Source organism: Vibrio sp. 10N.261.51.F12, from assembly GCF_041471725.1.
In the GTDB taxonomy this organism is placed as follows: Bacteria; Pseudomonadota; Gammaproteobacteria; order Enterobacterales; family Vibrionaceae; genus Vibrio.
Genome location: NZ_JBFROV010000016.1, coordinates 156148 through 213818, shown reverse-complemented (window position 1 = coordinate 213818; position 57671 = coordinate 156148). Strand labels below are relative to the sequence as shown.

48 protein-coding genes and 1 riboswitch (2 of these 49 only partly in view) are annotated in these 57671 nt (G+C 45.5%); of the genes, 14 read left to right on the top strand and 34 right to left on the bottom strand.

Annotation, left to right across the window (positions count from 1 at the left end; genetic code table 11):
• On the bottom strand, positions 1 to 1014 hold the 5' portion of the coding sequence (locus AB4405_RS11265) for a DNA internalization-related competence protein ComEC/Rec2 (protein ID WP_372060840.1). Its footprint begins 1281 nt before the window's first position; the window shows 1014 of its 2295 coding nt (coding positions 1–1014); the start codon lies at positions 1012 to 1014; the stop codon falls past the left edge of the window.
• A gap of 8 nt (positions 1015 to 1022) precedes the next feature.
• Between AB4405_RS11265 and AB4405_RS11260 the strand changes: the two genes are divergently transcribed.
• The gene (locus tag AB4405_RS11260) at positions 1023 to 1532 is read left to right on the top strand and encodes a DUF2062 domain-containing protein (RefSeq protein ID WP_102471372.1); all 510 of its coding nucleotides are present in this window, start codon (positions 1023 to 1025) and stop codon (positions 1530 to 1532) included.
• A gap of 289 nt (positions 1533 to 1821) precedes the next feature.
• Here the strand turns inward: AB4405_RS11260 and lolE are convergent, their stop codons facing one another.
• Genes lolE through lolC form a run of 3 tightly spaced genes read right to left on the bottom strand, consistent with a single transcriptional unit; the run spans position 1822 to position 4960 of the window.
• Positions 1822 to 3066, bottom strand: a complete 1245-nt coding sequence (lolE, locus tag AB4405_RS11255; protein ID WP_372060975.1) for a lipoprotein-releasing ABC transporter permease subunit LolE — start codon at positions 3064 to 3066, stop codon at positions 1822 to 1824.
• Between the two features lie 3 nt (positions 3067 to 3069).
• The gene (gene lolD / locus AB4405_RS11250; RefSeq protein ID WP_102471370.1) at positions 3070 to 3759 is read right to left on the bottom strand and encodes a lipoprotein-releasing ABC transporter ATP-binding protein LolD; all 690 of its coding nucleotides are present in this window, start codon (positions 3757 to 3759) and stop codon (positions 3070 to 3072) included.
• Positions 3752 to 4960, bottom strand: a complete 1209-nt coding sequence (gene lolC / locus AB4405_RS11245; protein WP_372060839.1) for a lipoprotein-releasing ABC transporter permease subunit LolC — start codon at positions 4958 to 4960, stop codon at positions 3752 to 3754. Before lolC ends, lolD begins: the two co-directional genes overlap by 8 nt.
• Positions 4961 to 5133: 173 nt before the next feature.
• On the opposite strand from lolC, the gene AB4405_RS11240 reads away from it, so the two are divergent.
• The 4 genes from AB4405_RS11240 to AB4405_RS11225 all read left to right on the top strand — a co-directional run bounded on the left by AB4405_RS11240 (position 5134) and on the right by AB4405_RS11225 (position 10748).
• Positions 5134 to 5703, top strand: coding sequence for a PilZ domain-containing protein (locus AB4405_RS11240; RefSeq protein ID WP_102471369.1), 570 nt, complete (start codon positions 5134 to 5136; stop codon positions 5701 to 5703).
• Between the two features lie 5 nt (positions 5704 to 5708).
• Entirely contained in the window at positions 5709 to 9167 is a 3459-nt protein-coding gene (gene mfd / locus AB4405_RS11235; protein WP_372060838.1) for a transcription-repair coupling factor, read from the top strand.
• Positions 9168 to 9305: 138 nt separating this feature from the next.
• Positions 9306 to 10112, top strand: a complete 807-nt coding sequence (locus AB4405_RS11230) for a peptidoglycan binding protein CsiV (RefSeq protein WP_372060837.1) — start codon at positions 9306 to 9308, stop codon at positions 10110 to 10112.
• Between the two features lie 90 nt (positions 10113 to 10202).
• Positions 10203 to 10748: a GNAT family N-acetyltransferase gene (locus AB4405_RS11225; RefSeq protein ID WP_372060836.1), complete on the top strand. Its 546-nt coding sequence runs from the start codon at positions 10203 to 10205 to the stop codon at positions 10746 to 10748.
• A 93-nt stretch (positions 10749 to 10841) separates the two neighbouring features.
• Here the strand turns inward: AB4405_RS11225 and AB4405_RS11220 are convergent, their stop codons facing one another.
• From AB4405_RS11220 to hinT, 7 genes are all read right to left on the bottom strand, one after another.
• Entirely contained in the window at positions 10842 to 12131 is a 1290-nt protein-coding gene (locus tag AB4405_RS11220; protein WP_372060835.1) for an NAD(P)/FAD-dependent oxidoreductase, read from the bottom strand.
• 426 nt (positions 12132 to 12557) lie between these two features.
• Entirely contained in the window at positions 12558 to 13097 is a 540-nt protein-coding gene (ycfP, locus tag AB4405_RS11215; protein WP_372060834.1) for an alpha/beta hydrolase YcfP, read from the bottom strand.
• Between the two features lie 82 nt (positions 13098 to 13179).
• On the bottom strand, positions 13180 to 14220 hold the full coding sequence (locus tag AB4405_RS11210) for a phosphotransferase (RefSeq protein WP_372060833.1): 1041 nt from the start codon (positions 14218 to 14220) through the stop codon (positions 13180 to 13182).
• A 15-nt stretch (positions 14221 to 14235) separates the two neighbouring features.
• Positions 14236 to 14826 carry a penicillin-binding protein activator LpoB gene (gene lpoB, locus AB4405_RS11205; protein WP_102471362.1) on the bottom strand — a complete coding sequence of 197 codons (591 nt, stop codon included), beginning with the start codon at positions 14824 to 14826 and terminating at the stop codon, positions 14236 to 14238.
• Positions 14827 to 14892: 66 nt separating this feature from the next.
• Entirely contained in the window at positions 14893 to 15285 is a 393-nt protein-coding gene (locus tag AB4405_RS11200) for a YcfL family protein (RefSeq protein ID WP_372060832.1), read from the bottom strand.
• Complete coding sequence (locus AB4405_RS11195; RefSeq protein WP_372060831.1) at positions 15285 to 16682, bottom strand: COG3014 family protein; 1398 nt, start codon at positions 16680 to 16682, stop codon at positions 15285 to 15287. Before AB4405_RS11195 ends, AB4405_RS11200 begins: the two co-directional genes overlap by 1 nt.
• A gap of 87 nt (positions 16683 to 16769) precedes the next feature.
• Entirely contained in the window at positions 16770 to 17120 is a 351-nt protein-coding gene (hinT, locus tag AB4405_RS11190; protein WP_102471359.1) for a purine nucleoside phosphoramidase, read from the bottom strand.
• Positions 17121 to 17549: 429 nt separating this feature from the next.
• Between hinT and AB4405_RS11185 the strand changes: the two genes are divergently transcribed.
• Both AB4405_RS11185 and AB4405_RS11180 read left to right on the top strand, forming a co-directional pair.
• Positions 17550 to 19541 carry a methyl-accepting chemotaxis protein gene (locus tag AB4405_RS11185; protein ID WP_372060830.1) on the top strand — a complete coding sequence of 664 codons (1992 nt, stop codon included), beginning with the start codon at positions 17550 to 17552 and terminating at the stop codon, positions 19539 to 19541.
• Positions 19542 to 19793: 252 nt separating this feature from the next.
• Positions 19794 to 20966, top strand: coding sequence for a DUF1887 family protein (locus tag AB4405_RS11180; RefSeq protein ID WP_372060829.1), 1173 nt, complete (start codon positions 19794 to 19796; stop codon positions 20964 to 20966).
• 89 nt (positions 20967 to 21055) lie between these two features.
• Here AB4405_RS11180 and AB4405_RS11175 read toward each other — a convergent pair whose 3' ends face one another.
• Positions 21056 to 22288, bottom strand: a complete 1233-nt coding sequence (locus AB4405_RS11175) for an MFS transporter (RefSeq protein WP_372060828.1) — start codon at positions 22286 to 22288, stop codon at positions 21056 to 21058.
• A gap of 356 nt (positions 22289 to 22644) precedes the next feature.
• Complete coding sequence (locus AB4405_RS11170; protein ID WP_372060827.1) at positions 22645 to 23898, bottom strand: MFS transporter; 1254 nt, start codon at positions 23896 to 23898, stop codon at positions 22645 to 22647.
• Positions 23899 to 24259: 361 nt separating this feature from the next.
• Between AB4405_RS11170 and AB4405_RS11165 the strand changes: the two genes are divergently transcribed.
• Positions 24260 to 25141 (top strand): LysR family transcriptional regulator, encoded by an 882-nt coding sequence (locus AB4405_RS11165; RefSeq protein WP_102471354.1) that lies wholly within the window; start codon positions 24260 to 24262, stop codon positions 25139 to 25141.
• A gap of 134 nt (positions 25142 to 25275) precedes the next feature.
• Here AB4405_RS11165 and AB4405_RS11160 read toward each other — a convergent pair whose 3' ends face one another.
• From AB4405_RS11160 to AB4405_RS11150, 3 genes are all read right to left on the bottom strand, one after another.
• A complete protein-coding gene (locus AB4405_RS11160; protein WP_102470410.1) occupies positions 25276 to 26652 on the bottom strand; it encodes an aldehyde dehydrogenase in 1377 nt (458 codons plus the stop codon).
• 149 nt (positions 26653 to 26801) lie between these two features.
• Positions 26802 to 27866: a butyrate kinase gene (gene buk / locus AB4405_RS11155; RefSeq protein WP_372060826.1), complete on the bottom strand. Its 1065-nt coding sequence runs from the start codon at positions 27864 to 27866 to the stop codon at positions 26802 to 26804.
• 38 nt (positions 27867 to 27904) lie between these two features.
• Entirely contained in the window at positions 27905 to 28840 is a 936-nt protein-coding gene (locus AB4405_RS11150) for a bifunctional enoyl-CoA hydratase/phosphate acetyltransferase (protein ID WP_372060825.1), read from the bottom strand.
• A 707-nt stretch (positions 28841 to 29547) separates the two neighbouring features.
• Here AB4405_RS11150 and AB4405_RS11145 point away from each other — a divergent pair.
• Positions 29548 to 31077, top strand: coding sequence for a diaminopimelate decarboxylase (locus tag AB4405_RS11145; protein ID WP_372060824.1), 1530 nt, complete (start codon positions 29548 to 29550; stop codon positions 31075 to 31077).
• Between the two features lie 274 nt (positions 31078 to 31351).
• Here AB4405_RS11145 and udp read toward each other — a convergent pair whose 3' ends face one another.
• The 4 genes from udp to AB4405_RS11125 form a co-directional block, all read right to left on the bottom strand.
• On the bottom strand, positions 31352 to 32110 hold the full coding sequence (udp, locus tag AB4405_RS11140) for a uridine phosphorylase (protein WP_102470406.1): 759 nt from the start codon (positions 32108 to 32110) through the stop codon (positions 31352 to 31354).
• Positions 32111 to 32375: 265 nt separating this feature from the next.
• Entirely contained in the window at positions 32376 to 34691 is a 2316-nt protein-coding gene (locus AB4405_RS11135; RefSeq protein WP_372060823.1) for a zinc/cadmium/mercury/lead-transporting ATPase, read from the bottom strand.
• 81 nt (positions 34692 to 34772) lie between these two features.
• Positions 34773 to 36236, bottom strand: coding sequence for an MATE family efflux transporter (locus AB4405_RS11130; RefSeq protein ID WP_372060822.1), 1464 nt, complete (start codon positions 36234 to 36236; stop codon positions 34773 to 34775).
• A gap of 90 nt (positions 36237 to 36326) precedes the next feature.
• On the bottom strand, positions 36327 to 36743 hold the full coding sequence (locus tag AB4405_RS11125) for a CBS domain-containing protein (RefSeq protein WP_102470403.1): 417 nt from the start codon (positions 36741 to 36743) through the stop codon (positions 36327 to 36329).
• 276 nt (positions 36744 to 37019) lie between these two features.
• On the opposite strand from AB4405_RS11125, the gene AB4405_RS11120 reads away from it, so the two are divergent.
• Positions 37020 to 37277, top strand: coding sequence for a hypothetical protein (locus AB4405_RS11120; RefSeq protein ID WP_102470402.1), 258 nt, complete (start codon positions 37020 to 37022; stop codon positions 37275 to 37277).
• A gap of 10 nt (positions 37278 to 37287) precedes the next feature.
• On the opposite strand, the gene AB4405_RS11115 is transcribed toward AB4405_RS11120, so the two are convergent.
• From AB4405_RS11115 to cobA, 5 genes are all read right to left on the bottom strand, one after another.
• The gene (locus tag AB4405_RS11115) at positions 37288 to 39042 is read right to left on the bottom strand and encodes a protein kinase domain-containing protein (RefSeq protein WP_372060821.1); all 1755 of its coding nucleotides are present in this window, start codon (positions 39040 to 39042) and stop codon (positions 37288 to 37290) included.
• A 122-nt stretch (positions 39043 to 39164) separates the two neighbouring features.
• Complete coding sequence (locus AB4405_RS11110; protein ID WP_372060820.1) at positions 39165 to 40634, bottom strand: NarK family nitrate/nitrite MFS transporter; 1470 nt, start codon at positions 40632 to 40634, stop codon at positions 39165 to 39167.
• Positions 40635 to 40817: 183 nt separating this feature from the next.
• Positions 40818 to 41153, bottom strand: a complete 336-nt coding sequence (nirD, locus tag AB4405_RS11105; protein ID WP_372060819.1) for a nitrite reductase small subunit NirD — start codon at positions 41151 to 41153, stop codon at positions 40818 to 40820.
• Between the two features lie 76 nt (positions 41154 to 41229).
• The gene (nirB, locus tag AB4405_RS11100) at positions 41230 to 43788 is read right to left on the bottom strand and encodes a nitrite reductase large subunit NirB (protein ID WP_102470398.1); all 2559 of its coding nucleotides are present in this window, start codon (positions 43786 to 43788) and stop codon (positions 41230 to 41232) included.
• A 22-nt stretch (positions 43789 to 43810) separates the two neighbouring features.
• Positions 43811 to 44641, bottom strand: coding sequence for a uroporphyrinogen-III C-methyltransferase (gene cobA, locus AB4405_RS11095; RefSeq protein WP_372060818.1), 831 nt, complete (start codon positions 44639 to 44641; stop codon positions 43811 to 43813).
• Between the two features lie 414 nt (positions 44642 to 45055).
• On the opposite strand from cobA, the gene AB4405_RS11090 reads away from it, so the two are divergent.
• Positions 45056 to 47596, top strand: coding sequence for a molybdopterin oxidoreductase family protein (locus AB4405_RS11090; protein ID WP_372060817.1), 2541 nt, complete (start codon positions 45056 to 45058; stop codon positions 47594 to 47596).
• A gap of 125 nt (positions 47597 to 47721) precedes the next feature.
• Here the strand turns inward: AB4405_RS11090 and AB4405_RS11085 are convergent, their stop codons facing one another.
• Complete coding sequence (locus AB4405_RS11085) at positions 47722 to 48732, bottom strand: glycosyl transferase family protein (RefSeq protein WP_372060816.1); 1011 nt, start codon at positions 48730 to 48732, stop codon at positions 47722 to 47724.
• A 550-nt stretch (positions 48733 to 49282) separates the two neighbouring features.
• Here AB4405_RS11085 and AB4405_RS11080 point away from each other — a divergent pair.
• Together AB4405_RS11080 and AB4405_RS11075 are read left to right on the top strand one after the other, a co-directional pair.
• Positions 49283 to 50053 carry a family 16 glycosylhydrolase gene (locus AB4405_RS11080; protein WP_372060815.1) on the top strand — a complete coding sequence of 257 codons (771 nt, stop codon included), beginning with the start codon at positions 49283 to 49285 and terminating at the stop codon, positions 50051 to 50053.
• A 133-nt stretch (positions 50054 to 50186) separates the two neighbouring features.
• Positions 50187 to 50993: an HAD family hydrolase gene (locus AB4405_RS11075; protein ID WP_372060814.1), complete on the top strand. Its 807-nt coding sequence runs from the start codon at positions 50187 to 50189 to the stop codon at positions 50991 to 50993.
• A 96-nt stretch (positions 50994 to 51089) separates the two neighbouring features.
• On the opposite strand, the gene moaE is transcribed toward AB4405_RS11075, so the two are convergent.
• From moaE to moaA, 5 genes are all read right to left on the bottom strand, one after another.
• Positions 51090 to 51560 carry a molybdopterin synthase catalytic subunit MoaE gene (gene moaE, locus AB4405_RS11070; RefSeq protein ID WP_102470393.1) on the bottom strand — a complete coding sequence of 157 codons (471 nt, stop codon included), beginning with the start codon at positions 51558 to 51560 and terminating at the stop codon, positions 51090 to 51092.
• Position 51561: 1 nt separating this feature from the next.
• Complete coding sequence (gene moaD, locus AB4405_RS11065; RefSeq protein ID WP_372060813.1) at positions 51562 to 51807, bottom strand: molybdopterin synthase sulfur carrier subunit; 246 nt, start codon at positions 51805 to 51807, stop codon at positions 51562 to 51564.
• Positions 51804 to 52283 carry a cyclic pyranopterin monophosphate synthase MoaC gene (gene moaC, locus AB4405_RS11060; protein ID WP_102470391.1) on the bottom strand — a complete coding sequence of 160 codons (480 nt, stop codon included), beginning with the start codon at positions 52281 to 52283 and terminating at the stop codon, positions 51804 to 51806. The genes moaD and moaC overlap by 4 nt, the downstream gene beginning before the upstream one ends.
• Positions 52284 to 52293: 10 nt before the next feature.
• Positions 52294 to 52806: a molybdenum cofactor biosynthesis protein B gene (moaB, locus tag AB4405_RS11055; RefSeq protein ID WP_102470390.1), complete on the bottom strand. Its 513-nt coding sequence runs from the start codon at positions 52804 to 52806 to the stop codon at positions 52294 to 52296.
• A gap of 52 nt (positions 52807 to 52858) precedes the next feature.
• Positions 52859 to 53848 carry a GTP 3',8-cyclase MoaA gene (gene moaA, locus AB4405_RS11050; protein WP_102470389.1) on the bottom strand — a complete coding sequence of 330 codons (990 nt, stop codon included), beginning with the start codon at positions 53846 to 53848 and terminating at the stop codon, positions 52859 to 52861.
• Positions 53837 to 53984, bottom strand: a riboswitch (molybdenum cofactor riboswitch). (Overlaps the previous gene by 12 nt.)
• Before the next feature lie 172 nt (positions 53985 to 54156).
• Here moaA and yvcK point away from each other — a divergent pair.
• Entirely contained in the window at positions 54157 to 55044 is an 888-nt protein-coding gene (gene yvcK, locus AB4405_RS11045) for a uridine diphosphate-N-acetylglucosamine-binding protein YvcK (protein ID WP_372060812.1), read from the top strand.
• Positions 55045 to 55257: 213 nt separating this feature from the next.
• On the opposite strand, the gene AB4405_RS11040 is transcribed toward yvcK, so the two are convergent.
• The 3 genes from AB4405_RS11040 to uvrB form a co-directional block, all read right to left on the bottom strand.
• Entirely contained in the window at positions 55258 to 55608 is a 351-nt protein-coding gene (locus AB4405_RS11040) for an Hpt domain-containing protein (protein WP_372060811.1), read from the bottom strand.
• Complete coding sequence (gene luxO, locus AB4405_RS11035; protein WP_372060810.1) at positions 55605 to 57002, bottom strand: quorum-sensing sigma-54 dependent transcriptional regulator LuxO; 1398 nt, start codon at positions 57000 to 57002, stop codon at positions 55605 to 55607. Before luxO ends, AB4405_RS11040 begins: the two co-directional genes overlap by 4 nt.
• A 95-nt stretch (positions 57003 to 57097) precedes the next feature.
• On the bottom strand, positions 57098 to 57671 hold the 3' end of the coding sequence (gene uvrB, locus AB4405_RS11030) for an excinuclease ABC subunit UvrB (protein ID WP_372060809.1). 1457 nt of this gene lie beyond the right edge of the window; 574 of the gene's 2031 nt are visible here — the last part of the coding sequence; its start codon lies off the right edge, out of view; the stop codon is at positions 57098 to 57100.

Sequence of the window (57671 nt, the reverse complement as noted above, 5' to 3'; positions counted from 1 at the left end):
GGCAGATGAAAACGGAAGCAAGGTTAATACTACGCTAGAACTGATCAACACAATGACGATGGTGTCCGTCTTAACCTTTCTCGCATAAAAAAAGTAAAGGACCACGAGCATCAACAGCGCCCTCACCGTGGGTACAGAGTAATTGGCAAGCGCACCATATCCACCCGCAAGCATAAAGCCAATAGTCACACCACCCCACGCCTGAATCACCGATAATAAAGCGCCTGGCTTCAATAGCTTGCTACACACAACTCGTACACATCGCCCAAGAAGCACACCAATAGCAAATACAATTCCAACGTGTAATCCAGAAATCGCCATCAGATGTGATAATCCACTTTCACGAAGCTGAGCCCAGTCTCTCGGCGTCAGCAAGGAGCGGTCACCAAAGATGAGGGCCAGGTAGTACGCTTGGTAACGACTTGCTTCTGTCGCCTTTTGGATTTGACGATAGGTAAATGATTTCCAATAACGGGCACTCGATATGAGTACATGTGATGAGGGGGCAATATCCGCTTGGGCAATCATGCCAGTTGAAAAATAATGCTTTTCCTTATCATACCCCACTGAGTTTAACAGCCCGACAATTCGCTTTAGACGAACGGGAGCTGACACCACTGAACCAATCTCTATCGGCGTCGTGACTCTAAGTTTAATTTGCGGTCGATTAAGCCGATAAGTTGGCTCATCATTTATTTCGAGGATGGTGACGTCAACTTCATAGCCTTGACTTATTTGTTTAAAATAGCTGTCAACGTTCGCTTTTATGGTAACATCTGTGCCGAATCGAAAAAGCTGTCCCGATTGGTGCTTAAGTAGATTTCCTTGAATTAATGCCACGGATAGTGCGATGAATACCGTTAATGCTACGAAGCGACGTTTTATCACCCAGGCGACACTGATTAAGGATAAAGGAATCAACCAATAGATATTCGGCATTACTGGCCAAAAGGTTGCACTTACTAATATTAGGGTGTAAACCAAAGGTACGGTGATGCTTGTAAAGAGAGTCATGTTTTCCTATGCCAAGAAAGTTCATTAAACGTTTCATGCCCGATCACGAAGTGATCAAAAAACAAAAGGCGTTGAAAATATTCGGCAATGTCCTCTATAACCCCAATCTTTGGTGTTTGAACCGCCGATCTGCCGCGGGCGCATTTGCCGTCGGCTTGTTTATGGCTTTCGTCCCACTTCCAAGTCAAATGATTATGGCCGCTGGTCTCGCGATATTATTTGGCGTTAATCTGCCGTTATCGGTGGCTTTAGTTTGGATCAGTAACCCCGTTACCATGCCGGTGCTGTTTTACTTCGCCTATAAAGTGGGTGCATTTTGTTTGAACACACCGACACAACCCTTTCATTTTGAACTTTCATGGCAGTATCTGGCAGCACAAATGTCTACAATCGGGCCTCCCTTTTTGTTGGGATGCATGCTTTGTGGCGCGCTTGCAGCCGTTGCCGGCTATTTTGGCATTCGTGGCTTATGGCGCTATTCAGTAGTAAGAAGCTGGCAGCAACGTTCCCTGAGGTAGTCAACTCCGATATAAGCGGGTCGAACCCTCGCGGCGGTACCTTGAAAATGCATAGCGACTACCACTGAGGCTCTAGCCTGGTGGACATCCTAAGATTAAGCTGACAACCGCTAAATTAGAGCGGCTTTGAGGTGTGCACAATGATCGAGAGTCACGATACGAGCAATGTATCGATGGTGTGAAATCGTTCTGTATGTCAGTAAGCAAAAAAGGACCACTAGGTCCTTTTTTATTTGTCTCTCGCTTAAACAATCAAGCATCAATTAGGCCATCGAAACCCATCCTGTATCTATTTTGCACTGAGTACCGAAGCAGGATTGAGCTGACTCGCTTTTGATGCTGGGTACCAGGTGGCAATTAAGCTCAGCGCAATAGCCGTACCTGACACTAACGCCACATCACTCCACATCAACTGAGACGGTAGGAAATCGACAAAATAAATATCACCTGACAAAAACTGATGACCCACAAGCTCTTCTAAGGCCGAGATAGTTGGAGTAAGATTCAATGCCAATAAAGCACCCGCTATACCACCAACAATACTGCCCACGACGCCCGAAAAGACGCCTTGCCAAATAAAGATTCGTCGAATCAATCGATCGGACGCCCCCATCGTTCGCAAAATCGCAATCTCACCAGAACGGTCTTTTACTGCCATCATCAACGTCGAGACAATATTGAAGCAAGCCACGCCAATCACCAATACCATAACTAGGTACATGATCGTTCTAACCAGCTCAATATCACGATATAAAAAGCCATATTTTTGTTTCCAGCTTCTCAGGTAGACATACTCTGAGAGCGAGTTACCGACTTGTCTCACAATTAGTGGGGCATTAAAGACGTCATCCACTTTAATCGAAACGCCGCTGACTTTATCCCCCATTCGGGCGTAGCTCTGAGCATCTTGCAATGGCACAATCACCAAGCTATGGTCAATCTGCCCATTCAACTCGAGCAAACCTGCAACTTTAACCCGAACTCGCCTTGGAGACTGTACCTTACTGGTATTGCTGGTCGAGGGGATCATCAAGGTGACAAAGTCACCAATTTTCGCATTGACTTGGTCCGCCACGCCTTTACCCAAAATCGCTTGCTGCTCTCCGGCCCGAAAAGATTGCCAACTTTGCTTGTTCACAAAGCTTGGTAAAGACGACACTTGCTCTTCCAGCTTCGGATCAACGCCTCTCACCTCCACCGCTTTTAGCTGACTGCCTTTTTCAACTAATGCTGTCATGCGAATATACGGCGCCGCCGCTTCCACGCTGGTATGATTGAGAGAAGTCTCCATGATCTTTTGCCAGTTTTCGATAGGTTGATTCACCCCCTCGAACTCGCCGTGAGAGATCACTGACAGCACGCGATTTTTTAACTCACGCTCAAACCCGTTCATTGCCGATAAACCGACAATAATCACCGCGACTCCAACCGCTATACCGACTATCGACGATATCGATATAAACGACACCATGCGATTTCGTTGTTTAGCTTGGCTAAATCGTTTGCCAATAAAAAAGGATAGTGACACGTTGATTCCTTAACTCTGCGCTATATCGATCAATAGACCATCTTGCATATGAAGCTGTCTATCCATTTTTTCTGCTAACTCGTTATCATGCGTTACCACTAAAAAGGCGGTGCCGTACTCCTTGTTCAACGTTCGCATCAAATCGTAAATTGATAAAGCGGTCTTGTGGTCGAGGTTGCCCGTTGGTTCATCCGCCAAGACAAGTGAGGGCTTATTCACTAATGCGCGAGCAATGGCAACACGCTGCCTTTCTCCTCCCGACAGTTCTGAAGGGCGGTGCGTAACACGGTGGCTCAAGCCAACTCGCGTGAGTAAATCATTCGCTTCTTCTTTCGCCTGCTTGGTATTCATACCACCGATAAGCAACGGCATGGCGACATTCTCAAGCGCCGTAAAATCGCTAAGAAGATGGTGGAACTGGTAGACAAAACCCAGATGTTGATTTCGAATCTTAGCTTGTTGGTTGCCATTTAAAGATAACAAAGATTGACCTAAGAACTCGACATCACCTTGCGACACTTCATCCAATGCGCCTAACACATGCAGCAGTGTTGACTTCCCCGATCCAGATGAACCAATAATCGACACCAGTTCTCCTTTTGCCACTTCAAAGCTCACGCCTTTTAAGACCTCGGTATCGACCGCGCCATCGTGGTACGTTTTTCTAATATCATGGCAAGCGATTAATGTATTACTCATATCTTAAAGCCTCAGCTGGTTTCACGGACGACGCACGGTAAGAAGGAAACAATGTGGCAACTAGGCTCAGTAACACCGCGCCAACAACAACGATAACAATTTGAGCAGGGTTAACCAAAATCGGCAACTGACCACCAAAACTAAACAAAGCAACCCCCATCGCATCAAGTAGTGCATTAAGGTTATTCGCCATCAAAACACCCAATACGCCACCGACCAAGGCACCGATGGCACCACTACTGGCCCCTTGTACCATGAAAATGGCGAGTACTTGCTTATCAGACATCCCTTGAGTTTTCAAAATTGCCACTTCTGCCTGTTTTTCCATCACGACCATGATCAGCGCCGAGATGATGTTAAATGCCGCAACACCGATGATCAGGCCTAACATCAACCCCATCATGTTCTTTTCCATTCGTACGGCTTGAAACAGCTCACCACGCTGGTCTCGCCAGTCGCTCCATTGCCACTGCTCGGGTAGTTCCGTTTTACTCAGATCAGAAACGACAAACGGATCATTGAAGAATAATCGCCAACCACTCGCCTCTTCCGGTTTAAACCGCATCAATTTGGCGGCATCGGTAATATGAGTCACAATCAGTGAGCTATCGATATCTGAGCCCGTACTATAAAGTCCCGCAATGGTAAACATGCGTTGACTTGGAATGCGACCAAGCGGCGTATACTGACTGGCGCTGGTGACCATAAGACGAATCTTATCCCCGACTTGTACATCCAATTCGCGCGCAAGGGTATGCCCAAGTAAGACCTTATACTCCCCCGCTTTCAATTGATTAACACTGCCACTCACCATCCGATGACGAATGGGATCATCACTGTCAGGCTCAATACCCAACATCATGACAGCAGCAAGCCCTTGGTGACTCTGCACGACGGATTCACTTCGAACAATAGGAACCGGAGCCTGACTTGTTGGGAAGTCAGCTAAGAAGCTGGGCGGTGGCTCGTCGATTGAAATCGTACCGCTGGAATGTGTGATGACAGCTTGAGGCAATACACCTAAAATGCGCCCTTTAAGTTGCGCTTCAAACCCATTCATCACAGACAAAACCGTCACCAAAGACAAAACACCGATCGTGATTCCGGCCGTAGACATATAAGAAACAAAGCGGCTAAAGCGATCGCCTGAACGACCTCGCAGATAGCGTAATCCGATAAAAACGGGTAATGGGTGAAACATAGCACCAACCATAGAAAAAAATCTAAGGCTAATGTAACGAGAAATGCGCTTAGGTTGTAGCCCTGAATGTGATTTTCGTTTTAAATGACAGACTTTTAACGATTTGATCGGTCAATTTCTTGATAACTCAGTGATAGCCAGAGATAATTAGCACAATTAAACAGGAATTATCTATGTCACAGAATGACTTCTTTACCGTAAACGGCGCAATTAGAGCAAACATTGAACCCCTAGACGTGGGGGCAGTGTTACCTAGCTTAGAAGAGTACCTTGCGCAAATCCCTGCCCCGTTTGTCGCATCCTGTGAGTTTAGCCAACTTGATCAACAACGCGACGCCGCTAAACACGAACTGCAACAACAAAACCTAAAACACGTCGCCGAACTCATCGAACAACAAAATACCAAACTGAACCTCCTGCTCAACTATATGATTGCTCAGCAAGACCACGCAGAGTATCGTCAAATCACCACCCATTTTGGGGCGGGCGAGATAGCTTATAGCAGCAACGCCCCGTTAGAGCTTGGGCAGTTAGCCACCATAAAACTGTTTTTGGATTCGCCACCTGCTGGTATCTATTGTTACGGTGAAGTCACCAACGTCCAACAAACAGATTCGTCATTTTCAATGACACTCGCATTCGTACGTATTCTTGAAGACCATCAAGACATGCTAATTAAAGCCGCGCTGCACCATCAGCAAAAATTATTAAGACAGCGTTCGCTTGACCGAGAAAAAAGTTAAACACTATGACCAATTCTTCGTTACTCCCCCTAAACATGCCATCAGGTGCGGGCGATAAAAAATATCTGGGCAACCTACTTGGTGGCTCACTTGCACTTGCTATCAGTGAACACGCACAAGCACATAATAGTCATACGCTCCTCGTCGTTCCAGACCCGCAGCTGGCGATTAAACTGCAAGGTGAGATTGAGCAGTTTTATCCAGATAGTGTCGGTATATTTCCTGATTGGGAAACCCTGCCTTATGACAATTTTTCGCCACATCAAGATATTATCTCTGAGCGAATAGCCAAGCTTTACACGCTGCCGCAGCAAAGTTCTGGCATCACCATTATTCCGGTCAGCACGTTGCTTCAAAGGCAAACGCCACGCGACTTTTTATTGCAACACACCTTAATGGTGAAAGTTGGTGATTTATTTTCGCTACAAAAGTTACGCCATCAGCTTGAAAATTCGGGCTACCGCCAAGTTGAGCAAGTCTTTGGTCCGGGTGAATATGCAAGTCGCGGTTCCATCCTTGATTTATACCCGATGGGCAGCGATGCGCCTTATCGAATCGACTTTTTCGACGACGAAATTGATACCATTCGAACGTTTGATCCCGAAAATCAGCGCTCAGTGGAAGACATCAACGAGATACGCTTACTGCCTGCGCATGAGTTCCCGACCACCAAAGAAGCCATCGAAGAATTTCGCGTACGCTGGCGTCAGCAGTTTGAAGCACGTAGAGAGCCAGAGTCGATCTATAGCCAGGTCTCTAAAGGGATTTGGCCGGCTGGTATAGAGTATTGGCAGCCATTGTTCTTCGATCATACTGAGACACTGTTCGAGTACGTCAATGATGAATCGCAACTCATTATGGTTGGAGATATCGACGCTTCTATCGAGCATTTCCTCAATGACGTTGCACAACGTTATGAACAGAGAAAAGTTGATCCTCTTCGTCCACTATTGCCACCGGCCGCGTTATGGCAACAAAAAGATGAGTTTTATACTGGGCTAAAACAGCACGCCCAACTTATTGTGTCTAGTGACACGATTGACGCCAAGGCAGGCAGAAAAAACGCCGATATTAGCCCACTGCCTGACATCTCAGTCCAACATCAGCTCAAAGAGCCGATGGCACAGGTTCGCCAGTTCACTGAGCAATACCAAGGCCAGATCATTTTTTCTGTTGAATCAGAAGGAAGACGTGAAGCACTCATTGAACTACTGCATCGCATTAAGCTGCGCCCTCAAGAACACGAAAGCCTCGCGTCAGCCCTTGCCAGTAAAGACAAATTCAGTCTTATCATTGGTCAATGTGAATACGGCTTTGCCCAAGGAAAACGATTTGCCCTTGTCTGCGAAAGCGACATGCTTGGTGAACGCGTTGTGCAACGCAGGAAAAAAGAAAAACGGTCCGTCAACAGCGACACCATTATTCGTAATCTTGCGGAATTAAAACCAGGTCAACCCGTTGTTCATGTGGACCACGGGATTGGTCGATACCTCGGGCTTCAAACCCTTGAAGCTGGTGGAATCACTACAGAATACGTCACGCTAGAATATCAAAACGAAGCCAAGCTCTACGTTCCGGTCGCCTCATTGAACCTCATTGGCCGGTACTCAGGTGGCGCAGAAGACACAGCACCGCTCAATAAGCTTGGCGGAGAAGCCTGGACGAAAGCTCGCCGTAAAGCAGCGGAAAGAGTACGCGATGTCGCGGCTGAATTGCTTGACGTTTATGCCAAAAGAGAGCTCAAGCCGGGCTATAAGTTTGTGCTCGATAGAGATCAATACGCCACGTTCAAAACCGGCTTCCCGTTTGAAGAGACAGACGACCAAGCCCAAGCCATCAATGCGGTACTATCTGACATGTGCCAAGCGAAGGCGATGGACCGACTTGTATGTGGGGATGTAGGCTTTGGTAAAACCGAAGTGGCGATGCGTGCGGCCTTCTTATCAACCGACAACAATAAACAAGTGGCGGTATTAGTACCAACCACACTCCTTGCCCAGCAGCACTTTGAAAACTTTCGTGACCGATTTGCCAATTTGCCTATTCGTGTAGAGGTGTTATCGCGCTTCAAAACTGCGAAAGAGCAAAAACTCATTTTAGAGGATGTCAAAGAAGGCAAGGTCGACATTCTGGTAGGGACACATAAGCTGCTTTCAAGCACGATCAAATTTAGAGATCTTGGCCTACTGGTTGTCGATGAAGAACACCGATTTGGTGTTCGTCAAAAAGAAAAAGTAAAAGCCATGCGCGCCGACGTCGACATCTTAACGTTAACCGCCACGCCTATCCCACGAACGCTTAATATGGCAATGAGTGGCATGCGAGATTTATCGATTATCGCTACCCCGCCAGCACGTCGCCTCGCGATTAAGACCTTTGTTCGCGAGCGTGATGACAGCGTCGTTCGTGAAGCCGCTCTGCGTGAGATTATGCGTGGCGGACAAGTGTACTTTCTGCACAACCAAGTGGAAACCATTGATAAGGTGGCCGAGGACCTCGCTAAACTTATACCTGAAGCCCGCATCACCGTGGCCCACGGACAAATGCGAGAGCGCGAGCTTGAGCGCATTATGAATGATTTCTATCATCAGCGCTTCAATCTGCTCGTATGTACGACAATCATTGAAACGGGTATCGATGTTCCGACCGCCAATACCATTATTATGGACCGAGCCGACAACCTCGGTTTAGCTCAATTACACCAATTACGAGGCCGTGTTGGACGTTCGCATCACCAAGCTTATGCTTACTTACTCACGCCACACCCTAAAGCGATAACCAAAGACGCCATTAAGCGACTCGATGCAATTGCATCCCTAGAAGACTTGGGCGCCGGATTTACGCTTGCCACGCACGATCTGGAAATTAGAGGGGCTGGTGAACTACTGGGCGACGAGCAAAGTGGCCAGATTCACTCGGTTGGTTTTTCTTTGTATATGGAAATGTTAGAACAAGCCGTAGAAGCACTCAAAGAAGGCAAAGAGCCATCACTTGACGACTTATTGCGTGAGCAGACAGAAGTTGAATTACGCATTCCTGCCTTGCTTCCTGACGACTATATACCAGATGTTAATATGCGACTGTCTATGTACAAACGCATAGCAAGTGTGGCCGATGACGAAGAACTCCGTGAACTAAAAGTCGAATTGATTGACCGATTTGGTTTGCTACCCGATGCAGCCAAACACTTGCTGGCCATTTCCGCAATGAAGCTACGTGCGGCTCAACTAAAAGTGAAAAAACTGGAGGCGCACGACAAAGGGGGTTACATCGAATTTTATCCTGATGCTGACATAGACCCAGCCTTCTTAGTTAAACTGCTACAAGCTCAGCCACACAAGTTTGCCATGGAAGGGCCGACAAAATTCAAATTCATAGAAAGCTTGACGGATCGTCGCAAGCGTCTAAATTTCCTAAATAATATGTTGGAAGAATTTGAAAAAAATCAGGGCCCGAAACGTTGATTTAGGATTGAAACCAATCAAGACAACAACGTGCTAAAGGGTGTTGAGTAACGCGTGATGGAATTGTCTCGGCAACACCCTGTATTAGTTGATATAATGTGGTTGAACACAACGATAGTGTCAATCAATGGAGAAAGAATGAAAAAGTTGATCCCACTGCTGCTCCTATTAGTTTCTATGCCAAGTTTGGCACAGCGACAGTTTGATATTGAAGTGATCATTTTTAAGCGTGCCGTGAATCCTGAAAAGGTTAATGAGTCTTGGCCAAATGACCTCACACAGATCGACTTTAAACGCAGTGGTGCCATGAATGATGCCAATTATCGGGCGTCAAAAGGTGTGAAAATGCTGCCTTATTCCGCCTATCAGTTAAATGACGAAGTGGCAAAGCTGAAAAAGCATGCTGGTTACTCTGTTCTCTTGCATAAAGCGTGGCGTCAAGGCGATCAAGGAAAAGCCTCGGCGCCTAGTTTTCATATTCGAGCAGGCAAAGACTATTCTTCGACGTTCAACACCAACGGCAGCGTGAAAGGCAGTAATGACAATCAGTCTTCTCCCGTTGACGGCGTCACAGAAGTGGCGATCGATAAACCGCTTTATGAACTTGATGGCAAACTGCAAATCTACGTTCAGCACTACTTGTACGCAGAAGCCCAACTCGATTTAAAATCGCCAAGCAGTAAAGAAGTCGTGATAGCGGGCCCTACCCCTATTCAAGAGAGTGATGCCGAACTGATGGCTCCACTGACAACTGGCGATGCTTCAGAGCCAGACAATAATGTCATCGCAGGTAACCTGCAAGAAGTCGAAGTACAGACCGAGGTGCAAACCTTTTTGAAAAACTATCGCCTCGATCAAAAGCGACGCATGCGCAGTAACGAAACTCACTACTTAGATCACCCTCTATTAGGGATGATCATTCAAGTAAGAAGAGTTGCTAACTAGTAAGAGGCCCAAATATGGGCCTTTTCTTTATCTCGCATCACACGATATTCAGCCCGCTATGTCTATCGTCATCAATCGACACCCCACACTATGAACACCAATTATTGTATCTATACCCCTAGATTGTGCTTACGCTTACTCACACAAGAGGACGCAATAGAGGTCGCTCATGCCATTCGTCATTCACCATCACTGCACCGTTGGATTGATTGGTGTCACGCTGGTTTTAGTACTCAAGAAGCGCAAGACTTTATTGGGGCGACAAGAGTCAATTGGATTAAAGCTCAATCGTTCGGGTTTGGACTTTTTGAAAGAGATTCGGGTTCATTCGTGGGCATGGTGGCACTCAATGAGTTCTATCACACCTTTAATATGGGCAGCTTGGGCTATTGGTTGGCCGATTCAGCGCAATCCCAAGGCTATGCCAAAGAAGGACTTGAAGCATTAGGCGAGTTTAGTTTTGTCAGTTTATTACTCACGCGATTAGAAATAGTGTGTGACCCAAACAACCAACCCAGCCAAGATTTAGCAATACGTATTGGTGCGAGCTATGAGTGCCAGGCCGAAAACCGATTCATTTTTAATGGACAGCCTAAAACCGGACTCGTTTATTCTCTAGTACCACCAAAAAAATAAGGCACCCAAATGGGTGCCTTATTCAATCATCTGACTTATTCAGGGTTCCGAAACGTGTTGACCACGACAGCACCGCTAAATTTATGAGCTTGATTAGTGAAGCTTAAGATTCGGTCTCAACACTCGGTTGATTCGGCCAACAAGCATCATAAGCCCAGTTTTCACCACACCATGCAGCGCCACTTGGTGCATTCGATAAAGCGAGATATAGACAACGCGAGCAATACGCCCTTCTACCATCATAGAGCCTTTCGTCAAGTTACCCATCAAGCTACCCACTGTCGAGAAACGGCTCAATGAAACCAGTGAACCGTGATCGCTATATTCATAAGCTTTGAGGTCACGGTTTGACAGCTTCGCTACAACGTTACTAAATGCTCTGCTCGCCATTTGGTGCGCCGCTTGTGCACGCGGCGGTACAAATGACCCATCCGCTTGGGTGCATTGCGCTAAATCACCAATAACAAAAATGTCATCATCGCGAGTGGTTTGTAACGTGTTTTTGACGACCAGCTGGTTAATACGATTGGTCTCTAAGCCTGCGATATCTTTCATGAAATCAGGCGCTTTGATACCAGCAGCCCACACCATAATTTGTGCAGGTATACGCTCACCATCTTTTGTCGTTAGACCGTCTGCGTCTGCCTGAGTCACCATTGTAGAAGTACGAACCGTTACACCAAGCTTAGTAAGCTCGGAGTGCGCCGCAGAGGAGATTCTAGGAGGTAATGCAGGGAGTATGCGCTCTCCCGCCTCAACGAGGTTTACATTAAGCTTACTTGAGTCTAAATCACCGAAGCCATAAGTGCGCAACTCTTTCACTGCGTTATGCAACTCAGCTGACAGCTCAACACCCGTAGCGCCCGCTCCAACAATGGCAATATCGACGGTACCCTGGCCACTTTTAGCGTGCAGTTTTAAAAATTCGTTGTTCATTTCGGTGCGGAAGCGGTGAGCTTGCTCTGGGCTATCCAAGAAAATGCAGTTATCACGTACCCCTGGAGTGTTGAAATCATTGGAAGTCGAGCCAATTGCCAACACGAGGATGTCATAATCAATATCACGAGCAGGCATTAACAACGAGCCCTGTTCGTCTTTAAGTTCGCTAAGTTCAATACACTTTTTTTCGCGGTTGATAGCTTTCAAGCTACCCATTTGAAAATCAAAATGATGATTTTTTGCGTGAGCTCGGTAGCTCAACGCATCAACGCCTTCATCTAACGAACCGGTTGCGACCTCGTGTAACAGCGGCTTCCACAAGTGGCTCGCTTTACGATCAACAAGCGTGATATTCGCTCTTTTCTTTCTTCCAAGTGTACGACCTAATTTAGTCGCAAGCTCTAACCCGCCAGCGCCTCCGCCTACTACGACAATATTTGTCAAAATGGCTATCCTCTAAAAAGTGAAAAAATGGGGTGTAGCTCGAGTAACTCAAACCACTAAAAATTCTTTCATTATGAGCGAATTGCTCTGGGTCTTCAGCGACCCTAAATCGGTACAGCAGCTGCTTAACGTCACGTTTTCGTCCAAAAAATTATGATCTTGAACATCTCGGGGCAAGTTTTCTTCTTGCTCTAAACTTTTTTTGATATTTATCAACAAATGTGGAGTGGATTTATTATATAGAGCAAATTAATGACCGCAACTAATGAATGGAATTATTTTTCAGATCACAGATCGTTTGTTGAGTTATTAATCAACAAATACGCCATCGAACAGAGAAAAATGCCAGACAACAGACAAAAAAAAGCAGCGAAAAACGCTGCTTATATCGATTGCACATCTCACGCCTGAGAAGCAAATATCAGGCTATGCCCCTTTAAAGGCTTTCATTGCCTGTAAATGCTGCGAGATTTTTTTGAATTTATGAGGTTCTATTTCGTCCCAGATGACATCGTAGAAACCGCCTAGTGCATCGGCCGTTTTTTGATTGTCATGAATCTCATCATTGCGAGACAAAATGACCAAACATTGGCTGCCATTCTTAGCACGGAATTCATCAACACACTTGGTTGCAATGTCTTCATATTCTTCTGGACGATCGATTCTTCCTTGCATATTGAGTTGAGGACGCAAGTTAGGATTGAAAATCACCTGTTTTATGCCACATAAAAAACCAATGCGCTCAGCCCAAAACCCCCCAAGCCCCACACCACAGATTAAGGGTGCTTTGTCGTCAGATTGCTCAATCAGTTTATGGACTTCTTTAAGCAAATGCTGCATGTCATGCTTAGGATGCAATGTGCTGTAATTTACGAAACGGACATCATCATCGATGAACTGTAGCTGTAATATTTTTTCGTGGTTGCCCGGGCTACTCGAGTCATAGCCGTGAAGATAGATAATCATAGTACCTCTCAATTATTCCTATATGGTACGCATTTTTTAAATTTACCACGCCCAACGTATTTTAAAAGTGAATTTCTATGTATTAATCAGAGAGAAACGACAAACAGTGATCACTTCTGCATAATCGGCGATAAATATGCTCTGCATTGAATAAAAAATCGTCATTACTCCACAACTGAGCAGCCAATACATACCAGAGCAGTGCCATCATTTGAGCATGATCAGACCACACTCGCATATCATGACGCCATTGTGCTTGAAAGCTTGAGTCTTGAAAGCAGCGCTCTTGTAAGTCTAGATCCTGTAAATCGAGTCTTTGCAAATCAGGCGCTTGTAAATCGTGTGCTTGTAAATCGAGAGCTTGGGAGCGTTGTTGCCGTGTGTTTCGGATTAAACGCCTCTGCTCACGCATGTACAATTCAAGCCCTTCCTCATGGTTCATTCCCAACATATCAAGTGTAAGAACAAGATCAAGTCGTGGGTCAGCGATCGCTGCATATTCCCAATCAATCACAGCGATCGCATTATCATCGCAAATGATACCACCACCGTTAAGCGTACTGGTGTTGACTAAATTGTGATGACCAAAGTCGAAATGGCAAAGTGCCGATGGGTGGCTCATTAGCGAGGGAGGTAACCTCAATTTCTGATAGAGCGTGCTATAGCGTGATTTTTCTTCACACTCTTTTATTTGCTGCCAATAATGGTCGACTTTTTGCGTGTAATCGAAACGACGAATGGCCTCGGTATGATAATGACAAGTATGCACCCTCACTAACAAAGCAATGACATCTTGTGCAGATAGTGCCTCAGATACGGGAGAACCTTCAACCCAAGCAAGCAACACGCCGTGTTCACTGTAACCTAATACCTGATTGGTCTTGATGTAAGGCGATACCAAGTTAAGAACCGCTTTTTCATTATCTCGGCAAATATCAAACGCTGCGCTAATTTCGGTGTGACCTCGCCACACCACCCAACCTCTCGTTTGAGTGGCTATTTTCCAAGTACGGTTTGTTAACCCGCCAGAAAGCTGAAGTGCCCCTAAGGGCACTTCATTTAGCACAGTTTGCGCATGCAACAACTCTGGTTGCAGTTGCAGCGCATGTTGCCAATCTATCATCAATTAATTTGGATGTTAGAAGCCTAACACTGAGCGAGATTCTTGTTTACGAATCTCAGTCTCATCAGCCCATTCAATAAGACCCGTTTCTAGGTCCATAAGACGCATCGTCATCTTGTAGTACACATCTTTATCGCTGCCCGCTTCTTTCACGATGCTGCTTAGGTTGCCATAAAGCATGTATTGTGCACCGACCATTTTACCAAACTGAATGGCCGTACTTTGATTGACTAGCTCATCATTGTTTTGGAAATCAAGTTGCTCACGAACCGACTCAACACGATCCATATCAACGAAGCGGAATTTACCTGAGTTCAGCATTTTTGTACTAATGCTGTCGGTAATTGATTCAGTATCAATATGTTCTGTTGTTTTATTTTTGATTCGTTCAACGAAAACGATTGGACGTGAGTCCCTTGTAATGGCAGAGACTGAACCAGACATCAACATGCTATCTACCATATCGCCAGCAATTTTCTGCAAATCGGTAGAACCAAAATCGATCGTTGTGGTTTCAGTGGCCTGTGAATCACCATAACTAACTTGATTTGAACAACCACCTAAAATGACGGCCAACCCCAACAAAGCAATAATACTCTTTTTCATGTTTTTTCCTTAGTCTCGCTAATTTTTCCAACTCTTACTCAACTGAGTAATTAAAAGGTGGCTACGTTATTCATCTGCTCCGCGCAGTTGTACGCGAAATTCTTTACCATTCGGATTTACTGACACTTCTGACAGGGTGACCGTTTCGTCACCGCGTAAAATTGCTCGCTTCCAAGGCGCTTGTTTCGTATTCACTTCCAAGCCTTGTTCGTCGTACCAATAAAAACGATATTGTATAATTTGATCAACCGATGTTTTGTTTGCCAGCTTAACAATACCTCTGGCGTGCCCATTCGTATCAATCGTTGAAATGTCATCAATAGAAAATTTATTGCCCATACTCTCATCGCCATACAGTACAGCTTGAGTTTGACCTTCTATCTTGATTCCTGATGTATTGTTAGATGAACAGCCTACTAATACAAGCAGTACACCGATACTCAATAGCCATTTTTTCATTACAACCTTCCTAATTGTTTATGCCAAATGGTGGCACTGCCACCCTGGCGTGACAGCCAAACAAGCGTGGTTTGTTTGTCTCTTACATCAAAAGTATAGTCTTGCCCATCAACAATGATGGTATGAGTGCCTGCCTTGACGATATTACTGGAACTGTTGACGGTACTTGGTAGCGTCTGCCAGCTTCTCGTATCTGGTTGTTCAGTCAGTGTATTCCAAACATTAAACAATAGATTGCCAACATCATCATCTTTAGCCGTACTTTTACGAATCTGATCTTTTGCATACACACGTAATGCCTGACGGACTAAGATGCTTGGCATATTTTCAGTCAACTGCTGCTGCGCCATCAAATTAACATCGACAAGCCCATCGCCCTTCAGCGATTTACCATCTAATGTCACCGCGGGATACGCCGGTTGAGGGCTTGGAACATAGTGAGGCAAGGCAATACTATATATTGCCGTATTACCTTGACTGTCATAAACAGGCAAAGACAAATTCCATGATTGCATCGCACTGACTGCACCACGCTCTTCAAGTACAATAACGCGTCCTTGACCCACCTCTAACGACGCTGGCTCACCATATTGTTTTTTCAATTCATCTAAGGCTTGTCGTCGACCCGCACGTTTTGCCACTCGCATAACAGCGTCAATCACGGCTTTATTATCTGGGGCAACCGCTAATGCACGCGTATAGTCAATATAAGCACCATTAAGGTCGTTAGAAGCCTCATAAAGCAACCCGGAAAGAAAGAGGAGGTAGCCATTTTGTACCGCTTGCAGTTTACTGCCCGCGTCTGGGTAACGTGATAGCACGGAGCCTAAGTTCGGCGAAATTCCTTTTTGTTTCAGCTCTGACTCTGCTGATTTCAGGTCTTTCTCTCGTGATTGTCTCGCTCGCTCTTGAACCTGATTTGCTCTGCGAACCTCAACAAGCGCACCTTCTAGATCATTCTTTTGGATGTAGTTTAAACCAAGGTAAAGATGTAAAAAACCAAGCTCATAATCAGGAGGAACATACTCGGTAATATTGTCGTTTACGGCCAATGCTCCGACGCTTGTCGCCGCATCAGAAATAGACAACAATGCTTTATCTTGTTGCACTCGTACCGCTTTGTCACTGACCTCTAAGGCCAATTTACTCTCAGGATAAGCTTGACCTAAAAATTCGACACGCCCTTTTTCTAGATTATCTAAGATGTCACCGGCAACAGGCTCTGGTGGTAACGCAGATTGAGCTTGTTGGTACTGTCCATTTTTTACTGCTTGATAAACGGTGGCATTTTGTTGCGAATAATGGCTGAACAAATTACCGGCTGTCAGGCCAGCACAAGCGGTAACACTGAGAGATAGGAAAGCGACCAAGGTGTGTTTAACACGACGTTTTAGCATAGACACATCAAATGAATTTAAGTATTACAAAGTACTGGTTACTTTTGCGAACCAAAGTAACCAGTACCGCTATCGGTAAAGGCGCTGTTAGCTCATTAGCAATGGGCCCAAAGGTCGACCGCCCACTAGATGCATATGAATGTGGTACACCTCTTGCCCACCGTGCGCGTTGCAGTTAACGATAAGGCGATAGCCATCCTCGGCAATCCCCTCTTCTTCAGCGATTTTTCGAGCCACGGTAAACATACGCCCCATCATCGCTTCATCATCAGCAACCACGTCATTGACTGTTGCAATAAGCTTGTTCGGTATGATCAGCACATGGCTTGGCGCGCGGGGATTAATGTCACGAAAAGCCGTGACGAGTTCATCTTGATAGACAACATCTGCTGGGATTTCTTTACGAATGATCTTACTAAAAATGGTTTCTTCAGCCATGAAGACGCTCCGAATTGATTACGGTTTAATGAGAGTCGGCATATTATTGTTGCCGTTACCGTGAAGTATGCACTAAGGGCCGTCTGATCACAATTTTAAGCGATTCGATAGGCAACTGTTTTTATTATGATTCACGCTCAATGACTTCGCACACTTATTAATCGAATGGACAATTTAGCATTTGAATTTCAGTACTTTCTTATATTTTTGCAGTATGCGTCATAAAACGTAGCACCGCATCTCATTTATATTTCAGTTTTTGTTATTTCTAACGATAAAGAAATTAGAGACAAAGAGACAAAGAGACAAGTACCCAAAAACATTACGTGGCCAATGACAATGCAACACTTTTACTTTGTCAGCCGGTAGGGTAACGCGTCCAAGGTTGTTTATTTTATATCGCTGCACAACATAGAAGAAGGAACAGGTATGCAAGGTTCAGTTGTAAGGCGGATGTACGCGGGATTCACTCTCATCGTCATCCTATTTGTCATCACCATTGCCATCATGCTCAACGGGATGAGCCAGATTTATCAATACTTTGGTACCGTCTCAAAAACCTCACTGCCCTTGGTTTCTTTATCTAATCAAACGAGTGTTGAACTGCTCTCTGCAGACAAATCGTTTAAAGACTTTTTGACCACTCAAAATGAAGAACGCATGACCATGAGACGTCAGGACTTTTCGGAGTCAATGGCGGTATTTGGCTCTGTACTTGACCAACTTGAACAGGCGAGTGCTTCCGTTCCCGCACTTGAAGCAAGAATCGGTGAACTACGAGATGTACAAACCCGTTATAGCCAAGAAGCTCAAGAAGCGATGGACAACTATCAATCCATGTTTGTCGCACAAGAACAGGTACAACAATCTTCGCGTCGCTTCCAAAAATTGCATACCGACTTATCCGTAGGCATGAAAGAATACGTCGATGACGTGTCGAGCATCTCCGTTAAGGTCATGGCAAAAAGCTATTTTATTAAGCTAAAAGATGCGGAACTCATTACCTCAGATGCGCTAGCCAGCAACGACACTCAATTTGTGCAAGAAGCCGTCGATAAAAACCGAAAAGCGGTAACTCACCTCAACTACGCTTACCGAGGCTTAGTTACGCAAATGCCGGAGCTAAAGAAAGTGTTTGATGAATCTGTCGAACAATTTACTAAAGACGTCGGTCAAAAAGGTGGCGTGCTTGATCAACACAACAACTACCTCATCGCTCGTACCGCTTTGTATCAAAATATCGAAAACCTCGCTCAAGAAGTCGATGGTGCGATGGCCACACTCAACGGATTTACTGAAACGGCAACCGCCAACCTCAATCGCTCTCTTGCTGATGCAGGTACCATTTATGACGAAGGTGTCTTAAAAGCCATCGGTATTGGTATGTTGGTGAGCGTCATCGCGATCGGTGTAGGCTATCACATTGCTCAAAGTGTACGTCAACCGCTAAACAGCACGTTAAAAGCACTGGAAAGCCTGACCGAAGGTGACATGACACAGCGCATTGATATCAAATACAATAATGAATTCCGCCGCTTGGGTAACCATATTAATACCCTTGCTGACAGCTTACATAATGTCCTTGTTCGGTTAAACGATGCTTCTGATAACTTGACACAAACCGCCAGTAACAACCAAAGTACCTCAACGACAGCGCAGACAAAACTAAGCTCTCAGCGCGAGCAAACCGCTAATGTTGCGACGGCCATGACCGAAATGTCGCATTCTGTACAAGAAGTTGCCAACAGTGCCCAAAGCTCACTAGAGAAAGTGCATCAAGTTGAAACTGCGTCTGAGTCCGGCCGCCATATCATGAGCACCAATATCAGCACAATCAATCAACTTGAAGTGCGCCTCAATGAATCGGTAGAAGCGGTGGGCGAGCTGCAAAAAATGAGTAGCCATATTGGCAGTATTCTCGATGTTATTCGCAACATTGCTGAGCAGACTAACCTTCTTGCGCTGAATGCGGCCATAGAGGCGGCTCGTGCGGGTGAACAAGGTAGAGGGTTCGCGGTCGTCGCTGACGAAGTACGAGTGTTAGCGCAACGGACCACAGAATCGACAAGCGAAATCGAGACCATGATCAGTAACCTGCAAAGCAGCTCAAAAAGTGCCGGTAAGGTGATTGAAAGTTGCATGCAAGACATGGAGCAATCTGTTGAACAGGCCTCGAGTGCTAATGGCGCAATGGAAGAAATTCAAGCATTGATCATCGAAATTAGCCAGATGAGCACACATATTTCTCAGGCTGCCGCTGAACAAAGTGAAACCACAGCAGACATTGCCAAAAACATTGAAGAGATCAATCACATTGCCGATGAAAGCTACCAGGCAATGTCAGAGATTGCCTCAACAAGTGAAAGCCTAACCAGCCTAGCAAATCAGCAAGGAGAGCTAGTTCATCGCTTCAAACTGTAGCACTTAACCCCTTTGCTAGAGTGTAAGCCTCATACCCGCCAGAATAAGAAAAAGGGGGGAAGTGAGCAAAAATAATACAATTAACGTAAGAAACTCGTTAAATATTGTCCAAGAGCAGGCTTTCCTAACAGCCTGCTCTTGTTTTTTATGTGAAGCGGCGTTATATCTTGAGAATGGCTTGCTCCACTTTTTAATGACTTACCTGTCATCTCCCCCACTTCTTTCAGCAAGCCAAACGTTGAAGGAAACATTATGGCTGTTCATGTTGGTATTATTGACAAAGACCCAATTCGTCTTGTCACCCCACTTCTTGATGATCGAACGGTAAGTAGGCACATCATCTTTATTGGTGATGAAACTCAATTTGGTATGTTTGAACGGCTAAGCTCAGTGCTGCAACAACGCGACATTACGTCCGAATTCTTTGAGATCCCAAACATTGCGAACACTTCTGCCATTAAGCAAACCGTGCTGGAATTGGCAAAAACACTAAAAGACAAAAACGTCGAAGTAAAACTTAATGCCAGCTGTGGTTTGAGACATCGATTGCTGTCAGTGTATGAAGTATTTAGAACCTTTCATTGGCCTATATTTGTAGTAGAGCCAAGTAGTGACAGAATGTGTTGGTTGTACCCAGAAGGTGCTGAAGATGCACAGGTGCAAGACCACATTACGATTAAAGATTACCTTACGGTGTTTGGCGCACGTGCTGAATTTACCGAGTATGACATTCCACCACAACTTGATAAAAAGCTGTATGCACTCGGCGAGCGTTGGGCAGGAAATGCACTCGAGTTAGGCCCTGGCCTTGCGACGCTGAATTATCTCGCAACAACGTGTCGAAAAGAACAAAGGCTAGACGTTGAACTGTCTGATAAACAACAAGGCTACCGCGAACTTAATATGTTAATAAGCGATCTTGTTGATCTAGAGATCGCCTCGTACAGCAACGGTACCTTAACCTTTATCAGTGAAGACGCGAGACGTTTTTCAAACGGTGAATGGTTAGAAAATCTGGTTCACAGTACCGTTAGACAAATCCAAGATGATATGCCGACAATTCAAGATCGTTCGCTCAACGTTCAGGTCTATCGCCAACTTGGAGAGCGGGAAGTAAGAAATGAGCTCGATGTCGCCTCCGTCGTTAACAACAAACTGCACATCATAGAATGTAAGACGAAAGGGATGCGCGATGACGGTGACGATACCCTGTATAAGCTTGAATCGCTACGTGATTTGCTCGGTGGATTGCAAGCTCGCGCCATGCTGGTGAGCTTTCGACCGTTACGCCATAACGATATTACACGCGCGGAAGATCTTGGTCTGGCACTTATTGGCCCAGATGAGCTAAAAGAACTTAAACATTATCTTAGCGTGTGGTTCAAAGGAGCCGGTGGTGTAGATGAGCACGGCACTCTCTCTTAAGCTTATTTAGGACGGGTCATTTAGAACAATAAAAAAGCTTGGTATTACCAAGCTTTTTTATTCAGTTTGTCTTAAACAACAATTGCCATCTACTGTTCAAGTTTTGCTGTCATTTTATGCTTTGCACCAACAATAAGTATGCAAATATACGCTGCAATCGTCAGCGCCAAAATAGCAAAAGGAAGCGCAGCCCAGCCCCAACCATCAATAGCGATACCACTGATAACACTGCCTAAGCCAAAACCAAGTGAGATAAAGAACATCATCAGACCTTGTGTAAAACCACCACCTACAAACGTCAGGCGAGCAGCAATAGCAGGAGAGATCATATCAGTCACGGTAATACCTTGAAGATAAATTAAGACCAATCCAAGAGGAATAATAAAGCCAAGTGATAATCCCGACTCAGCAATGAAATACAGACCAGCCATCACAATAATAGAAGCAACCGTGCTCAGCTTAAACAAACTTAACGCACCAAATTTAGTCACGTATTTCTCCGCTCCCACCAGCACAAATAAACCTAACACGGAAGCAATGGATAGATTCGCGGCTGACATTGACTGAACAACATCATAAGCATTTTCCATCAAGTTAGGATACTGAGCTTGAAACGCGCCTTGGCCTGCACATAAAAGACCAACGGCTAATAGGAAAAGGCCAAAGTTGGAAAACAAAACCTTGGTCATACTCACTTTTTCCGCGCTTTCGTCGCTATTGTTTTGAGCAACCATTTCAGCATTATCGACAATACGCTGCGCTGCTTTTTTGTTGGTCATCATCGTCACAACCAGCAGTACCGCAACCAACACCATCATAGCGATAAACCGTGCTTCATAGCTCCAGCCCATCCCCGTTACCGCCGCTAACGCGACCCCTGCCAATAATGAACCAAAGATCAGAGTCTGAGCCATTCGGCCTAGCTTCATCGCTTCTGTTTTTTCATCATAGCCTGCAAATGTAATAAATACGGGGTTAAGCATCAGCAAAATTGCAGAACCGGTTCCGAAAAGAACCGAACCGATTGCCATAAAAATAAACGCCTGGCCTGCTACAAGAAAAAATGCGCCTGCGAGCAAGTACGATACCAAGCCCAAACCTTGGGCCAATCGATGTGCCTTAAATTTGTCCGCTAAAATACCGATCAACGGAGCAAAGAGTCCGGCTAAGCCAAATAATCCCATCGCGAGGCCGGCTTGAGTCGCACTGCCCGTTCGGGCCAGAATAAATGATGGCAACATAATTGGAATAAATACGATCTGAACAATACCGTATGCAAAGTGGGCAGAGAACCACCCTTCTAGACCAAGTTTTTTCAACATGTGACGACCTCTAATATAATTGCTCTCGCCTATTTCAAGAGAATGAATACCACGAGTAAAAGGCGAACAATAAAAGTTAGGTTCGCTTTATTACAGCGACCAATTTTCTAAATGAGGCGATTATAACGAGCTTTCTCGGCCATATAAGTAACACGGGGGAACCACTTATTTCACACAGTATGTTACCTTGAGTGTCGATAACGAAATCATAACGATTCATCTCCAACCCCCACCGCACCCTTACATTATCAACACTTCTGTAACCCTCAACATTTAGGTTTGCCCCAAAAAAAAGAGCCTGGCAAACGACTGGGGGTCAGTTCAAACACCGGGCTCTTTTTCGCTAAACACTGAATCTACACTGTGGCTTCGTTACTTACTGGCACCTTGCCAAGTTGCTTCTTTTGTTTATGGGCAACCACAAGAATACAAACATAAGAAATCACCGTTAAGCCAAGAATCGACAGCGGTAATGCTGACCATCCATACCCGTCAACGGCCACACCACTCACTACGCTTCCCAACCCAAATCCAAGCGAGATGAAGAACATCATTAGGCCTTGCGTATACCCTCCACCAACTAAGGTCAAACGTGCAGCAATCGCAGGAGAAATCATATCTGTAATAGTAATGCCCTGGAGATACACAAGCACAAGTGCCAACGGAATCACATATGGCAACACCATGGCAGCCTCAGCAATAAAATAAAGCACGGCAACGACAGCAATCGAAATTAATGCACAAAGTTTAAACAAGCTGATGGCGCCATACTTCGCGACAAACTTTTCAGCTAATACAAGAACAAACAGGCCCAAGACTGCCGCAACTGACAACGTCGCCGCAGATAAAGACTGCGCCACACCATAACCATTCTCCATTAGGTTTGGATACTGGGCTTGGAATGCACCTTGACCTGCACAAAGAATCCCTACCGCCACCAAAAAGAGGCCAAAATTAGAGAACAGCACTTTAAAAAGACCAGTCTTCGGAGCGGACTCTTCTTGTGCTGCCGCCGCCATAGCATCGGCATTATCTATGATACGCTGTGCGGCTTTCTTGTTGGTTGTGATCGTGATAACAAATAGAATGGCTACCGCGACTATCATGGCAATAAAGCGTGCTTCATAGGTCCAACCGGCCTCCGTGACTGCGGCTAAGGCAATGCCCGACAGCAAAGAGCCGACGATCAACACTTGGGACATTCGCCCCAACTTCATGGCCTCTGTTTTAGTGTCATGCCCAGCAAAAGTAATGAAGACAGGATTAAGCATGAGCATAATCGCGGAGCCCGCACCAAACAATACCGACCCAATCGCCATTGTGGTAAAATTGTCCCCGGCAATGACGAAACATGCGCCAGCAAGCATATAAGCAATAAGCCCTAACGCTTGTGTTAATCGGTGCGCTTTAAATTTATCGGCCATAATACCAATTAAGGGCGCTAGAAGCCCTGCAATACCAAATAGGCCCATTGCAAGACCGGCTTGAGTCGCACTTCCCGTGCGAGCAAGAATAAAAGATGGCACCATCATTGGTATAAATACGATTTGAACTATGCCATATGCAAAGTGTGCTGAGAACCAACCTTCTAAGCCAAGTTTTTTCAACATATTACAGACCCCGTAGGTAAATCACTATTAGTAGATACATCGTCATTAATAGTGGATAGATAGAATTAAACCGTAAAAAAATCCATTTTTACTAGTTATAGAAAAGCGTAACAATTCATGATTGAAATTTATAATTCGGTGTTTATTACTATTCTCAATATCGAAAATAAAACCACGTAGTTACTATGCTTATTAATCAAATTCATCTTAATCACTCTATAAATAAAGTGATATAGGGTCTGCGCACCAGTGCCAATATAACGCTTCACTCAGTGCCAACATTGCTATACTCTAAGTACAACGATAAAAATAATAGCAGCGATTAAGAAATGTCCCTTCATTTAAGAACGGAGCCTACCTCATGAACCTGACAAAATTACGTGTATTTACGCTTACTGCGGAACACGGTTCTTTAACCAAGGTTGCCAATATCATGGGCAAAACTCGTACGTCGCTTAGCATGGCGCTGTCTAGCTTAGAAGATGAGCTTGGTGTCGAATTGTTTGAGCGTACACGCAATAGGTTAGTGCTGAACGAAGCTGGCGGTGCCCTACTCACCGACTGTAAAAACATATTAAATATGGCTGAAAGCCTCTACTCTAAAGCAGAGCAATTTCGCCAAGGTGACAGTGATAAAATACGCATCGCGTATGATGACACGCTCCCTTCCTCGTTTTGGCGTCAACAACTGGTCGCGCTATCCGACAACTTCCCTCACCTCTCACTCACCGTGATTAAGGCTTCCAGCGCGGATATACCGACACTGGTTAAAGAAGGACACGTTGATCTAGGCTATGGACTTGTTTTTAGCTCAGGTGATGACCCTCAGATCAAGGTGCGCTCCCTACACAGAATCCGCATGATGGCGGTATGTTCACCGAAGCATCCATTAGCGCAATCAACGAGCGTGACGTCGACCGACATCAGTGCACACCGACAAATTGTGTTATCACACTTGTTTGAAGAGATTCATGAGGATTTCCGTCCTATTTCAAGCAGCACAATCAGCTTTTCGAACCACCAAGAAGTGCTAGAAGCGGTCGTTGATAATCTTGGATGGGCCATTATTCCGGAGACACTGGTCAAGCATGAACTCAGACAAGAACACCTTGTCGTCGTGAAACATCCGAACGGAATGTATTTTGAAAGTTTTGGTGAAATGTCTCGTCCCAATGACCACGCGGTTGAAACTCGCCAGTCACTTATTGATGGGATAGAGGAAAGCATTTACGATTTATTTTAGGTTCCCAGTTCATCCTCAATGTGTAATCACATTTCAGGACAGGGCAGACATTAATTAGCATGGGAAATACAACAAAAAAAAAGCCGAAGCAATATGCTTCGGCTTTTTCGTTGTCATCAATCGGGGTAAATTGATTAAACGATGCGTAGACCGCCTTGAGCGATAGCAAAACGACGTGCACGTGTGTAAGACAGTGCGTTCGTGATGCCTTCACCAGTAGGACCAGCGATTGTGAACGTTGAAGTACCTTCAGCGTTGTAACCTACACCAGATAGTGTTGGGCCGTTGTGAGCGAAGATAGTTGTGTTGATTGCACGACCAAACTTAGTCACGTTCTCAATGTTACCAGAGTAGATGCAAGAAGAGTGCTTGTTGCCACGCTCTGCTGCTACTGCACGCTCAATGGCTTCTTCGATGTTTGCACAACGAACCACTGGAAGTACTGGCATCATTTGCTCAACGTGTACTAGTGGGTGATCGTTCTCAACAACCATTACCGCTAGACGTGTATCAGATTCAACACCGATAGACTTCAGGATTTCACCAGCGTCTTGACCAACGTGTTGCTTAACTGGGTGCCATACGCGAGCGATTTCTTGAGCAGTACAAGGCTTAGCACCGTCAATTTCGTCCATAGTAAGGATTTGTGCTGTTAGCTTCTCAGCTTCTTCAGCAGAAAGCACGTATGCGCCAGTCGCTTCTAGCTTAGCTAGGAACTCGTCAGCCACTGCGTCTTCAACAAATACTTCTTTCTCACCGATACAAAGTAGGTTGTTATCGAAAGATGCGCCGCCGTATACGCCAGCCGCTGCTAGGTCTAGGTTAGCAGAAGCGTCTACGATTACTGGTGGGTTACCAGCGCCAGCGCCGATGCCTTTTTTACCAGATTGTAGGATAGCTTTAACTAGACCTGGGCCACCAGTACCAACAAGCATGTTGATTAGTGGAGATTTAGCGATTTCGTTAAGCGTTTCTAGAGTCGGCTCTTTAACCATAGTGATTAGGTTAGCTGGGCCGCCTGCTTCAACGATAGTCTTGTTTAGAAGATCGATCATGATAGCAGAAACAACTTTTGAAGATGGGTGAACGTTAAACGTTACTGCGTTACCAGATGCTAGCATAGAGATAGCGTTGTTAACGATAGTTTCAGTAGGGTTAGTTACAGGAGTAACTGCGCCGATAACACCGTATGGTGCACGCTCTTCTAGAGAGATACCGTTATCGCCAGACCATACTTTAGTTTCTAGAACTTCAGTACCTGGAGTTTTAGCAGCAGTCAGTTGGTGCTTAGCAATTTTGTCTTCAACACGGCCAAGTTTCGTTTCTTCACGAACCATTTTTGCGAAGTCTTCAGCTTTAGCTAGAACCGCGCCACGCATAGCAGTCAGGATCGCTTCACGACCTTCTTTAGTAGACGTTGCGTAGAATTCTACTTGAGCTTTGTGAGTTGCAGCGATTGCAGCTTCAACAGTTGTGAATACACCTTGTGCATTATCGATATCAAAAGACATGTTTATTACCTCTGTAAAGTATTAAGTGGTTGTCCACTTTCGCAGAGCAGGCACTAGAGCCTGCTCTAATCTTTATTTCGTTAGGCGTCGCTATTCAATTAAGCGTCGCCATTTAATCAAGCGTCAGTTCTTATTAAGCGTAAGTTTTATTACGCATAAGTTTGAGCAGCTTCTTCGCCGTTCACTACGCGCAACGTACCAAGTACAAGCGCTTCTAGCTCTACTTCACCTGGGTACGTTTTAACTGGAGCTACGAATGAAACGCGCTTAGCAATTTCAGCCGTGATGTATTTGCTGTAAGCAATACCGCCAGTTAGCAAGATACCGTCGATAGCTTCGCCACCGAACACGGCACCCATAGAAGCGATTTGCTTAGATACTTGGTAAGCCATTGCGTCAGTCACTAGCTTGAACTCAGCATCGCCAGCTTCTGCTTTCTCTTCGATTTCACGCATGTCGATGCTACCTGTGTAGCTGAATGCGCCGCCTTTACCTTGGATGAATGCTTTCATGTCTGCATGCGAGTACTCGCCGCTGAAACAAAGGTCGATAAGCTCACGAGTAGGAAGATCACCACAACGCTCTGGAGTGAAAGGACCTTCAGAAACTGCGTCGTTTACGTCAACAGTTTGGCCGCCCATGTGAGCGCCAACAGTGATACCGCCACCCATGTGACATACGATGACGTTTACGTCTTCGTACTTCTTACCTTGCTCTTCAGCGAACTGACGAGCGATAGCTTTTTGGTTAAGCGCGTGGAAACGACCCTTACGCTTAATCGCTTTGTGGCCAGAGAAAGAAGCCAGTTCAGATAGCTCGTAAGTAACCGGCGCATCTGTGAAGAACGCGTCGATACCGTTCTCGTCAGCAATCTCTTTACCAATGATCGCCGCTAGGCTCGCTGGATGTTGGATTTGTGCTTCAAGAAGGTCTGCGATTACTGCGTCTTCAACTTTGTAAGTACCGCCAGCGATTGGCTTAAGTACGCCACCACGACATGCTACAGCTGCAAGCTCAGAACCTTGAACACCCGCTTCCTCAAGCGCCGCTAGAATCGCTTCTTTACGGAACGCTTTTTGGTGAGCAACCACTGCACCAAATGGCGCCAATTCTTCAGCGCTGTGACGTAGCGTTTTTTCGAAAAGCTCAGTAGTGCCTTCGAAAACACCGATCTTTGTAGAGGTAGAACCTGGGTTGATAGCTAGAATTTTCATTTCTTCGTTAACCTGAATTAGTGACTTTCTATTTGTAATTACGCAGAGACTTCTGCAGCTTCTTTCTGTTGGCTTAGAGCAGCAACAGAACACGCTAGCGCGATAGAAACGGTTTTCTCAGCTTCACCGTCTGCACGAGAAACAAGAACAACTGGGATACGAGCACCAAGTAAAACACCCGCCATGCTGAAACCAGCCATGTACTGAAGTGCTTTAGCAAACACGTTGCCTACTTCGATGTTTGGAACCATTAGGATGTCAGCTTGACCAGCAACTGCATCGGTACAACCTTTTAGGTTTGCTGCATACTGAGATATTGCGATATCGAGAGAGATAGGGCCTGAAACGATACAGCCTTCAATTTCACCATTCTGGTTCATCTTTTGAAGTTCAGCGGCGTCCATCGTGGCTGGCATTTTGTCGTATGGCTTTTCTTTCGCACATAGGTTCGCTACTTTTGGCTCTTCGATACCAACAGAGTGCGCAAGTTGAACGGCGTTTTTAATGATGCCTTTCTTTTGCTCAAGCGTAGGAGCAATGTTCATTGCAGCGTCAGTAAATACGTGGAAGCTATCGCCACCTTCTTTGAAAAGTACGCCTGCGTGGCTAAGAACGTTACCAGTACGTAGACCGTGTTCTTTTTTAAGTACTTCTTTCAGAAGGATTGAAGTGTCAATGAGACCCTTCATTAATAAGTCGCCTTTGCCTTCAGCAATTGCGGTTACCGCAGCAGCAGCTGTTGCTTCAAGGCCGTCAGCTTCAATGATTTCGAAATTAGCCAAGTCAACGTTCGCTTTCTCAGCGGCTGCATTGATTAACGCACGTTCACCAACAAGGATGACGTCAGCCATGCCTTCTTTAAATGCATTATTCGCTGCGTCTAGTGTTGCGTCATCGTGAGCTGCTGCAACAACCATGCGTTGCTTTTTACCGAATTTCTGAGCTTGCTTAATAAAGAAGTCTTTATTGTACATAGGGGCGATACCTTATAATTTAGATAGTAAAGCTCAATATTGGCTTTACTATTTATCTATTTCGTAGGCTCTCATCAAGGTTAAGTAATCAATATACTGTGGAGCAATATATAGTGATTATTCTTAATCCCTTTCAAAGGATGAAATTAATTTAGCCTACAAACGCCTCACATTAACTTCACTCAGAGTCAATTTTTTTGAACGTTTTACGGTAACAGTCATTTGACCTTAATGAATAAAGCGATCATACATTTATTTAATCAATATCTAGTTATACGGCTCATAAAACAGTACTATTCGACTCATGAAACACACAGAATAATTAACACAAAAACAACAACATTCATTTAAGTAACAAGCTTCGCCGCAAAGTAAAATACTCTCACTCTAAAAGTAACTCGCCATTGCTGTTACTTTAATCATATGAAAATAATAAAATCCACCTAATATAAAGTGTGTGGAATACTTATTTATCTCCGTCGAATCTCGATTAAATGTTCATGAAGAATTAACGCATTCACCACATGAATAAACAACCTGTACATTTCAAGTCAATTTATCCACGCAGCGTAAGATTTTTTGACGCTCAGTGAAGTGATGACTCTAATCTGCTTACCTACAATTCATCTCAAGCAAACAATAAATAGAACCAGATACCACATTCTGGTTCTTATTACCTATACCGTGACTACTAATAAGGGTCGAAGATGAAATATCAAAACCGCCTAGAAGAAAGCGTAAATCGCCTTAGCACTGTTCTTGATGAGCAAAAACAACTGCTTGCAGAGCACAAAGCAACCATGAACTACGCTGAGCGTCTAGAGAACATCCTGACTCCTACAGACGAGCTAAGCACTCAAGGCGACGACTTGCTAATCGGTGGCTGTAAAGCAACGGACCTTATCGAGCAATACGGTAGCCCGCTTTTCGTACTCAGCGAAGACACGCTACGTAACAACCTGCGTCGCGTTAAAAACGCATTTGGCAACTACTGGCCAAAGCCGGTCAACGTGATGTTTGCTATCAAATCAAACACTAACTTTGCGGTTCGTGCCATTTGTAACGAAGAAGGCGTTGGCGGTGACTGTTTCGGTCCTGGTGAAGTTGAAGCGACTCACTATGCAGGCGCTGACCCAAAAACCATCGCGCTTAACGGTACGGTTAAACCTGAGCTTGCTATTCGTAAAGCGATTGAATACGGCTACGCGGTTCACTTAGATTCTTATGAAGAAATTGAAATCGTTGAGCGCATCGCTCGTGAAGTGAAGCCAGCTGAAAAAGTACGCATCGCGGTTCGTCTAAAAGTCATCCCAGAAGATTTCTTCAACGATTTCGAACCTGACGCTTACCCATTCCCTAACTTCATTGGCGCGATGAAGTGGATCAAGTTCGGTCTTCTTAAAGAAGAAGCGAAGAAAATTGTTAACCGCGTAAAAGAAATTGATGTCTTTGAATTCTACGGTTTCCACACTCACCTAGGTCGTTTCTCTAAGCAACCTGAAGGTTGGGATGCACTTTACCGTCAGTATGCTCGTGATGTTATCGAGATCTCTCGCGCATGTGATGTTCAACCTTTCCAGGTTGACCTAGGCGGCGGTTGGCCACGTGAGCGTGAGCCAGAATGTCGTAGCAAAGAGCACATGATGAACTCCAACACTATCGAAGACTACGCGAAAATCGTATGTAACGGTATGCTTGAAGAATTCAACAAAGAAAGCTTTGAGCTTCCACAATTGTGGTTAGAACCAGGTCGTTACATTGCAGGTAACATCGGTACACTTCTTACTTCTGTGTACGTCGTGAAAGATGACCAAGAGATGGACTACAGCTACACCATGGTTGATGCGTCAACTTACCTAGCAACGCTTGTTGAGTCTCAAGAATCCAAGAACCCTGTACTTCCTGCTAACAAGATGACTCAACCACTTGTGGCTCGTACTACTGAGGTATCTGGCCCAATCTGTATCCCATCAATCTGGGAAAGTGGCGCGGTTATGCCGAAGCTGGTACCAAACGATGTATTGGCCATCATGGATGTGGGTCACTATGCTGAGTCTCAAGCAAGCCAGTTTAACTCACTACCACGCCCAGCAACCGTATTGGTTAAAGATGGCGAAGCTGAGCTAATCAAACGCGCTGAAACGGTTGAAGATGTATTTGCTACACAAATTCTTCCAGAGCGTTTCAAAAAAGCAAAAGTAGCGATTGAAAAGAAAGCGGCTAAAGCTAAAGCCTAATCACTCAACGTGAATAGACGCATAAAACCTCTCGCTTCCGCGAGAGGTTTTTTTATGGGGATAGCATTTGTGTCCAGCCAGATTTAAAACGGTGCATCAGCGCACCGATAAAGCCAATTAAGCAAGTAAACGTTGATTAAAGTAAAATAGTGTTTGCTCAACACAGTAGCGACTAAGGGCAGCAGCCGTTTATTTTAATCGGAGACCGCTGCCAATAATAAAAAAGCCTCTCGCAATACGAAAGGCTTTGATTTCAATAGAGTAGCAACAAAACTTATAGCATTTTACGTGCAGCTTCTACGACGACCTTAATTGAACGTGCTTCCGTTTTTTTCAACGTAGCATGATCAGGTGTCTCTTTTTGCGTACGATTTATGATCACACCCGCAACGCAACCGGCGCGTAAACCGGAACTGGCACACATGGTGAGTAGCGTTGCAGATTCCATCTCAAAGTTAAGCACACCCATGTCTTGCCATTCTTGCATTGAACCTTGGAAGCGCTTCACCACTCGACCAGAAAACGTATCATAACGCTCTTGGCCAGGATAAAAAGTGTCACTTGAGGCTGTGATACCAGTATGAACGGTCGCGCCCTCATCAATCGCGGCTTGTTTCATGGCAGTCGCTACATCAAAATCTGCCACCGCTGGGAATTCCATCGGAGCAAAGTGCAAACTTGCACCATCTAGACGTACTGAACCCGTAGTAACAATCATATCACCAACGTTCACGTCAGATTGAATTGCGCCTGTTGTCCCAACTCGTAGAAAAGTACGTACGCCTAATTGCGCAAGCTCTTCAACAGCAATTGACGTTGATGGACCGCCAATGCCAGTCGAACAAACCACCACTGACTGGCCATCCAATTTAGCACGATAAACCGTGTATTCGCGTTGGCTCGCTAGGAACTCGGGCTCATCCATTAACTCTGCAATCTTTTGAACACGTGCAGGATCGCCAGGAATAATAGCCAATGTAGCGCCTTGTAGATCGTCTTGATTTACGCCTAAATGGAAAACAGCTTGTGACATAGGGTGGTTCCTTTTATCTCTTAGTTATGGAATTAAGCTTATAAGATAACGTCATGCCTTTCCGTTCATAGATCACACTTTACCTATGAATATTTCATTTCATTACACGATAAATCGGTTGGCATCACACTTTTATTGATAACTGCGGTCAATTTAATCCATTCTAGATGATATCAATACGGTTTGATGAATATGGCAACCAATCGATAACCATCCAGCCAGCTGGAAAGAACGCTCTACCAAAAGAGCGTTCAATGCTTGTAGCTTAGTCGAATTTAGATTTATGTCTAAGTAAGCGAAGCGCATTAAGTGTAACAATCGCAGTGGCTCCGCTATCTGCTAACACCGCTACCCACAAACCCGTCATGCCCAATAAGGTCGTCACTAAAAACACACCTTTTAATCCCAACGCTAGCGTGACATTTTGCTTAATATTGTTCAGCGTTGCTCTTGATAGTTCAACCATAACCGGAAGCTCTGCGAGTCGATTATGTGTTAGCGCGGCATCCGCTGTTTCTAGCGCGACGTCTGTGCCTCCCCCCATGGCGATACCAATATTTGCCGCTTTCATCGCAGGTGCATCATTAATGCCATCCCCTACCATCGCCACTCGTTGGTGTTGAGCTAACTCGTTCACATACGACACTTTATCCGCAGGTAACAAACTGGCTTTATAGTCCATTCCAAGCGGCGTTGCGATGGCGTGAGCACTTCGCTCATTGTCACCAGTGAGCATAACGGTTTCAATACCTAGCTTCGCGAGTCTTTCGATAGCTTGTGCAGCGTCGCCTCTCACTTCATCACGCCACGCAATCAACCCAATGGCTTTGTCCGTATCGGTGAGGACCACCACGGTTTTACCTTGGTCCTCTAGCTCTGCTATCTGAGATTGAATTACCGCTTGCAACGTAAACTCAGCCTTAGTTGGGGCGAGTAGCGTATATCTTGTCTCTTCAACAATCCCCTCAACCCCAACTCCGACAAGCGCTTTTTTCTCTGTAGCGTCGGGCATGTGAATACCCAATTCCTCGACATGTCGCACCAGCGACGTCGCTAAGGGATGATTTGACCCTGATTCAATCGCTCCTGCAACACTCAGGAGTTTTTCAGCCGTCCAATCTGTCAGTACGACTGTATCGGTAACATGTGGACGGCCTAACGTCAGCGTGCCCGTTTTGTCGAAGGCAATCGCATTAACATTGCCAAGTTGCTCTAATGCTGCGCCCCCTTTTATCAGTGCGCCACGTCGAGTAGCCGCCGCTAAGCCTGAAGTGATGGCTGCGGGCGTTGAAATCACCAGTGCGCATGGGCAAGCTATCAATAATAATGCAAGCCCACGATAAACCCAGGTTTCCCAAGGTTGAGCGAACAAAAGTGGCGGGATGATAATCACCAGCAACGACACCACCATCATTAGCGGGGTGTACCAGCGACTGAATTTATCTAAGAAACGTTCAATGGGTGCTTTACGAGATTCGGCCTCTTCGATGAGATGTAAGATACGGTCAATCGCATTCTCACCTTGTTTGGATGTGACTCGCAGTGTTAGGACTTTGTCCGTGACCACAGCACCTGCCATAACACCGTCACCCACCTGGCGCTCGACAGGGAGAGACTCTCCCGTTAATGCGCTTTCATCAAAGCTCGCATTGCTTGACACCAGCACCCCATCAGCAGGAAGCCGGTCACCCGCGGCCACTTCAATCAAATCCCCAGGCTGAAGATCCGAAGCACTTTTCTTTGTGCGTACCCCATCGATAATGACAGTGGCTTCTTCCGGCACCAATGACATCAAGGCCTGAACACCACTTCTTGCTTTCGATGCGGCAAAAGACTCTAGGCGCTCACCAATCAAAAATAATAGCAGCACCATACCTGCTTCGACCGTTTCACCTAGGTACAGCGCCCCTATTGCCGCCACACTCATCAAGGTTTCAATGGCAAACGGGGTACCTGATTTTGCTAATTTGAATGCTTTTTTCGTAATCGGCATAAGACCAAGCAAACAGGTGAGGACAAACAACCACTCGCTTGCTTGTGGAAATGGTGTCTGAATCACCGCCGCCACCAGCATACCTAAAGAAATGGCTAATATATGGGCGTTATCCGATAGAGTTTTTCGCCACCCTGTTTGTTGAGGGTGCGGGGCAGTGTTTGATAATGAGCCGCCATTTAAGGATTGAAGCGTAAAACCAGCGTCGCCGACAGCGGACTCGACGGCAGGGACCGCAGTGAGGTCATCAACGCGAATCACCAATTTTTCAGTCGCAAAGAGTACCTTAGCACTGACTACCCCTGCAATTTTTGTGGTTGCCGATTCAACTTTACGTGCACACGCCGGGCAGTCCATACCAACGACTTTCCAAGAGTGCTGTGTTAACGCCTCTTCAGGTTTGGGCTGTACAACAAGGGGGTCTTCTGGTTCTGGGGCGCTGCAATCACCACTAGCTGAACAGCAATCGGAGGCGGTTTTTTCTGTAACCGGCGTTATCGCGCCAATGGTTGGGGTCGTGCAGCCCGCACCAATTGGGCGTACTGCACTAATTTTTTGAGTTCGGCATGCTGCATGTTTACTGCACATAAGATTATCCTTAACTGACCTAAACCTGATTCGTATAACACAAGTTTAAACCTTAGAGCTAACTCCAAGGTCAAGGATTAATTAATCAATTAAGGTTACCGGGGACGTCCCTGGTTTATTTTTGGCGACATCTTCAATCAACACCGCATCATGGGTACAGAATGGCTGTGAATTCACACTGGTTAAGCTTGGGTCTTTTTGCTGAGCACACTGTCCTGTACGTCTGAGTTCCAAAATATGATACTTGAGAACCACCATGCCCAGTATGCCAAAGACAATATTCCCCAGCGCTTGCCCGTAAAGAACACCTAACGCCCCAAACCACTGAGCACCAAAGTAGACAAATGGCAATGTACCTGCGGTTGCCTTACCAAGGTTTAAAGCCGTGGAATAGAGTGGTCTGCCTAAATTGTTAAATGACGTGTTGGCGACAAACAATGCACCATTAAAAATAAACGTAATCGCGACATAAGTAGCAAAGGTCGCCACTATCAGTGCAGCATCCCCCGTCAGTGAGAACCCGGCAATAACATAATCTTTGACCAAATAAAGTAACAGGCACACGGCTATAGTATAAGTGGTTGTCACGATGAGCGAGTTTTTCAGTGTCTCTTCAACTCTGTCGATTCTTAGTGCACCAAAATTTTGTCCGATGATCGGCCCTACAGCGCCTGATAAGGCAAAAATAACAGCAAAACACACTGGGGTCAGCCGACCAATAACGGCGTAACCTGCCACAAAGTTTTCTCCAAACTGTGCAATTGAGGTCGTCACTATCGCATTACCAATTGGCGTCGCCGTATTTGCGATGATGGCAGGTAAGGCAATGGCTAGAATCATTTTGCTGTTCGTCATCACGTCACTGAATCGTGGAAAAGAAAGCAGTTGATGTACACGTAACAGTGGCATAAATGAAAAATAGAATACGGTAAAGCGTGCAATAACCGAAGCAACCGCCGCACCTTCAACGTTCCAACCAAACCCAAAAATAAACAATGGATCTAAGATCGCATTAACAATGCCACCATAGAGAGTCGCCCACATCGATCGCTTGGCATCACCTGCAGCGCGAAGTCCTGCCCCACTGGCCATACCAAGCGCAATCAATGGTGTACTGGGCATGATGATCCATAGATAAGCCGAGGCTCGTTCATGCGCTCGGCCTTCCGCACCAATAGCCGTAAGCAATTCTGGTATGTAGGCACACATAGTCACGGTCACAATGACGCTGATAAAAAAGGCAATCACTAAAACATTGCTACCAATCTGTTTAGCAAACGCGCTATTTTTTGCGCCAATGGCTTTCGACATCAGCGCGCCCATCGCGATAGAAGTGCCAATTGACACCGATGTAGCAAAGAAGGTTAACGTGCCTGCAAACCCCACCGCGGCAGCCAGTTCAACTTGACCCAACATACTGATAAATAACATATCGAGTAAATCGACAACGAACAATGACATTAAGCCAATGGAACCAGCGCCAGACATCACCAGGATGTGACGCATAGTGGATCCTTCGAGAAACTTAGCAGACGGTTCTGTCATGACGATCCCTGAGGTGAGGTAAATTCAGACTAAGGCGAGTTGATTGGCAAAAAAGAAGGCGCTAGCGCGCCTTAAAGAATGTATGTCTCTTTATACTGGGTGTTTGAAACAGGCCTCTAGGGTTTTACCTATCGCTTGCAGCACATCTCGTCTTGAAATCATCCCCACTAAACGCCCTCGGTCAATGACAGGGTATACCTTGGGCTTACCTACTTTCATCATATCTGCAAGTTCAATAATGGACATGTCTGGTGTCACAGACAGCACTTCTTTGTACATGCAATCACCGACTGTATGCGTGTCTTGGCAGTGATAAGACACCTTAACAAGCTTTTCAAGCAAATCTTGTTCTGAGATAAAACCAATCACTTTCTCATTCTCGTCAATAACAGGACCACCGAGATGGTTCGACTTCATGACCTTATCTAATGCGGCACTTAGAGGCATGTCGACGGTAAATGTCACCGCTCGTTGGGTCATATAGTCTCTTACTTTCAATGATTCCATGCTGTTCTCCTTAACCCAAAAACTTTCTTTGTTCTATTCATTGTCGTCTAATTTATTGATTTTGCTAAATAGGAATGAATAATTTTATTTATAGAGAAAACCTATTAATGGTAAAACTCCATTTACGACGTGGCTTACACCACTTCTGAGCACTTAAATTTGGGTGCTACGATGATTTAAGCGTAAGACGAAACTTGCTGATTTGCGTATCTTACTGCTAAGAAATTTGTCACAATCCCTCTTCGATAATCGGTAACCCATTCCGGAAGGGCTCCTTTGTTTAAGAAAATACTTGCTGCACTATCCGAAGCCATCGAGTTTCGCTCTCGCATTTGGGTTGTCCATGTTTCTGAATCTCTATTTAAAGATCAGTCCTATGTGGTGAATGAGGATGGTTTTGATGCCCCTCTTGAATGGATGCATCGTAAGGGCTATTCACCAGCCATGCTTGAGCAAGTTGAACAGATGAAACGCTCTCAAGTTCTGGTTTTCAATTTTGGTCATTACACGCATCAGCTCATGCGGGTAAAATAATCGTTGGGAGCTAACTGGCTTGCGTAAGAATAATCAACTCCACAAATGCCAACAGCGCAAAAAACACCGCAACACCTTTCCAAAACAGTAATGGATTTTTCTTAATGAGGGGGCTGGCCTCTATCTCTTTCAACAAGGTAGCGTTAGGTGAATGAGTATCCGCGACAAACTCACTCAGAACGCTATACCGCAGTGCTGGATTTGGGTGACAAGCTTTTTCAATCGCCAGTTCAAACCACAAAGGCACATCTTGCCTATGTGTTGCCATCCCGAGATACTGCCACTTTTGATGTCGTGCTTGCTGCACCGACAATGCGCTAACCTCTTTGTAAGGTAACGCTCCGCAAAGCAACTCATAGGCAATAACCCCGACCGAAAAAAGATCCGATGCCGTCGTTGCCGATTCGCCTGATAAATATTCTGGTGCAATATAATTTGCCGCACCTAAAGGGGCATGAGCATGATTTGAGCGTTCTGTTTCTTCAAGTCCTTTGACAGAAACCGCACCTAAATCAATGAGTTTTATCGAACCGTCATCAGTCATCATGATGTTTTCTGGTTTAAGGTCACGGTGAACCATATCCAAACGCTGCAACACTCGAACCGCTTTGATCAACGCCTCAATAATGTCTCGGACCTGCTTCAAAGCCGGCTTAGGGTTATCATACATCCACTGCCTCAGGGTCATACCCTCCACTAATTCGCACAGATGGTACAGATAAGGGGAGGCCTTAGGTTGTTGGTAAACCTTCATTATTCGCTGACTGTTAATGCGGCTACCTACCCAATATTCATTGCTAAATGACACCAAGGTTTCAGTATCATCGATATAATGCTGAGAGGGTGCTTTCAAAATCAAACGACGTTCAGCCCCGTCTTCTTGCACTTCGTAGACATGGCTACGACTGCCCGCATGGATTACTTTCTTCACCACATAATTATCAATTCGGTTATTGATGTTGAGCGCTGGAGGGATCACGCGATTCAAAGCCTGTTGTTGAAATTCCATCAGTGATAAATGAGGCAATGCATCCACGCTCACCATCAAACATGTCGTGTTATCTTGTCCACCAGCATCAATCGCATGCTGACAAAGTTGCTTGGATTTGTCTTCCAAACTGCCTTGTCTTTGATTGCATACTTGGCGTATCGCCGCGTCACTCAGCACATCGTGAACGCCATCCGTGGTAAACAAAAAGCAATCCTCTTTGTTTAACTCTATCGACTGATAATCAACCTCAAGTTTCGTATCCATCCCCAAAGCACGTGTCAGATAAGCACTTTTGCCACCATTCACACGTTGATGGTCACGGGTTAAAAGACGTAATGCGCCTGCACGAAGCAAGTAAACGCGGCTGTCACCCACATGGAAAACATGCGCAGTATTCGATTTAAAAATCACACAACTGAACGTAGTAACTAACCCATTGTGACGAAATTGCTGCTTTAGCCCTTGCTCGAACAACCATGAATTTAGCGAGGTAAGTACTTGACTAGCGGAATGCTTAACACTCCAACTGTCTGGCGTGGCGTAATAATCACTCACAAATTGCATGACACTGGTGTGACTGGCTTTTTGGCCATGGTCGCTACAGCTGACTCCATCCGCGATACAGGCAATACTGCCTTTTATCTCAGCTTCCGATAAACTCTCAGGGACCCGCACAACAAACGCGTCTTGATTCTCTTCCCGAGCCCCAGATAACGAATGTCCACCATACCTCAATGTTAGTGGTCGTTTGTGTTCATCCACCGCAACTACCATTATTTCCTCACCATTTTATTGATGTCACACGCCCATACCTACTGGTCGAACAAAAGCCTCGTGCTAGCGAGGCCTCTGAACAAAGGGAGGCAATTTGAGCCCCCCCTTTTCCCGATTTATAATTAATGAGATACGTTAATTAGGGTCACGCTACCATCTTCATTAATTTCCGTAATTTGGCCTTTTGGTTCTTCCATTATCAATAATGCCGAGAATCCTAATACTGCCGTTCCCGCAATAACAAAAAAGAACGTTTGATAATCAACCAGTGATAACACGGTCAGGTACACTACAGCCCCGACATTGCCGTAAGCTCCTGTCATACCGGCAATCTGTCCCGTCATACGGCGTTTGATAAGTGGCACAGTAGCAAACACGGCACCCTCACCCGCTTGAACAAAGAATGAACACACCATAGCCGCCGTGACCGCAAGCCATAATGGCCACTGGCTATCAACCTGCCCCATCACAAAATAGCCAACCGCTAGACCGGCCGTGAGGATAAGAAGCGTTGATTTACGGCCGAATTTGTCCGAAATCCAACCGCCACCAGGACGAGACATCAAGTTCATAAACGCATAGGCAGAGGCCACCATTCCCGCCATAACAGGCGTTAATTCAAATGTCTCAGAAAAAAACAATGGCAACATAGACACAACCGCAAGCTCTGAACCAAACGTCGCAAAGTATAAAACGTTCAGTACTGCGACTTGCTTAAACTTATATTGGTGAATTTCTGGGACAGGCTCTGAGAATACTGACTTATTGACCTTCCAAACTTGTGTGACTTCATACAAATACAAAGCGACTAACGCGACGTAAATGCCTCTTACCGCGGTCTCCGATAACATGCTTATACCCGCTGGTGACACCTTCCAAGCCAACAAAGCGAGGGCGGCATACATTGGGATTTTCATGACCAACAACATAAAGAAGTCACCTTTCGACGTCACTTCCATCGCCGATAAATGCGTAGGCTTAAAATAGGTTGAACCCTTTGGTGTGTCACTCACATTCTTATAGAAAATAAATGAGAACGCCAAGCTCATAACACCCGTGATAGCCACCGCATAGCGCCAACCATCATCCCCACCAAATAACAAGGCGAGAGTAGGTAAAGTAAAGGCGGCGGCGGCCGAACCAAAGTTGCCCCACCCACCATAAATGCCTTCGGCCGTACCAAGCTCATCATGAGGGAACCATTCTGAGACTAATCGAATACCGACGACAAAGCCCGCACCAATAAAACCGAGTAAGAATCGAGCAATCGCGGCTTGTATGAATGAATCCGAAAAGGCAAACATAAAACAAGGAATGGAACACACGGCAAGCAGCGCTGAATAGACGATTCTAGGACCATATTTATCCGTCAGCATCCCGACAACGACACGGGCTGGAATGGTCAAAGCAACATTGAGTATTAAAAGCGTTTTAATTTCTTCGGTTGATAACCCCAGTGAGGTTTTCACCATTTGAAGCATTGGGGCAAAGTTAAACCACACCACAAAGGTAATAAAAAAAGCCATCCAACTTAAATGTAATACCTTCATTTTTCCGGTAAATGAGAACAACGAAAACTTAGTGTTTTCCATAATAAAATCCTTTTATTTTTTCTATTGCAGCACACAGGCTGACTTTCAAAGCATTGGTACAATCTTTACGAAGGTACAATTTGAACTAAGGTACAGTCTGAACGAAATAACCTAGAGCGAGGCCTACATCCTCACTCCCACAGGCTGCGAATTCCAATCACTTAAACATGCGTCTCTGGCACATTACGCTGCTAGGTTTTTAACTTGAACATCGTTCCCTTCAACTCGAACGTCAAAGCGTTTCAGTTGATAACTGGGCTCTTCGATGCACTGCCCAGTTTCAAGGTTAAAGTGCTGTTTATATAATGGCGATGCCACGCAAGGTTGCCCTTCCATTGACCCCATAATGCCTCGTGACATCACATACGCTTGACCTATCGGGTCGTAGTTGCATAAAGCATATAACGCCTCACTGCGCCGGCAATAAAATATTGCCACTTGCTGTTGATCAACCTTTGCACATATCCCTGTATGCGGCACCAGGTCATTGGTTGAGCAAACCGTCGTCCATTGATTCATTGAGATCTCCTAGTTTTCATAAACAAATTGATTAAATACGTTGACATTATTTGGGTCGAAATGAAGGGCAATCTCCCTACACTTCCACCACATCGATTCGTTGTTCTAAGACCTTTTTTTGTTTTTCCGACTCAGTCGGGAATCGCTGGTCTCTGATAGTCACAAACTGCAGGCTCGCGTCTTTTTCATCGCTATTGATATAGTGCTGGAAGCGCTTGAGCTTTTCAGGGCTCTCTAGCGTCGTTTTCCATTCACATTGGTATTTGCCCACATTCGATTCCATTTCTGCTTCTAACTCAGCACCTAAGCCGAGCTTGTCTTCGACCACCACTTGTTTTAAGTATTCAATGCCGCCTTCTAGGTTTTCCAACCACACAGACGTGCGCTGTAAGCGATCTGCGGTACGGATGTAGTACATCAGAACGCGGTCGATATATTTCAGTAAGGTGGTTTCATCAAGGTCAGTGGCCAGCAAATCCGCATGGCGAGGGCGCATACCACCATTACCACACACATAAAGGTTCCAGCCCTTATCGGTCGCGATAATGCCAATGTCTTTTGATTGCGCTTCAGCGCATTCACGAGTACAGCCGGACACCGCAAATTTGAGTTTGTGTGGTGAGCGCAGGCCCTTATATCGGTTCTCGACATCAATCGCAAAACCGACACTGTCTGCGACGCCATAGCGACACCACGTGCTCCCCACACATGATTTAACGGTACGAACTGACTTACCGTAGGCGTGACCCGTTTCAAAGCCGGCGTCGACTAACTTGCGCCAGATATCAGGTAATTCGTTTAGCTGAGCGCCAAAAAGATCGACACGCTGGCCACCGGTAATCTTGGTGTATAAGTCATACTCTTTGGCGACCTCGCCTAATACGATCAGTTTGTCTGGTGTTATTTCTCCGCCCGGTATACGAGGAACCACAGAATATGTGCCGTCTTTTTGCATGTTGCCAAGGTAGATATCGTTGGTGTCTTGCAGCTCCATAAGGTTGTCTTCAAGGATGTAATCATTCCAATAAGACGCTAATATCGAACCCACTGTCGGTTTACAAATCTCACAACCAAGGCCAGAGCCATGCGATGCCAATACATCATCGAATGTGCGAATTTTACTGATTCGAATAATGTCACTGAGCTCTTGGCGAGAATACGTAAAGTGCTCACAAATATTATTGTTCACCTCGACACCTAAACTCGTCAGTTCACTATCTAATACTTGCTTGGCAAGTGCAGAACACCCCCCACAACCGGTCGAAGCATTAGTTGTTTCTTTCAAAGACGCCATCGTTGTACAACCACTCGCGACCGCTTGCTTAATATCACCCTTTGTCACATCAAAACATGAACAAATCACGGCGCTATCCGGCAAGGCTTCCACGCCTAATCCAGCGCTGCTGTCATCGGCTACATTAGGAAGAATTAAGACTGACGGATTCTCCGGCAGTGGCATATCATTTTGCTTGAGCTGTAACAATGTACCGTAAGCATCCGCATCACCCACCAGCACCGCACCGACAATTTTCTTACCATCTTCTGAGATAATCAGTCGCTTATAGACTTGTTCAATCTCATCGTTATAGGTATAGGATTGCGCGCCTGGGGTTTGTCCGTGCACTTCGCCAATACTGGCAACATCCACGCCAAGCAGCTTCAACTTAGTGCTCATATCAGCACCCACAAACTCGGCATCCGTTTGGCCGTGGTTTACAATATGCGTAGCCGCTATTTTTGCCATTTGGTAACCAGGAGCAACCAAACCAAATATTTTGTTATCCCACAGTGCACATTCACCAATGGCATACACACTATCGATATTAGTCTGGCAGTGATTGTCAATCACAATCCCGCCTCGCTCACCAATGGCAATATCAGACTGACGAGCCAACTCATCCTGAGGTCGAATACCAGCAGAAAATACAATCATGTCAGTTTCAAGATGGGAGCCATCAGCGAAATTCATTCGATAACGCGATGTGCTACCTTCTACAATCTCTGTGGTGGCTTTTTGCGTGTGCACCGACACACCTAGATTCTCGATCTTTCTTCTCAGTAACGCGCCGCCACCATCGTCTAACTGCACCGCCATCAAACGAGGAGCAAACTCAACCACATGGGTATCTAACCCAAGATTTTTAACGGCGTTAGCTGCTTCTAAGCCCAATAAACCACCGCCAATGACGACGCCACTTTTCCCTTCTTTACTGGATGCTTCTATCGCATCCAAATCTTCGATGGTTCGATAAACATGACAATGTGTTTGATCGTTACCCGGAATAGGCGGAACAAAAGGAAATGACCCGGTTGCGAGGACGAGTTTGTCGTATGCTTCAGCTCGTCCACTTTCCGTTATCACGATTTTTTTGGCCGTATCAATCTGGGCAACCTTATCGTTAAGGACATATTGAATACCGTTAGCTTGGTAATATGCCTCATCCGTTAAGGCAAGATGTTGTGCGCCTTTATCCTCATCAAAATAGCTAGTGAGTTGCACACGATCGTAGGCAAGCCTTGGCTCTTCTGAAAACGTAATTACTTGAAACTCATCTGTTTCGGCAGCAATAATCGAATCAATAAATTTGTGGCCGACCATTCCGTTGCCAACGACAACAATGCGTTGTTTGCTCATCATTTACTTCCTTATAAAAATATTAAGCCGTCAATTTTAATTTGTGCGATTGTTTGGCAAAACCGTGGGTACTGCTCGACATAAAATCACTGTCCAATGAACGTTGCGCCAACCATTGCATTTTCTCCGCTACGGTCACAACCTGACCAATGACAATCAGTGCGGGAGACTGAACATCATGTTGATGTTTCAGCGCATCCAATTCACTCAGCGTACCAATAATGGTACGTTGGTCCGGGCAGCAGCCATTCTCAATTAATGCAATCGGTGTGTCCTGAGACAGGCCGGCATCAATCAATGAGTTCGATATTAGGTTTGTTTTGCTCAACCCCATATAAATCACAACGGTTTGGTTGAGTTGTGCCAAAGCGCGCCACTGGATGTCTAGATCACGCTCTGCATGAGCGGTGATAAAAGTACACCCCTGTGCCAACCCACGATGTGTTAAAGGAATCTGGGCATAGGTCGTACAACCAGATGCCGCCGTTATACCTGGGATAACCTCAACATTTACCCCGTGTTGACTCAGCCACAGCATCTCTTCGCCGCCACGGCCAAAAACAAAGGAGTCCCCGCCTTTCACTCGACAAATATGTTCACCCGCATCAGCGCACTCGAGTAACACTCGATTAATTTCCTCTTGAGTGGAGCTATGACACCCTTTCTTTTTGCCGACGTAGATCTGCTTCGAGGTTCTTGGAAAAAGAGCACATATCGCGTCACTCACTAAATTGTCGAATATGATGGTGTCGGCGGACTGGATGGCATTCATTGCCTTTATGGTCAGTAGTTCAGGGTCGCCTGGACCGGCGCCAATCAACGATACTTTGGCTTGTTGGCTGAATCCTTTCATATTGCACTCCATGGCCAATTAATGACTCATTTTAATTATCTCTGCCAAAACAAGGAGCAAAGACAGTGCCAATACAAACCCACCACCATTAATTAATTTAACAACTCGTTACATTTCATGCTCTTATACAAAACAATCACCACACATCTATGTAGCGCAAGAGAATCACTCAACCAAAAAACCTGCGATTTTGAGCCCTTTTAGTGCATTTTTAACCAAAACAGTGCACACACACACTCAATACCTCTAAAATAACCACAAAATAACAACTACCACTAAAGTGGTATGTATTTAAATTACTGATTTTAAATAATTAAATCACAAAACCATCTGTTTATGGCATTATATTCAATATGGCGCGCAAATTGCTTCAATATACACAATATGATTTTTTATAAGATTTAAGGTGAGATCATGGATGAAGATGGTTGGACAAAATCGACATGCCCATATTGTGGGGTTGGATGTGGGGTAGAAGCTCGCCCAACGGCGAAAGGACGCCTTGAAATCAGGGGCGATCAATCGCACCCTTCTAATTATGGCAAGCTGTGTACAAAAGGCATCGCGCTCGGTGAAACCGTGATTCACGATGGACGAGCACGTTACCCACTCCTTCGTTCCTACACAACACCTGATGCCTCTACAGATAAGGGCTATCAACCAACCTCTTCAGAAAGCCACTCGCGAGTTGAGTACACAGATACGATATGTGATTGGGAAGACATCACCAGCCATGTTGCAAAAAAATTCACACAAACCATTGAACAATTTGGCCCAGATTCCGTTGCATTTTATGTATCGGGTCAATTACTGACCGAAGATTATTATGTGGCAAATAAGCTAATGAAGGGCTTTATTGGCAGTGGTAATATTGATAGTAATTCTCGCTTATGTATGGCTTCAAGCGTAGTAGGCCACAAACGTGCATTTGGTTCTGACACCGTTCCTGTGTGCTACGAAGATCTGGAGCACGCCGAGCTTGTCATTATTACCGGTTCCAATCTTGCGTGGTGTCACCCTGTACTATTTCAACGCCTTCGCCTTGCCAAGCAACAAAATCCAGCCATGACGATTGTTGTGGTTGATCCACGAGAAACCGCTACTTGTGACATCGCCGATCTGCATCTACCTATTCATTCCGGTTCAGACGTAGCACTGTTCAATGGCTTGTTGACTTACCTGCACCGCGACAAACACCTCGACAAAGACTACATCGCTGCCTTCACCGATGGTTTTGAGCAAGCACTAGATGCGGCCAGCAAGGAGCTCGATATTGAGGGGATTACAGGCATCAATACTGATAGATTGGAGCATTTCTATTCTTTGTTTGCTAAAACAGACAAAGTGGTGACCGTATACTCACAAGGCGTCAATCAATCCAGTCAAGGATCCGACAAGGTCAACGCCATTCTCAACTGCCACCTCGCCACAGGAAAAATTGGTCAGCAGGGAACTGGGCCTTTTTCTGTGACCGGTCAGCCTAACGCTATGGGCGGAAGGGAAGTTGGTGGGCTCGCCAATACGCTTGCCAGTCACATGGAGTTTGATAATCCACAGCACCACTCGCTTATCCGTGACTACTGGCAAACTGACCAATTGGCCACTAAGCCCGGATTAAAAGCTATTGACCTGTTCGATGCAATTGAATCTGGAACCGTCAAAGCAATATGGATCATGGCAACTAACCCCGTCGTTAGCCTCCCTGATAGCAAAAAAATCCAAGCGGCTCTTAGTCGTTGCCCCTTTGTTGTCGTATCTGACTGCATCCAAGATACCGAAACAACACAATTTGCTGACGTTATTTTTCCCTCACAAGGTTGGAGCGAAAAATCGGGAACCGTGACCAATTCTGAACGCCGAATTTCACGTCAAAGGCGTATTTTACCGAGCCCTGGTCTCGCTAAACCCGATTGGTGGATAATCAGCCAAGTCGCAAAAAAAATGGGCTTTGCATCCGCCTTCAATTACCTGCATGAAGGCCAGATTTTTAGCGAGTATGCCACGATGACCACATTAGGTAATAATGCGGGTCAGCGGGATCTTAACCTTATTGGGCTAACCTCACTTGATGACCAAGGTTATAGCCGACTCTCACCACAGCAATGGCCAGTCACCACGCTACAATCTGGTGTCGTCAATCAGCGTTTGTTTAGCGACAATCAATTTTTCACCCCAAATAAACGAGCACAATTTATTCGTGTTCGACATCAATCACCAAAAAACTCGGTCTCAGTTCAACACCCATTGATCCTCAATAGCGGCCGCGCTCGTGATCACTGGCATACCATGAGCCGCACAGGCCTTTCACCTAGTCTGGCGACTCATACACCCGAGCCTTATGTCACGCTTCACCCAGTAACGGCAAAGCGATATTCACTCGAGCAAGGGCAGATTGCAACCATTAGTAATCACTTCGGGTCAATACAGGCAAGAGTCCATTGCTCCACCTCCATGGGACCAAACCAACTTTTCATGCCCATCCATTGGAATGATTCAACCGCGAGTAACAGCAAACCCTGTACCCTCATCGAACCCAATTCAGATCGTCATTCCGGGCAACCAGAATTTAAACACACGCCGGTTTCGATCACACGATGGCATCATCGATGCGAGGCTTTGCTATTTAGCCAGCAGCCATTGGCGCTAGATACGATAGAATATTGGGCACAGCAGAAGGTTGAGAATGGTTATTTATATCGAATTGCATCACCGCAAAATCCGATGCAGTTAATCGTCGCGTTGACGGCTTATATGGCGCTTGAGGGTGACAAAACCCTATCCTTCGATGGCGGCGAGTCGGCTCAGGGGTTTAGACAAGCACAGATCACATCCGCCTATATCGACTCTGCTTTTGTCGTAAAAACGGTTGTTTCCGAGCTGGATGTTGATTGGCTAATGAGGCTCGTTTCTGAGCCAGACGTCGATCTATTAGAGCAACACTTTATGATGGTGTAGGCGAGCACTTTCGATGGCGTAAAGCCGAGTAACCAAAGTGATACCGGTTGGTTACTCGAGTACTGTTACGCTCGCTATCAAAAGACAAACGCGTAAAGATGACAGCCGATGCTGTCATCTTGGGCTTAGCATAGTCCGGCAGAAGGTGTCACATCGATGCTATGCGTTTTTTTGCAATAAGCAGACCAATACGATTCCGCTTTTTGAACTGATAATGGGTAATCACCCGATATAGTAAACAGCGCCGCCGTCACTGTGGCCACCACGGTATTGGTCATTAATTCCCATTCTTCCCTTGGCGTATCAAACGGGCAATATTTGGGCTCTTCTCTAATCTGCATCGTCTCTTCTATATACGTAGAATGAACGACATCAGATTCCACCCACCATACTGTCTGACTCACTTTCGGGTTAAATTCCGTTTCACCTGACTGGCCTTTAAATGAAAGCATTCGCTTATAATCATGCTCGCCACCAGCATGGCGCGCTAGTAGGTGTTCTACCTGAGCATGCAGCTCTTGAAAGCCAGGGTGAAAGCTTCCCCTCATGCCATAGGGAGCGTTCGCGGGATTCAACGCGCGAATAACGGTATTAATTGGTGTGCGTAACCCATAGCGATGCTTCCAGTCCAGCATTCGCTTGGCTAATGGACAAAAATGGCTAAGTGGCAGATAGGCGATATTGCTTTGCTCCAGCATTTGCTGAGCGTGTGTCAGATCATCCGCTTTAACGATATTGAGCGAAGCCAAGCAGTCGCGTGCATGCACACGATCACTTTCTTTATCTAGGTCGCCATGAAGTAATACTTTAACGCCGTTTTCAGCCAAGATACTGGCCGCGAGTAAGTGCCACGGTTTCCCAGATGTTTGACCAACACGCTTCCCTGCGTACAAAGGCCAGTCAAAATCTGCATGGATAGTATGCCCTTTGGGCTTTAACGCTTCGACGAAGCCAGCAATCTCTTCGGCGGTTTCATCCCTCACTCGTATCAGCATGAGCAGCATCGCTACTTGGTCATCATCAATATGACCCTCTACGTATTGTTCCATGACTAATCTTGCTTGATCTTGAGTTAAAGGCCCTCGGCCACGTGAGCCACGCCCAACCGTTCTGATGCATTCTTTAATAATTGACAAGGTCATTCCTTTATCTTGCAGTAAATTACACGAATAGATTCATTGTAATTCAGTCACTTCATCTCGTAACCTATAATTTTCGTTTCGTTGTTAACCGCCCTTTCGCTAAGTATGACTGCAGGTATTATTATTAGAAAAGAGCCAGTACACTCAAAAAAAAAGGTGCAGCCCAATATTCAGGAACTGCACCATCGCCAACCGTTGTTAGTATTGTTTTTGACCTTTTGTATGCGACTAAGGCCTCCGCTATTGTCGTTACGTCTTAAGTCCTCATGATTGTCGATATGATGAGTCCCGCCCTATAAGAATAGACTCAAACCATTCACTAAATAGTACAAGCAACTATCATTCCATAATTTTTTAATCTAATTATCAGATAGTTAAAGACAAAACCATCACTTAACATGCACAGCTATCACGCGCGAGCACCAAGATAGCGCAATGTGTTGTTGCGTATTCTCAAAAACTAGACGGCCATTCAATGGAGAAAAGACGTAAAAATCCTATGATCAAATGAACATTTCAAGCCACCATACTAAGGATAGTGTCAATGCTTAAGGAATCGCTACTCATGTTGTCCGCCGGATTTACCACGCTGTCACACGCAAGCACGTCATTTACCGATCCTTTAGCTGAGTTAGATCCACAACGCTGGTTTCTGGCGGATGGATGGGAGAACGGGTTTCCGTTCTTAAATCGCTGGCAGCAAACTCAAGTCGAGTTCAATAACAGTGGGCTCGCCATCCATCTAGAAAACCGTGAGGATGAGCATGGTTATTTAGACATTCTCTCAGGCGAGATCCGTACGCTGGGATTCTATGGCAACGGCTGTTTTCAAATCGAAATGAAACCCGTCAAAGGAGACGGTGTTATCAGTTCTTTTTTCTTGTTTGCGGGCCCTTATGATCAGCCAGAAGACGGTAATGGCGTGCACAACGAAATAGACATTGAGTTTATTGGCGCTAATACCAATATGGTTCAATTTAATTTTTGGACAAACGATGACAACTACCAACAAAAAAATGAGCACATTCACTATCTAGATTTTGATGCCTCTGAGGAATTTCATACCTATGCTATTGAATGGAATCACCGTGCCATTCGTTGGTATATCGACGGCAGTGTCGTGTATAACGTTCGCCATTCTGAGCGCCTCCCCATCCCTATGACGTCGGATACAAAACTAAGAGCAATGATGAACGTTTGGGCAACCGATCCAAGTATCAGCAATTGGGCTGGGGAATATAAGGCTGACATTGGTATTAAGCACTCGGCTTACTATAGAAACTTTAAATACAGCAAGTCACGATGTAACAAATAAAATCATCGGGACGTATACAAGTCACGGGGTAGCCAACAAGAAGATAGGGGGACGGTAGGGCCTAGGAAATTGTGTTAGGACTCGAAAATAAATGCCTTTATACTCTGAGTATATCCCTGAAGAGTACGCATGAATGCCCATTAATGACATCAAATTTATTGCCTCCGATATGGACGGCACCTTGCTAAACGAACACGGACAATTGGACCCTACATTCTTCGAGTTACATCGCCAAATGTCCGAGAAAGGTATCATTTTTTGCGCTGCATCAGGTCGCCAATATTACAGCTTGCTCGAGACATTTTTACCCGCTCAAGACGATATGATGTTCATTGCGGAAAATGGAACGTTGGTCATGCACAAAGGCGTCGAGTTGTATAGCTGCACTATCGACAAGGCCGCCATTCATCATATCATTACCGAAGCGCGAAAAATCCCAAATACGCATGTGGTTTTGTGTGGTAAACAATCGGCCTACATTGAAACTCAAGATGAAAAAGCATTAGAAGAAATTGCTAAGTATTATCATCGCCGTCAATCGGTTACCGACCTACTCAATATTGATGATACCTTCATAAAGGTCGCAATCTGTCACTTTGATGGTAGTGAGGAACACGTCTACCCTTCAATCCAGTCACAATTTGGTCATTCCCATCAAGTCGTAGTGAGTGCCAAGATTTGGCTTGATGTCATGAACGCCGAAGCGTCTAAAGGTACCGCTATTCAGTACCTACAAAACACGCTTGGGTTCACTCATGAACAGACCATGAGCTTTGGTGACTACTTTAATGATGTAGAAATGCTTCAAGCTAGCTACCACTCGTATGCGGTTGAGAACGCGCACGAAAAAGTCAAAACTTACGCACGATTTTCTGCACCAAGCAATAGCGAGCAAGGTGTCCATACCGTGATCAGTGAATATTTAGCAACGCTTAGTTAACGCAAAAAGCCCGCCCTCAGCCTTATTATTTGATAAGGTAAGGGCGGGCTTTTTAAACGTTCTTCTACCGACAATTAAACCGTCAATAATGACGATTTAATTCGACTCACCGTCTTGTTGCCACCTTGATGCGGCTTGGGCGTCAGACTCTCTTGAGTCAACCCAACGAGTTGCTTGTGTCGTTCGTTCCTTTTTCCAAAACGGTGCCTTGGTTTTTAGGAAGTCCATAACAAACTCGCAGGCCTCAAATGCCGCACCTCGATGTGCACTCGACACACCAACAAACACGATTTGATCGCCTGCATCCATATCACCAACACGGTGAATGACACGAATGCCGTTTAGGAGCCAACGCGTTTCGGCTTCATCGCAAATCGTTTCTAGCGACTTTTCTGTCATACCAGGGTAATGCTCTAGCGAAAGTCCAATCACGTCGTCGCCAAGGTTCATGTCTCGAACTTTACCAACAAACGTGACCACAGCACCAGATGCCGTACCCTGCGCCAATGCGTCATACTCTTCGCCAACATTAAAATCGGCGGCTTGTACGGCTACTCTTGGCTTCATACTAACCTCCTGTCACTGGGGGGAAGAAGGCAATTTCATCACCGCTAGCCACGGTTTCCGTCATCGCGACAATATCTTGGTTACGCGCCGCTAACAACTTACCCGCTTCCAATGCTAGCGCCCATTTATCGCCTTGGGTTGCTAACTCAGCGCGAACCGCTTCAATAGATGAAAAGTCACCCTCAAGTTCAACACTATCGACACCGATCAGTTCTCTTGTTTGTGCGAAAAAAAGTACTTTGATCATGATTCCACCTTAAAGTGTCCTGATTTCCCACCGGTTTTTTCAAGTAAACGAACGTTCTCAATCACCATATCTTTCTGCACAGCTTTACACATGTCGTAGATAGTCAAAGCCGCCACTGATGCTGCAGTGAGGGCTTCCATTTCTACACCGGTTTTACCCGCGAGCTTACACACAGACTCAATGCGAACTTTGTTCTCCGCAACAATGGCTTCCAGTTGAACTTCTACTTTGGAAAGGAGTAAAGGGTGACACAAAGGGATCAGGTCCCACGTTTTCTTTGCGGCTTGAATTCCCGCAATACGCGCCGTGGCAAACACATCACCTTTATGATGATTTCCAGAAGTAATCATCTTTAGTGTTTCAGGAGCCATGTGAACATAAGCCTCTGCTCGCGCTTCACGCACTGTTTCGGCTTTTGCAGAGACGTCCACCATGTTGGCTTCACCTGATGCATTAATATGAGTGAATTCTGACATCCTGATTCCCTTAGATACTTAGGTGTGGCATAAAGTTACAAGGACGATGGCTCGCATCCATCTGCTGTTTGATGATCTTAGTCCAGCCAGTACGGCAAGCACCGGTTGAGCCCGGCATTGCGAAAATCACAGTGTGATTAGCAAAGCCCGCAATCGCGCGAGACTGGATAGTTGACGTGCCAATTTCTTCATATGAAACATGACGGAATAGCTCACCAAACCCTTCAACTTGCTTATCAAAAAGTGGGACGAGTGCTTCTGGCGTGCTATCACGAGATGTAAAGCCAGTGCCACCGGTAATCATTACCGCTTGTACCGATTCGTCTGCGATCCATTGTGAAACAATGGCGCGAATTTGATAGATATCGTCAATGACAATCTTCTTGTCTGCCAGTGTATGGCCCGCATCTTGTAAATTCTCAACTAAGTAACGACCTGAGGTATCGTTGTCTTCTGTACGTGTATCAGAAACGGTTAGCACTGCAATGTTAGCAGGCACAAATTTGCTTTCTGCGTGACCCATGATTTGTTCACCCTATCAAAGATTTAATTATAATTTATGGAGCGGTTAGTGACTAACCGCCAATTGAGGCTAAATGTGGTGTCATTCCAGAATTTCCATCCTGTAAAAAATGACTCACTGATTTGGTTTGTAATTGTGCTTGAATACGTTCAATCAATGCCTGTTCTTGCTCGTTCTCTTGAAGTAAATCGCGCAATTCAACGCCATGCTCTCCAAACAAACATAGATGGAGCTTGCCCATCGCCGACACTCTCAAGCGATTGCAGCTTTCACAAAAATTCTTTTCATAAGGCATAATCAAACCGATTTCACCACGATAGTCGGCATGCACAAAGACTTGCGCAGGGCCATCGTTCTCGCTTCTTGCTTTTAAAATCCAACCATTGGCAATCAATTGATTTCGAATGTCGACGCCAGATACATGGTGTTTTTGGAATAGATCGTCCATCTCGCCTGTTTGCATAAGCTCGATAAAACGCAGTTGGATAGGTCGGTCTTTGATCCAGTTCAGAAACGCTGGTAGCTCTTTCGCATTAAGGTCCTTCATCAAGACGACGTTGACTTTGACTTGGTTATAACCAATTTCAAGCGCTCGGTCGATTCCTTGCATCACTTCCCTAAACTTGTTCTCACCAGTAATCTGGTGAAACATGCGCGGATCAAGGCTATCAACACTGACGTTGATATGAGTAAGACCTGCACTTTGCCATCGATCGACTTGTTTGGCCATACGGTAGCCATTCGTTGTCGTCGCCACTTTGACGATACCCGGCGTATTTGCAACCGTTTCGATGATTTCTGGGAAATCTTTTCTCAGGCTAGGTTCACCGCCTGTGATCCTAACCTTAGACGTGCCACAATCTGCAAACGCGGTAACCACACGTTTGATTTCTGGCAATGTCAGGAAAGCCGGGCGCTTGTGACCCGGCGGCCTATAGCCATCAGGTAGGCAATAGGTGCATTTAAAGTTACACACATCGGTAACAGACAAGCGCAAGTAATAAAACTTGCGATGAAATTTATCTTCAAATTGTTGCGCCATGGAACACCTTTCCAAATACGGGAGGCGAGATCATTTCCAATCCAGCCCTGGTGACAGTTTGTCACTGGCTCTAGGCGCATATCTTGGCTTATACCAGCGAAGACTTAGCACATAAAGCTCGGAGTTATGGCAATCTTCGTTGTATTCACGAGGACAGCTTTTGTGAGTAAAATACTCAATTACAGTACGGTTTTCTACCTCTAATGTAAAAAAACCTTACAGATTCGTCATTTTTATTATAGCTGAGTATGTCAGTAGAACAATTTCCCTTATCGTATTGATATAAAACAACCATAGAAGAAGAAAAGATGAGCATATATTCATCAAAAAAAATCGTGGCGATTGGCGGTGGCCATGGGCTTGGGCGCATGTTGGCTGCGCTCACCGATTTTGGTTGCAATGCCACTGGTATTGTCGCCACGACCGATAATGGTGGCTCCACCGGACGCATTCGAGACTGCCAAGGCGGCATCGCTTGGGGCGACACTCGTAACTGCATCAATCAGTTAATTACCGACCCTTCTATCAGTTCCATGATGTTTGAGTATCGATTTAAAGGTGCAGGCGAACTTAATGGTCACAACCTAGGTAACTTGATGTTAACGGCGCTCGATAATTTGTCAGTTCGCCCACTAGAAGCGATTGATCTAATCAGAGGGATGCTTAACGTTGATGTCAATATCATTCCAATGTCAGAGCACCCCGCGGATCTCACTGCGCTTTCTACTGAGGGTCGTTGGGTCACCGGCGAAACCTCTGTCGATGAAATGGAAGAGGATCTTCAACGTCTGGATTTAGACCCTGTCGTGCCTGCAACAAGAGAAGCCGTAGAGGCAATCCTAAACGCCGATTGCATTATTCTCGGACCAGGAAGCTTTTTAACCAGCGTGATGCCGCCTCTTTTACTCGCCGATCTGAGTAAAGCGATGAATCAAAATAGCCACGCAAAGATTGTATTCGTCGAAAACCTTTCGCCTGAATATGGCCCTGCAGGCCGTATGACGCTGAAACAGAAGCTGGAGTGGTGTGAACGAGCGTTACAAGGACGCAAACTCGATATCATTTTAGGAGAAGAACCCCACCCTGAGCTAACCGAAGATTGGCCTTGCGTGACAATACCACTTGCGTCACCAAACCGTGATTGGCGACATGATAGGGAAAAGCTCAAGCATGCCATCGTCAGCTTAATGGCTTAATGGCTTAATGGCTTATTGGCTTATTGGCTTATTAAATTAACCAAAAATATTCAATAAGTTAAAGAGATTGAACCGTTAAATCGGTTAAAAAAACGATGCCGAACAGGCTTATTCGGCATCGTTATCTTACTGCCCGATGTGCGCCCCATTGCCAGGAGTAGGCGTAAAGCGAGCGCTAACGCTCTATTGAGGATGAAAACCATCGTCGCTGTGCTAGTTTTCGAGCTCGTTCAAAAAGTGAGTATATTGTGTATAGGTTTCTTTCAGGTGGGTAAGCATAGTATCCACTCTTGGTTGATCAAGATGAACCGAATCTGTCTTCACCTCACTATCCACCAGTAACGCAAATTCACACAATGCCTCAGCACCAAAACTCGCGGCACTGCTTTTTAGTGCATGCGATATCTCTTTCATACAGTCAATTTTATCGCTCAATGACCCCGTGGTAAGCTGCGCCTGATAATTCACAAGTTCGCCAGTAAAGATACCAAGCAAAATAGGTAGATTATCCATACCAATCTCGCTACCCAGTTTATTTACTTTATCGTGGTCCATGTAGTTCATTGTTTGTTCTCACTTGCCGTCCATGCTTGAATTTTTCGATATATCGTTGATGGGCTCACACTCAAGTACCCAGCAGCGATGGGAATATTACCATCACAGACCTCGATAGCCTGTTCTATAATGGCTCTTTCACTTTGATGCAAAGGGACAATATCTTGCGGCCCAAAAGCACTAGGGGTGATAGGTTCGACCACAGCCACAGGCTTAACTGGAACGTTAAGCGGCGGAGGCAGCATATCCAATAAGATTTCTTTACCATGGTTTAAAACAACGACGTTTCTTAGCACATTCTGCAGTTGTCTTACGTTACCCGGCCATTCATATTGGATAAATCTGTCGATAACATCCGGTGAGAACCGAATGAAGCTTTTCCCTTCTTCCTGAGACATGAAACCCAGCAGAGAATAAGCAATCTCGATAACGTCTTCATCTCGCATTCGAAGGGGCGGCAGGTGCAGAGGAATCACATACAAGCGATAATAAAGGTCTTCCCGAAAGCGGCCTTCTTCGACTTCTTTCCATGGGTCTCTGTTTGTCGCGCAAACAAATCTTACGTCGACCTTTTTCATTCGCGATGAGCCTACTTTTTGAAACGTACCCGTCTGAATAAAACGCAGTAGTTTCGTCTGGAGCTCTAAGTCCATCTCACAAAGTTCATCGAGAAACAACGTGCCACCATCCGCCAATTCAGCGGCGCCTTGACGGTCGCTCGCCGCACCAGTAAACGCACCTTTGACATGACCAAACAACTCACTTTCGATAAGGTCTTTCGGAATAGCCGCACAGTTAATCGCAATAAATGGTTTATCTCCGCGACGACTTGCTGCATGTATCGCCTCAGCGCAAACCTCTTTCCCAGTGCCACTTTCCCCAGTAATAAAAATACTGGCTTTACTGGTCGCGGCAGAGTCGATGGTTCGATAGACCGCTTGCATCGTTTGGCTACTGCCAATGAATCCTTGGTAGCTTGGGCTGCCAGTTTCATTGCGCTCATTTTTCATTTTAGAGGCTTTGCGAATCGCGTTGTTCACAGTGACTCTAAGACGGTCAGCCTCACAAGGCTTGATAAGAAAGTCTTGCGCACCATGCTGCATCGCATCAACGGCAATATCTATTGAGCCATGCGCAGTCATGAAGATAACCGGCACATTGGGATTCACTTCTCGTACCGCGTCCAACACATCCATACCGGTCATATCAGGCAGACGCAAATCAAGAAGTATCAAATCGGGGGTTCGGTGAGCCAGACTCTGAATCGCGTCCCGTCCGTTGCCCACGATATTAATATCAATTCCCAGTGGGGTAAGATAGGAGCGATATAAGGCAGCAACGGAGGCCGTATCTTCTACCATTAAAAGATAACGAGATTTAGGCTCACTGATAATCGGTCGCATAATTCCTAACTAACATGAGGATGGGCTCAGTTTATTTTCAATAACCAAACCCATGGTTCAATATTTAACCACCCTAACAAAAATAGGTGGTCCTGTTAACTGTTCGCAATAAAATGTGCTCTAAGCTTCTCTATTTCATCACGTTTCTGCGCAGCTTGTTCAAACTCAAGATTCTGTGCATGCAGATACATTTCGCTTTCCAAGCGCAATATTTGCTTTTCAATCTCTTGCGAAGACATGGCGACATAGCTTTGCGAGGGCTCTGCAACTTTCGACAATGGGACTTGTTTCGATGGCTGTTTATTGCGAGCTTGGGTGGCGCTTCCAAGCTCCATAATATCTTTGACATTTCGTTTTAGTGCCGTTGGAACCAACCCGTTCTCTTCGTTGTAAGCATGCTGCTTTTCTCGACGTCGATTGGTTTCTCCCATCGCTTTTTCCATCGATTTAGTGATCTTGTCTGCATACAAAATTGCTCGGCCATCAAGGTGCCTTGCTGCCCGTCCGATCGTTTGAATGAGCGACCGCTCAGACCGCAAAAACCCTTCTTTATCAGCATCAAGAATCGCAACTAACGAGACTTCTGGCATATCAAGGCCTTCTCGAAGTAAGTTGATCCCGACTAAAACATCAAACACACCTAATCGAAGGTCACGAATGATCTCCACA

Excerpts from the sequence above, each read along its gene's own strand:
- AB4405_RS11260 (WP_102471372.1), top strand. The coding sequence starts at position 1,023 with ATGCCAAGAAAGTTCATTAAACGTTTCATGCCCGATCACGAAGTGATC.
- lolD (WP_102471370.1), bottom strand. The coding sequence starts at position 3,759 with ATGAGTAATACATTAATCGCTTGCCATGATATTAGAAAAACGTACCAC.
- lolC (WP_372060839.1), bottom strand. The coding sequence starts at position 4,960 with ATGTTTCACCCATTACCCGTTTTTATCGGATTACGCTATCTGCGAGGT.
- AB4405_RS11240 (WP_102471369.1), top strand. The coding sequence starts at position 5,134 with ATGTCACAGAATGACTTCTTTACCGTAAACGGCGCAATTAGAGCAAAC.
- mfd (WP_372060838.1), top strand. The coding sequence starts at position 5,709 with ATGACCAATTCTTCGTTACTCCCCCTAAACATGCCATCAGGTGCGGGC.
- AB4405_RS11230 (WP_372060837.1), top strand. The coding sequence starts at position 9,306 with ATGAAAAAGTTGATCCCACTGCTGCTCCTATTAGTTTCTATGCCAAGT.
- AB4405_RS11225 (WP_372060836.1), top strand. The coding sequence starts at position 10,203 with ATGAACACCAATTATTGTATCTATACCCCTAGATTGTGCTTACGCTTA.
- ycfP (WP_372060834.1), bottom strand. The coding sequence starts at position 13,097 with ATGATTATCTATCTTCACGGCTATGACTCGAGTAGCCCGGGCAACCAC.
- AB4405_RS11210 (WP_372060833.1), bottom strand. The coding sequence starts at position 14,220 with ATGATAGATTGGCAACATGCGCTGCAACTGCAACCAGAGTTGTTGCAT.
- lpoB (WP_102471362.1), bottom strand. The coding sequence starts at position 14,826 with ATGAAAAAGAGTATTATTGCTTTGTTGGGGTTGGCCGTCATTTTAGGT.
- AB4405_RS11200 (WP_372060832.1), bottom strand. The coding sequence starts at position 15,285 with ATGAAAAAATGGCTATTGAGTATCGGTGTACTGCTTGTATTAGTAGGC.
- AB4405_RS11195 (WP_372060831.1), bottom strand. The coding sequence starts at position 16,682 with ATGCTAAAACGTCGTGTTAAACACACCTTGGTCGCTTTCCTATCTCTC.
- hinT (WP_102471359.1), bottom strand. The coding sequence starts at position 17,120 with ATGGCTGAAGAAACCATTTTTAGTAAGATCATTCGTAAAGAAATCCCA.
- AB4405_RS11185 (WP_372060830.1), top strand. The coding sequence starts at position 17,550 with ATGCAAGGTTCAGTTGTAAGGCGGATGTACGCGGGATTCACTCTCATC.
- AB4405_RS11180 (WP_372060829.1), top strand. The coding sequence starts at position 19,794 with ATGGCTGTTCATGTTGGTATTATTGACAAAGACCCAATTCGTCTTGTC.
- AB4405_RS11175 (WP_372060828.1), bottom strand. The coding sequence starts at position 22,288 with ATGTTGAAAAAACTTGGTCTAGAAGGGTGGTTCTCTGCCCACTTTGCA.
- AB4405_RS11170 (WP_372060827.1), bottom strand. The coding sequence starts at position 23,898 with ATGTTGAAAAAACTTGGCTTAGAAGGTTGGTTCTCAGCACACTTTGCA.
- AB4405_RS11165 (WP_102471354.1), top strand. The coding sequence starts at position 24,260 with ATGAACCTGACAAAATTACGTGTATTTACGCTTACTGCGGAACACGGT.
- AB4405_RS11160 (WP_102470410.1), bottom strand. The coding sequence starts at position 26,652 with ATGTCTTTTGATATCGATAATGCACAAGGTGTATTCACAACTGTTGAA.
- buk (WP_372060826.1), bottom strand. The coding sequence starts at position 27,866 with ATGAAAATTCTAGCTATCAACCCAGGTTCTACCTCTACAAAGATCGGT.
- AB4405_RS11150 (WP_372060825.1), bottom strand. The coding sequence starts at position 28,840 with ATGTACAATAAAGACTTCTTTATTAAGCAAGCTCAGAAATTCGGTAAA.
- AB4405_RS11145 (WP_372060824.1), top strand. The coding sequence starts at position 29,548 with ATGAAATATCAAAACCGCCTAGAAGAAAGCGTAAATCGCCTTAGCACT.
- udp (WP_102470406.1), bottom strand. The coding sequence starts at position 32,110 with ATGTCACAAGCTGTTTTCCATTTAGGCGTAAATCAAGACGATCTACAA.
- AB4405_RS11135 (WP_372060823.1), bottom strand. The coding sequence starts at position 34,691 with ATGTGCAGTAAACATGCAGCATGCCGAACTCAAAAAATTAGTGCAGTA.
- AB4405_RS11130 (WP_372060822.1), bottom strand. The coding sequence starts at position 36,236 with ATGACAGAACCGTCTGCTAAGTTTCTCGAAGGATCCACTATGCGTCAC.
- AB4405_RS11125 (WP_102470403.1), bottom strand. The coding sequence starts at position 36,743 with ATGGAATCATTGAAAGTAAGAGACTATATGACCCAACGAGCGGTGACA.
- AB4405_RS11115 (WP_372060821.1), bottom strand. The coding sequence starts at position 39,042 with ATGGTAGTTGCGGTGGATGAACACAAACGACCACTAACATTGAGGTAT.
- AB4405_RS11110 (WP_372060820.1), bottom strand. The coding sequence starts at position 40,634 with ATGGAAAACACTAAGTTTTCGTTGTTCTCATTTACCGGAAAAATGAAG.
- nirD (WP_372060819.1), bottom strand. The coding sequence starts at position 41,153 with ATGAATCAATGGACGACGGTTTGCTCAACCAATGACCTGGTGCCGCAT.
- nirB (WP_102470398.1), bottom strand. The coding sequence starts at position 43,788 with ATGAGCAAACAACGCATTGTTGTCGTTGGCAACGGAATGGTCGGCCAC.
- cobA (WP_372060818.1), bottom strand. The coding sequence starts at position 44,641 with ATGAAAGGATTCAGCCAACAAGCCAAAGTATCGTTGATTGGCGCCGGT.
- AB4405_RS11090 (WP_372060817.1), top strand. The coding sequence starts at position 45,056 with ATGGATGAAGATGGTTGGACAAAATCGACATGCCCATATTGTGGGGTT.
- AB4405_RS11080 (WP_372060815.1), top strand. The coding sequence starts at position 49,283 with ATGCTTAAGGAATCGCTACTCATGTTGTCCGCCGGATTTACCACGCTG.
- AB4405_RS11075 (WP_372060814.1), top strand. The coding sequence starts at position 50,187 with ATGCCCATTAATGACATCAAATTTATTGCCTCCGATATGGACGGCACC.
- moaE (WP_102470393.1), bottom strand. The coding sequence starts at position 51,560 with ATGAAGCCAAGAGTAGCCGTACAAGCCGCCGATTTTAATGTTGGCGAA.
- moaD (WP_372060813.1), bottom strand. The coding sequence starts at position 51,807 with ATGATCAAAGTACTTTTTTTCGCACAAACAAGAGAACTGATCGGTGTC.
- moaC (WP_102470391.1), bottom strand. The coding sequence starts at position 52,283 with ATGTCAGAATTCACTCATATTAATGCATCAGGTGAAGCCAACATGGTG.
- moaB (WP_102470390.1), bottom strand. The coding sequence starts at position 52,806 with ATGGGTCACGCAGAAAGCAAATTTGTGCCTGCTAACATTGCAGTGCTA.
- moaA (WP_102470389.1), bottom strand. The coding sequence starts at position 53,848 with ATGGCGCAACAATTTGAAGATAAATTTCATCGCAAGTTTTATTACTTG.
- yvcK (WP_372060812.1), top strand. The coding sequence starts at position 54,157 with ATGAGCATATATTCATCAAAAAAAATCGTGGCGATTGGCGGTGGCCAT.
- AB4405_RS11040 (WP_372060811.1), bottom strand. The coding sequence starts at position 55,608 with ATGAACTACATGGACCACGATAAAGTAAATAAACTGGGTAGCGAGATT.
- luxO (WP_372060810.1), bottom strand. The coding sequence starts at position 57,002 with ATGCGACCGATTATCAGTGAGCCTAAATCTCGTTATCTTTTAATGGTA.